The sequence below is a fragment of the Amycolatopsis ultiminotia genome (assembly GCF_039536925.1).
In the GTDB taxonomy this organism is placed as follows: Bacteria; Actinomycetota; Actinomycetes; order Mycobacteriales; family Pseudonocardiaceae; genus Amycolatopsis; species Amycolatopsis ultiminotia.
On sequence record NZ_BAAAZN010000014.1, the window covers coordinates 1 to 57,450 of the forward strand.

Genomic DNA, 57,450 nt, shown 5'->3' on the forward strand with positions numbered 1-57,450 from the left:
CCCCGCGCCCCGCGCCACCGCCCACACGACCCGTGACCCGCGCCCGGTGACCCGCGACCGGCGACCGGCGACCGGCGACCGGCGACCCGCGCCACCGCCCACGCGCCCCGCGCCCGGCGACCCGCGCCCCGCGCCCTGTGGCTGGTGACCGGTGAGTTCGGATGTGGGCCGGGGCGGGCCGGCGTGGGTTTCGGGTCGGGGCGGGCGCACAATGGGGTGGTGGCTTTTCCGATCACCGATCTCGCCGGGTACTTCGCCGGGGGGTGGCGGCTCGAGCGGGAGATCGCCGGGGTCGACGGGGCCGCGATGGGGCGGGCCGGCGGGCGGGCGGTGTTCACGCTCGAGGACGGGGTGCTCGTCTACCGCGAGGACGGGCAGATGCGGCTCGGTACGCACACCGGGCCGTTCACCCGGACGCTGCACTACCGGATCGCCGGCGACGGGCTGGCCGCGGTGCACTTCGACCACGGCGGGTTCTTCCACGACCTCGACCTCACCACCGGGGAATGGGTCGCCGGGCATCCCTGCCGGGACGATTTCTACCGCGGGTCCTACCGTGTGCTCGACCGGGGGAACTGGCGGCAGGAGTGGGTCGTGCGGGGTCCGGCCAAGGACCACGTGATCACCAGCCGGTTCACCAGGGACGAGAGCCGGCCGCTCACCGGCGCCGGTTGCGCAGGATGACCAGCAGCACCACGATCGCCGACAGGATGCACACCGCGGCGATGAGCGTGCCCGCCCAGCCGGGAATCGGGACGCCCGCGATGTCACCGAAGCCGGGTAGCAAGCGGGGCGAGCCGGTCGCCACGAGGGTTTCTCCCTTCGCCGGGCGTGCACTGCCGACGATACCCGATCCCGCCGCCCGCCCGCAGGTCCGAAATAGACGGTGTGCCGGCCGGTTTGCCTGCTGCCGCGCCGGGGTAGTCATCCGCGGAGGCGAACCCGAGGAGGAACACGGATGAACGTGGCCGATCTGGTCGTGGACGGCTTCGGCCGGATCCGGGAAGTCGTGCACCAGGCGGTCGACGGGCTCTCCGGCGATCTGCTCGTCGCCCGGCCCGGACCGGACGCCAACTCGATCTCCTGGCTGGTCTGGCACCTCGCCCGGGTGCAGGACGACCACGTCGCGGGCGTCGCGGGCACCGAACAGATCTGGACCGGCCAGGACTGGCACCGGCGGTTCGGCCTGCCCTTCCCGCCCGCGGACATCGGGTACGGGCACCGCAGCGAGGACGTCGCCGCAGTCCGGATCACCGAGCCGGATCTGCTGACCGGCTACTACGACGCGGTGCACGAGCACACCCTCGGCTGGATCGCCGGGCTCTCCGGCTCGGACCTCGGCCGTGTGGTCGACGAACACTGGGACCCGCCGGTGACACTCGGGGTACGGCTGGTCAGCGTCCTCGCCGACGACCTGCAACACGCCGGGCAGGCCGCCTACGTGCGCGGCCTGCTGGAGGACTGACCTCACGCGGACCGGCGAATCCACCCGGCACGGCTTCCACACCGCCGGAACCGGGCGGGAACCCACCCGGCACGGCTTCCACACCGCCGGAACCGGGCGGGAACCCACCCGTACGCGCGCAAACCCGCTGAGCTGCGAGCGTTTCCGGGGCTGCGCAACCGCGTCCACGCTGAGCAAGGCCGTACGAGCAGCCTGCGGAAGCCAGGGATACCGGCAAGGGAAATCCGGACGGGAACCCACCCGTACGCGAGCGACCCACTGAGCCTCGCCGGGCTACCGGCGCGCGAAGCCGGGCGGGAACCCACCCGGGCAGTCTGCTGAGCGGCGTTCCCGGGCACCGGGACCGGCACGCTCGGTGTCCAAGAGAGCAGGTGCGAGCACCTCGCTGAACCGTCCGGTCCCGATCGGCGGAACCCAGCCCTTGCTGCCGTCCTGCGTACCGGGGCGACGCTAGGCGTATTCCGTGCCGCGGTGGTCGGGCAGGCGTTGCGGGCCGGGGCCGTGCCGGCCGAGCTCGTCGCCGGGGTTGGCCAGCCGGCAGGTGGTCAGTGACATGCAGCCGCAGCCGATGCAGCCGGTCAGCTGGTCCCGTAGTTGTTCCAGCTGCCGGATCCGCTCGTCCAGGTCGGCGCGCCAGCAGTGCGAGATCCGGGCCCAGTCGGTGCGGTTCGGGGTGCGGTCGTCGGGCAGCAGGCCGAGCACCGTGCGGATCTGCGCAAGTGGCATGCCCACCCGCTGCGACATCCGGATGAACGTGACCCGGCGCAGCGTGTCCCTGCGGTAACGGCGCTGGTTGCCCGCCGTGCGGCGGCTGCGGATCAGCCGCTCGTCCTCGTAGAACCGCAGCGCCGACGCGGGTACGCCGCTGCGCCGGGAAAGTTCGCCCACGGTCAGCTCGGGCAGTTCCGTCTTCGCCATGCGGAAAGGATACCCTTGACTTCAAGGGAGCTTGAAGTTCGAGACTCGTCCCCGGGTGGCAAACCGTGTCAGCCCGGGAAAGGAGAACACCGTGTCCGAAGCTCCCGTCCGGCTCGCCGTGCTCGTCGGCAGTGTCCGGGAAGGACGGTTCGCGCCGACGGTCGCGCGCTGGTTCGCCCGCGAGGTGCACCGGCACGGCGGATTCGCGGCCGACGTGATCGACCTCGCGGACGTCGATCTGCCGCTCGCGATGTCCGGATCCGCCCCGCACGCGGGTCCGCTCGCCACCCGCCTCTCGGAGGCGGACGGCTTCGTGGTGATCACGCCGGAGTACAACCACAGCTATCCGGCCGCGCTGAAGAACGTGGTCGACTGGTTCCACCCGCAGTGGCAGGCGAAACCGGTTGCGTTCGTCTCCTACGGCGGACTCTCGGGCGGTCTGCGCGCGGTGGAGCACCTGCGCGCGGTTTTCGCCGAACTGCACGCGGTGACCATTCGCGACACCGTGAGTTTCCACGGTGCGCACGTCCGGTTCGACGAAGACGGCGCACCGGTCGACACCGCGGCCACCGAAACCGCGGCGAAGGTCCTGCTCGACCAGGTCGAGTGGTGGGCCCGTGCGCTGCGGGACGCACGGACGGTGCGTGCCTATCCGGCGTGATCGTCCACTGTGGATCGACGAGCGAACGCCGGCGCGTGCTCCGGGCGCACGCCGACGCCGCCGAGGTAGGCGGTGATCCCGGACAGCACGGGAAAACGCCGCAGCACGCGCATCGGCAGCGGTAGCCGGTCGAGGGTGCCGGCCAGTGCCGGGCGCAGCAGCAGATCGTGTTCGCTTCGCTGGTTCGCTTGCACGGCGACGGTCGGTAGCAGCCGGCGGCGGCGCACCGCGGCCAGCTGTGCGGTGGTGACTTCGCCGGCGCGCAGCGGGCCGGCGAGCAGGGTGGCGGTCGCGACGGCGTCCTGCACCGCGAGGTTCACCCCGACGCCGCCGACCGGGGACATCGGGTGGGCTGCGTCGCCGATGCACAGCGCTCCCGGCGCGTGCCAGCGTTCCCGCATGCCCATGGTGACCTCCAGCAGTTTCACGTCGTCCCACGAGCGCACCGCGGCCAGTTGTGCGGGCGTCCAGCCGAACAGTGCGCCGAGCCGGTCGCGGAACCGCTCGATGCCCTCCGCGCGTAGCCGTGCGTCCTGTCCGCGGGGGATGAGGTAGGAGGTCTGGTAGTAGTCGCCGCGGTCCATGGTCACCGACGCGTAGCCGGGGCCGAACCGGGCGAACACCCCCTTCTCGCCCGGTCCGGCCTTCGGCACCCGCACCTGCCACACGTCCATCGGCACGGCGAACGAGCGCATCCGCAGCCCGAGTTCTCCGGCCACTGTGGACCACCGTCCGTCGCAGCCGACCGTGAGCGGTGCGGCGAGTTCCCGGATCTGCCCGCTCGCGTCGCGGTAGCGGACCCCGCAGACCCGGCCGTTCTCCCGGCGCAGGCCCAGTACGTCCGAGCTCATCCGCAGCGAGAACGCCGGTTCGGCGGCACCGGCTTCGGCCAGCAGGCCGAGGAACTCCGACTGGGGAACCATCGCGAGGTGCCGGTGCGGTCCGCGCAGCCGGGTGAAATCGGCGGCCACCAGCGTCTCGCCGGCGATCTGCATCCGCATCCGGTCCAGCACCGATCGCGACAACCCGGCGAACCGGGTGCCGAGGCCCAGTTCGTCGAGCAGCCGCAGGGTCGACGGGTGCACCGTGTCACCGCGGAAATCCCGCAGGAAATCCCGGTGCTTCTCCAGCACCACCACCTCGATCCCGGCGCGGGCCAGCAGCAGCCCGAGCAGCACCCCGGCCGGGCCGCCCCCGGCGACCACGCATCCCGTCGGCTCCATCGTTCCCCAATCTTAGAGTCTCTCTAATATTAGAGCAGATGTAGACTTTCCGCCATGGCCGGGTTGCGGGAAGAGAAGAAGCGGCGGACGCGCCAGGCGCTGATCGAGGCCGCGCTGACGCTGTTCGACGAGGACGGCTACGACGCCACCACCGTCGCCGGGATCGCTGCGCGGGCCGGGGTCTCGCCCGCGACGTTCTTCAACTACTTCGTGACCAAGGAGGAGGTGGTGTTCGCCGACCAGCCCGTCTACGACGAGGTGCTGGACGAGGTGTTCGCCACCGCGGAGCCCGCCGAACCCGTCGCCGACCTCGTCAAGCGGACCGTGCACGCGCTGGCAGGTGCGGACGCGTGGAGTTTCCCGCTGGACCATCCGCTCACCGTGGTGCGGACCCGGCTGCTCGCCACCGTGCCCGCACTGCGTGCCGGTTACCTGCTGCGCAACGCGGCGGTGGGCGACCGCTGGGCGGAAAAGCTCTGCGAAACGTGTGCGCCGCAGTTGGATCGCGTGGAGGCGGCCGCACTCACCGGCGCCGTGCTGGGTGCGCTGGAGGCCGCGCTGCGCCGGCTTCCCGGTGACCGCAGTACGACGGAACTGGTACTGGACATTGTGGACCGTGCGGTGCACGGCTTCCTGCCGCGCGCCTGACCGGGTTCAGAACGTCCCGCAGCGCACGTTGTCCAGCCGGGCGTCCGAGGTCTTCACGGAGACGCCGTACACCGCGTTCGCCTGCCCGGACGCGGACAGTGCGGCCATCGTGGTGCACACGACCTGGTCAAGGCCACCTGGATAGAGCGCCTTCAGCGGGTACGGCACGGTCACCGTGACCGGGTTGCTCGTAGTGTCGACGGACGGGGTGCCGGTGCCGTACGGCAGCATCGAGGTGTACCCCTTGGCGGATTCCGCCGCGGTCGGGCCGCGGAAGAGCTCCTTCACCGCGGCCTCCGGGGAGACCGCGGCAGCCTGGTGCCGTTCGACCGGGGAGAGCCGGCCGTCGAAGCGGAAGTACAGCGTCAGCTGGCTGTCGCGGCGGCCGGTTTCGAATCCGGCCGGCGCCGGGCCTGCCGGGATCACGCCGGTCGGCTGCACCCCGCACCCGGCCGCGCCCGCCAGCACGGCGATCAGCACGGCGAGTACGGCACGCGAACGGTGCGCGGTGTGCTTCATCGGGTCTCCGGGGCGACGCGGGGCAGCCGGAGCGTGAACCGCGCGCCGGTGCCGGTGTTCGCAGCTTCGATGTCGCCGCCGTGCAGCCGGGCGTTCTCCCGTGCGATGGACAGGCCGAGGCCGCTGCCCTCGGAGCGGGCCCGTGCCGTGTCCGCCTTGGTGAACCGGTCGAACACGTGCGGCAGCACGTCCTCCGGGATGCCGGGACCGTGATCGGTGACCGCCAGCGACACCGCTTCCTCGTCCGCGGTCAGCCGGATGCCGACCGGCGCAGCGCCGTGCCGGAGCGCGTTGCCCACGAGGTTGGCCACCACGAGGTCCAGGCGGCGCGCGTCGAGACCGGCGGTGATGCCCGGCGGCAGGTCGGTCTCGATCCCGTCGGTGCCCGACCACCCCCGTGCGGCCAGGCTGCCGGCCACCACCTCGGCCACGTCCGCCTCCTCGGTCCGCAGTTCGGCACGGCCGGCGTCGAACCGGGAGATCTCGACGAGGTCCTGCACGAGCCGGGTGAGCCGGTGCGTCTCGGCCGACACCAGGCGGGCGGCGATCGCGGTGTCGGCAGGCAGCTGCCCGGCGTCTTCGTCGAGCACGTCGGTGACCGCGTTCATCGCGGCCAGTGGCGTGCGCAGCTCGTGCGACACGTCGGCGACGAACCGCCGCGCGTCGGCTTCCATCGCGCGCAGTGAGCCGACGGTGCGCTCCAGCTCGGCAGCGGTGCTGTTGAACGTGGTCACCAGCTGGGCCAGCTCATCCGAGCCCTTGGCGGGCAATCGCACGTCGAGCTGTCCGTGGCCGAGCTTGCGCGCGGCGACGCTCAGCGCGCGCACCGGCCGCAGCACCTGCCGGGCGGCCACCAGCGCCAGCACGACCGCGATCGGCAGGGCCAGCGCAGCCATCTGCCACGCCCGCACCGCAAGCTGCTCGATCGAGGCCTGCTGCTCGGCCAGCGACACCAGCTGGTAGACCTCGACACCGGTGTGCTGCCTGCGGCCGTCGCCGCCGGTCTGCAGCACCGGCATGCCGATCAGCAGCTCCGGGGTGCCGTCGGTGACCACCCGCTGGAACTGGATGGTGTCGCCCCCGGCGACCTGCGTGCGCAGCTCGCCGGGCAGCTTCGCAGTGGCCAGGCCGGAGCGCGAGTGCATCTGCCGGTACACCGCCGTGGTGACGCCCTTGAGGTTGCCGGCCAGGTTGTCCAGCTGCTGCTGGTCCGGCGGCAGCGTCATCTGCGGCAGGTAGGCGGTGACCTGGTCGCGCAGCTGGACCATCGCCGGGTCCTGCACGCCGGCCAGGATCGTGGTGCGTGCCGAGACGTAGCTTGCGCCGGCCGCGGCCGCGGCGCCGACGAGCGTCATCGCCGCGAACCACAGGACCAGCCGTGGCCGCAGACCGGCCCGCCACAGCCGCAGCCGCGTCACGAGCGGCCGAACCGGTACCCGAATCCGCGCACGGTCTGCACGTGGCCGGGCTGTGCGGGCACCTCCTCGATCTTCGCCCGCAGCCGCTGCACACAGGCGTCGACCAGCCGGGAATCGCCGAGGTAGTCGTGCCCCCACACCGCGGTGAGCAGCTGCCGGCGGCTGTGCACCTGGCCGGGCGAACGCGAAAGTTCCAGCAGCAGCTTCAGTTCGGTCGGGGTGAGCGCGACCGGATCGCCGTTCTTGTGCACCAGCATCCCGGCCCGGTCGATTTCCAGGTCGCCGTGCCGTTCGGTGCTGCCGGGGCGGGCGTCGCGGTCGACGGCGGCGCGCCGCAGCACCGCGCGGATCCGGGCGTCCAGCACCCGCGGCTCGACCGGTTTCACCACGTAGTCGTCCGCCCCCGCTTCGAGCCCGGCGACCACGTCGAAGTCGTCGCTGCGCGCGGTGAGCATGATGATCGGCACCTCGCCCAGCGTGCGCATCCGGCGGCAGGTCTCGAACCCGTCCATGCCCGGCAGCATCAGGTCGAGCACCACGATCTCCGCGGGATGCTCGCGCAGCAGCGCCACGCCGTGCTCACCGGACGCCGCCGTGTGCACGGTGTGCCGCTGCCTGCGCAACGCCAGCTCAAGGCCCTCGCGCACGGCCGCGTCGTCTTCCACCACCAGCACCACTGCCACGCGGCCATTATTCGGAAAACCCGGCGCACCGGCGAACCGGGCCGATCTTGTTGCACAACCATGACACAGCCCGGACGAGATGCCGAAATCCGGAAGCCATGGTCGGGGACATGGCAGTGATGACTCCCGGCCCGGCTTCCCGCACGACGCCCCTACCGCTCCCGCGCGCCTCCGCCCGTTCGCCGCTGGCCGGGCCGCGGACGTGGCGCACCGCCGTGCTCGTCGCGGCGGCGGCCGGGTGCACGATCGCGTTCGCCGTGGCCTATCTGCTGTTCGTGCACACCGCGGGCGGCCAGCTGGCCGAGGACGGGGTCGTGCACAGTGCCCAGGCTATCGACAGGTCCATTGTGGACTGGGCGCAACCGTTGCGGGACGTCGACCTGGTCGTGGTGCTGGGCGCGGCCGGGCTCGTGGTGGCGCTGCTGGCGCTGGTGCGCGGGCGGTTCGCACTCGGCGTGACCACGCTGGTGTTGTTCCTCTCGCCGCTGGCCGCCGCTCAGCTGCTCAAGCTCTACGTGCTCGAACGCCCACCCGGTACGGACGGCTCCGGCGTGCCGGGCCACAACAGCTTCCCGAGCGGGCACGTGGCCGCGGCGACCGCGGTGGTCTTCGCGCTGGCCGTGGTGCTGCCCGCGAGGTTCCGGACCTGGGTGCTCGCACTGGGCGCGCCCGGCGTCGCCTGGGTGGCCGCGGCGACCGTCGCACTGGGCTGGCACCGGCTGTCGGACACCTTGGGCGGCGGACTGCTGGTGGCTGCGGTGGTGTGCGCCGGTGCGGCGGTCGTCTCGGCCCGCCGCCCGGACGGCAGGCGGATCCCGCCGGTGGCCACCACGATCGCGCTGGCCGGACCGGCCGCCGTGGTGCTCGGCGGCTACGCGATCCTGTCGTCGGCGACCTCCGGTGCGGCCCGCTTCGGCGCCGCACTGGTACTGGCCGCACTCGGTACGACGGCAGTGCTGCTGCTGGCCGCCGGCCCGCTGCGCCGGGTGAACTTCGACCCGTCCGGCGCCCGGACCCGGATCGCCGGCCGGCCGGGGACGCGCCGGTGTTCCGGCACCTGATGCGGCGCCCGCGGATCCGCCGGGCCGGACGCGGCCGGGCCCGCACGACAAGCTCGCCGTCGGCTGCCGATCAGCGGTCGTCCTGCCCGCCGTGCCCAGCTGGACCCCGGCGTTGCCGGACACGCCCTGGCTGAGCCGGGGCGGACCGAAACGCCGGACCGCGCGACCGCGGATCGCCCCGGGCCGGGTGTCTCAGGCCGGATTGCCGCGCGGCTTGATCCGCACGGCCGGGAGCGCGGGCGCAGGCAGCCGGGCCGGGCCGCCCGGGTGCGGGGCGACCGCGCCGAATCGGGCCGCGCCGGCTTCCCATTCTTCGCGGAACTGCACGATTTCCTCGTGGCTGCGGGCGACGAAGTTCCACCACATCAGGATTTCCTCGCCGAACGGCGGACCGCCCAGCAGCAGCACGCGGGCCGGCTCCGGGCCGGGGTTGTGCAGGTCCAGGGTCGACTCGCCGGTGCCGAGGTAGCCGAGCCGGGTGCTGCCCAGCCGCGTGCCGGCAAAGGTGACCTCGCCGAGGTCCACCAGCACGCCGTGTTCGAACGCCGGGTCGGCCACCAGAGCGAGGTTCGCACCGGGCTCGAGGACCAGTTCCGCACCCAGCAGCGGGGAGTACGTGCGGACCGGCGAGGTCTCGCCCGCGAGGGTGCCGAGGAAGACCCGCGCGGTCGCACCGGGGAGTTCGGTGACCGGGGGAGCGTAGTGCCGGAAGTCGCGCCGGGTGTGCCGATGCTCCTCCGGCAGCGCGACCCAGAGCTGGACCCCGTGCAGCGTGCTGGTTTCCGGTGTGGACACCTCCTCGTGGCAGATCCCGTGGCCACCGGTCATCAGGTTCAGCTCGCCCGGCCGGACCAGCGCGTGCGAGCCGAGGCTGTCGCGGTGCTCGATCTCGCCGGCGAACAGCCAGCTGACCGTCTGCAGCCCGGTGTGCGGATGCGGCCCGACCGACATCCCGCCGCCGGTCGCCGGATCGACCGGGCCGTAGTGGTCGGCGAAGCACCAGGCGCCGATGAGGGAACGTTTGCGCTGCGGCAGCGTCCGGCGCACGGGCATCGCCCGTGGTCCGCCGAGCGGCACCGAACGGGCTTCGAGCACCTCGACCCGGCCCGGTCCGGCAGGGCCGGCGCCGCAGGCGAGTTCGGCGGGCTCGGTCTCGACGTTGCTCACTGGGCCCTCCCGGGGTTTTCCTCCCTGCCACGATAGCCGCCGCCCGGGACGGGGTACTCCACCGTGGAAGTCGCGGGAAAGGAGTACCCGATGCGGCCCGTGTGGCGTGGTTCACTGACCTTCGGCCTGGTCACCGTGCCGGTGCAGCTCTACTCCGCGGTGGCCGACCACACCGTGCACTTCCGGCAGTTCGAACGCGGCACCAGTGACCGCATCCGCTACCGCCGGGTGAACGAGCGCACCGGCAAGGAGGTCGGCTACTCCGACATCGTCAAGGGGTACGAACTCGGCGGTGCCGAGTACGTGCTGATCGAACCGGAGGAACTGGACGAGATCGCCCCCGGCCGGTCCACATCGCTGGACGTGGAGGCCTTCGCCGACCTCTCCGAGATCGATCCGATGTTCTTCGACAAGACCTACTGGCTCGCGCCGGCCTCCGCCGAGTTCGACAAGCCCTACGCCCTGCTGCTGGCCGCGATGCAGAAGACGGCCAAGGCGGGTATCGCGAAGTTCGTGTTGCGCGGAAAGCAGTACCTCGCGGCGGTCCGTGCGGGCGAGGACGTGCTCGTGCTCAACACCCTGCACTTCGCCGCCGACCTGCGGGACCCGGAAAAGGATCTGCCGGACCTGCCGAAACCGGCCACCGGACGCGGCAAGGAACTCGACATGGCGGTCCGGCTGATCGACGCGATGACCGAGCCGTGGCGGCCGGACGAATACCGCGACACCTACACCGACCGCGTGCGCGAGCTGATCGAGGCGAAGAAGGCGGGCGAGACGGTGACCCCGGAGCAGGAGCCTGCGGAGTCGACCAAGGTGGTCGACCTGTTCCAGGCCCTGGAGCGGAGCCTGGAACGGGGCAACGGGAAACGCCGCGGCGGTGGCGGGAAGAACACGAAGAACAGCAAGCAGAAGCGGACGCCGGACCTGGCCGGGCTGTCGAAGTCGGAACTCGGCGAACTCGCGCGGAAACGGGACATCAAGGGCCGGTCGAAGATGACCCGGAAGGACCTGGAGGCGGCACTGCGCGCGTCCTGACGGGTCATTCCTGCCTGCTCCGCGCGGTGAAGCCGTCCCACGCCTGGCTGACCAGTGCCGGGTGCGCGAGCAGGTCCACTGCCGTGCGGGCCAGCGCGGCGCCGGTCGCAAGCAGCACCGAACGGGCCCGTGCGGACACCGCGGCGGCGGCGAACTCCGGCGTGCCCACCGCGTGGTCCGGATCGAGGATCGCGACCGACGGGTGCAGCGTCGGCACGCGGACGCTCACGTCGCCGACCTCCGACCAGCCCGGGGACCCGCCCGGTTCGGGTGGTGTCGAATGGATGCCGCAGGCCGCCAGATGTGTGGCGAAGCGCGCGGAGAGCACCGGGTTTTCGCGGAAGTGCGAGTGGTCCGGGCCGATCCGCTCGACCACGGCCTTCGTGCCGGTGGCCAGCGCCGCACCTTCGGCGGCCGCGGTCACGTCGGCGACCAGCCGGTCCAGCGCCGCGGTGGCGGGTGCGCGCAGGCCGAACCGCGCCTCGGCGAACTCGGGCACCGCGTCGGTGGATTCGCCGCCGTGGGTCACGATGCCCTGCACGGACGTGCCCGCCGCCAGCCGGGACCGCAGCGCGGCGACCGCGGTGAAGGTCTGGACCAGCCCGGCCAGCGCGTCGGTGGCCGGCCCGGACCGTCCCTGCACGCTCACCCGCAGCTCGGTGCGGGCGGCCAGCGGTGCCCACGACCAGGTGTGCACGCCGGCCCGGAAGGTCAGCGCCGCGTCCACCTCGTCCGCACCGGGCACCGGGACGCCCTCGGTCACCAGCACCGAACCCGGTTCCCCCGAGGTGATCCGCGCGGTGGCGAGTGCGGCACCGAGCACGGCCGCGGTGAGCACGTTGTGCCCCAGCTCCGGACGGGTGTCGCCGGGGAGCCGGAACGCCACGCACGGCCTGCCTTCGCCGCATCTCGCGAGCAGGCCCCGGGATTCCCGGGTCACGGTGAATCCGGCGCGGGCCAGATCGCCGTCGGCGCGAGGTCCGGACCGGTCGAGGGCGAATGCCCACAACGGTCCGGCGAGCGCCCCGATTTCCTGGTCGACCCGGTCGTGCCGGTCCTCGTCGGCCTCCATGCGGCACAGGTACCCAGCCGGACGGTTTTTGATCCCAGGCCGGGCATCGGGGTTCGCCGCTCGACGGTCAGCGCGGTTCGTCGTCGAGGGCGGCCATCCGGGCGGACAGGTCGTCGACAAAGCGGCCCAGCAACCGTCCCAGCGCGGAGCGGTCCTCGGCGGTCCAGCCGGCCAGTGCTTCGGTGAACCAGCCCAGCATCGTGCCGAAGTACTGCTCGGCCGCGGCCGTTCCCGCGTCGGTGGGTGCGATGAGCCGCGCGCGCTGGTCGGCCGGATCGGTCACGCGCCGGACCAGACCGCGTTTCTCCAGCGCCTGCACCTGACGGGTGACATGCGGTCCGACGACCTGCAGCCGGGACGCGATCTCGCCGATCCGCAGCGGTTCGCCCGCCAGCTGCAGGGCGGTCAGGATCGACACCGACGGCTGGTCGAGGCCGAGCCCGCTCGCCGTGATCGCGTGCTCGACCAGCCTGCCGCGGTTGAACGTCCGGCTCAGCTGGGTCAGCCGGGGGAGCAGCTCGGCCAGCAGCGCGCGATCGGAATCCATCGGACCACCCTTGATTAGTTACCTAACTTAGGTATATATATAACCCATCGCGATCGCCGTTCACCGGTGGCGATCGCCCGGAAAAAGGATACCTAAGGTAGGCATTCAGTGCCCGCCGAGGGGGAGAGCGGGGAACGATGGCCAAGTCCGTGCTGATCTCGGGGGCGAGCATTGCCGGGCCGACGCTGGCGTACTGGCTGGACCGCCACGGCTTCGACGTGACCGTGGTGGAGAAGGCGGCGACCGTGCGCGGCGGCGGGTACCCGATCGACGTCCGGGGCACCGCGATCGAGGTGGTGCACCGGATGGGCCTGCTGCCGCAGCTGCGCGACCGGCACGTGGCGACCGGGCGGATCTCGTTCCTCGACGCCGCGGGGGCGCCGGTCGGGGCGGTCGATTCCGATACCGCGACCGGCTCCGTGACCGGCCGCGACGTCGAGATCCGCCGGGGCGAGCTCACCGAGCTGCTCTACGGCGCGGTCCGTGACCGGGTCGAGTTCCGGTTCTCCGACGCGATCGCCTCGCTGGACGATCGCCGGGGCGGGGTCGAGGTGAGCTTCCGCAGCGGCCTGCAGCGCACGTTCGACCTCGTGCTCGGCGCCGACGGCCTCCACTCCGGCACACGTGCGCTGGTGTTCGGGCCGGAGGAGCAGTTCCACCGGTACCTCGGCTACTGCTTCGCGGGTTTCACGATGCCGAACTTCCTCGGCCTTTCGCATGAGGCGGTGGTGTGGAACGTGCCGGGGCGCAGCGCGATCCTCTTCTCGACGGGCGAGCGGGACAGCGTGCACGGATTCCTGAACTTCGCGCTCGCCGAAGCGCCGCCGTTGCACGCCTTTGCCGACCCGGCGGCGCAACGCGATCTGGTCGCCGCCCGGTTCGCCGGTGCCGGCTGGCAGGTCCCGCGGATGGTCGAGGCGATGCGCTCGGCGGACGATCTGTTCTTCGACGTGGTCAGCCAGATCCACCTGCCGGTGTGGTCCAAGGGGCGGGTCGCGCTCGTCGGCGACGCCGCCTATGCGCCGTCGTTCTTCTCCGGCCAGGGTTCCAGCATCGCGCTCGTGGGTGCTTATCTGCTCGCCCGCCAACTGTCCGGACTGGACCATCCGGACGCCTTCGCCGCCTGGGAGAACGAGACCCGCGAGTACGTCGCGTGCAACCAGGCGCTGGCCGCGGCCGGCCCGCTGCTGCTGTCCCCGCGCACCGACGAGGAACTCGCCGCCCGCAACACCGCTCTGCAGACCGCCGGGGAGGTGTCCGGGGCGGACCTCCGGGCGGCGACCTCGATGCTGGTCCTGCCCCCGGAGCCGGCCGGCATCTGAACGGCCCCGGGAGGTGCCGTGCGGGCACCCGTGGAAAGCTGCCCGGAGATGATCACCGAGGAGAAAGGGCAGGCATGAACGCTCTGGCCCGCGGCGGCGGGATGATGGTCGTGATCCTGCTGGTGGTCGGCGGTACGGCCGGGCTCGGTGCGGCGCTCGGGCTCGGCGGCACCGCGGTGCTGGCCGGGCTCACCGCGCTGTTCTGTTTCCTCGCCGCTTCCGGCGGTCCGTTGCGCGCGGACCTGAAGCTGCTGGCCGCCTTCGCCCCCGCGGTCGTGGTGGGCGGCGCCGGACCGCGGCTGCTCGGCCAGGTGTCGTCTGCCGGAGCGATCGCGCTGCTCGTGGTCATCGTGTTCGTGGCGGGTCTGCTGCCCGCGCTCGGCCCGCGATTCGTGACCGTGGGCCTCGGACTGGGCATGGCGTCGGTGTTCGGCTACGGCTTCCAGCTCAGCGGCTCGGCGAGCACGGCGCAGATCGTCGGCGCGCCCGCGCTGGCCGTCGGCGTGGTCTTCGTGCTGCGGCTGCTGATGGGCATCGCCGATCCCGGCAAACCGGTCCGGACCGCGCTCGCCGACGCGCTGGCCGGACCGGATCGCGACGCCGCGGAGCGTGCGTTGCGGCTGTGGCTGGCCGATCGGCCGCACGCCTGGCAGGCGCGGGTGCTCACGGCGACCGCCCGCGGCCACGGCACGGTCATCACGCTGCGAGAGCGACTTCGCGTGTTCGAGCAGGCGCAGGCCGACGAACTGACCCGGGTGCTCGACGTGGTGGAGGCGCAGTTCGTGGCACTCGCCGAAACGGTGCGGGCCAAACAGGTCCCGGCCGAGCCACCGGAGATCGAGCGGGTGGACCCGGAGGTCGCGCTGCCCGGCGACACCACGACGTTGCTGGACGAGGTCTGGACCATGTTGGCCGAGATCCGCACCGCCGCGACCACCCGCGATAGGTCCACAGTGGACTTCCCACGGCATCTGGTCAGGCAGGCGCTGCGGCAGGAGGCGGGCGGCGCGCTGTCCTGGCGCTCGGTGCAGCTGCGCCACGCCGTGCGCTGCGCGCTCGGCATGCTGGTCGCGGTGCTGGTCGCCGCGTTCCGGCCGGGGGATCCGCTGACCGTCTCGTTCCTGATGACGACGTTCGCCATCATGCAGCCGGAATGGCGGGACACCCTGACCAAGGCCTGGCAGCGCGGCGCGGGCGCGGTGGCAGGTGCGGTGGTGCTGGCGCTCGCGCTGTGGCTGCTCCCGCAGTCCGCGCTGCTGCCGCTGGGGATCGTCGCGCTGCTCGTCGGATTCCCGTTCATGCAGGTGAAACCCATGGTGTTCAACGGCTGCGTGGTGCTGATGGCGGTGGGCGTGAACGCGACCACCCGCCACCTGGACGCGGTGTCCACCCTCGTGGAGTACCTGCTGCTGGTCGCGCTGGCGGTGGTGATCGGCCTGCTGTTCGGCTTCGCCGCGGTGCCCGGCGTGCCGAAACCTTCGGTGGCGCAGCGGTTCTCGGCCGCGGTCGAGGCGGGGGAGGCGTTGCTTTCCGTGGTCGCGGCCCGCTTGCGCGGCGGGGCCGAACAGCGCGAGGTGGGCCTGCGGTTCCGCGCCGCGGCGCGGACGACCCAGGACCTGCTCAGCCCCGAACCGGGCAGCCGGGAACCCGAGCCGTCCCACCGCGACGCGCTCGACGAGGTGGGGGACGGGTTGCGTGGCCTCGTTTCGTCGGCAGGCGCCCTCGCACGCCGCGGTGCGCAGTCCCCGGCGATGGCGGCGTTCACCGAGGCGAGCGCAGCGGCACTGACCGGACGGGCGGATCCGCCCGAGCCGCCGCCCTCCGCCGACGAGGAGGACCGGCTGCTGGCCGACCTCGTACTGGCCGACCTGCGCCGGGTCCGCGGCGGCGCGCAGCTGCTCGCCGCCGACCCGGTGACTCGTTGACCCGGTGGCCCGGTGGCCCGGTGGTCCGGTGGTCCGGTGGTCCGGTGGTCCGGTGGCTCGCTGACCCGCTGACCCGCTGGCTCGGTGGCTCGTTGACCCGCTGACTCGGTGGCCCGATGGCCTGCTGGCTCGGTGACTCGTTGACCCGGTGGCTCGTTGGCTCGTTGGCCCGGTGGCCCGGTGGCTCGTTGGCCCGATGGCCCGATGGCCCGATGGCTCGGTGGCCTGCCGAACCCGCCGAACCGGTCGGATCCGCATGCCACGCGGATCTGCCCGGCGTGTCCCCGCCGGGCGTCCCGCACGGCTGAGCCGGCGCCGATCGGGGCATAGTGGTGGGCATGGCTGCTGATCTTCCCGCCGCCCCGGATGCCGGCCGGCCGCTCGACGGGATCACGGTCGTGGCGATCGAACAGGCCGTCGCGGCCCCGCTGGCCACCCGCCATCTGGCCGATCTCGGCGCGCGGGTGATCAAGGTGGAACGCGTCGGCCGTGGCGACTTCGCCCGCGACTACGACCACGTCGTGCACGGCAGCGGCGCGCATTTCGTCTGGCTCAACCGGGGCAAGGAATCGCTTGCCGTCGACCTCAAGACCGACGAGGGGCGGGAGGTCGTGCGGCGCCTGGTGGACCGGGCCGACGTGGTCGTGCAGAACCTCGCGCCGGGTGCCGCCGCGCGGCTCGGGTTCGGTGCGGCGGAGCTGCGGGCGGCGCGGCCGGAACTGGTCGTGGCCGACCTGTCCGGTTACGGCTCCGGCGGGCCGATGGCGCAGCGCAAGGCCTACGACATGCTGGTGCAGGCCGAGGCGGGGCTGATCGCGATCACCGGCACCCCGCAGACCCCGGTGAAGACCGGCATCCCCACCTCCGACATCGCGGCCGGCATGTACTGCGTGCAGGCGGTGCTGGCCGCACTGCTGCGCCGGTGGCGGACCGGGGTCGGCGCGGCGGTCGAGATCTCCATGTTCGAGGCGACCGTGGAGTGGATGGGGTACGCGCTCTACAGCGGGATGCACACCGGGATCCAGCCCGCGCGGATGGGGCTGAGCCACAGTTCGATCGCGCCCTACGACGCCTACCCGACGCGCGACGGGCAGATGCTCATCGGCGTGCAGAACGACCACGGCTGGCGCACGCTCGTCACCTCCGTGCTCGAACTGCCGGATCTCGCCGCCGATCCACGGTTCGCCACCAATGTCGAGCGGGTCCGGCACCGTGCGGAGTGCGACGCGGTGGTGGCGGCCGCGACGTCCCGATGGAGCACCGCCGAACTCGACGCACGGCTGGCCGCCGCCGGGATTCCCGCGGCGCAGCTGAAGGACGTCGACGACGTCGTGGCGCATCCGCAGCTGCGTGCCCGAGACCGCTGGCGCACCATCGGAACCGAACACGCCCGCGTCGAGGCGCTCCTGCCACCGGTGACGTTCGCCGATGTCGAGGCACGCATGGGCGATGTACCCGCACTCGGGGCGCACACCCGTGCGCTGCTCGAAGAGTCCGGAGTGGACGCCGACGACTATCTGCGGCGCGGGATCGCCGAGCAGTCCCGGTAAACTCCACCCGGCAGATACCGAAGCCGAACGGTACCGCCATTCCGGTAAGGCGATGATCGCGTTCGGTGAGTGTCCACTGTGGCCAGTCGGGTGTCATCCGGGTCGCGCGTTGTCTGGTCTTGTCTGATTCCGGCGTGCTTGTCTCTGTTTCGCTGTCCTTGCGTGCACTGTTGCGTGCGCACTGTTGCCTCCGCCGAGTCGGGGGCTGAGAGTCGGGCCGTCGGTGGAACACGCGCGCCGCGACTGGCGGGCTGCTCCTGCAGCGGCGCTCTCGCCGAGTGCCAGGGAGTGCAGCAGGCCGCACCAGACCCCCGGCCCGCCCTTGGCGGAGGGCGGGTCGGGCCCGGCCCGCGAAAACGGTTACCGGCGGCGGAATGGTCGACGGCGTCGGCTGTTCGCGGTCGAACGCCCCGTAGGCGCGGTTGAAATGCAGCAGTGGCGCTCCGGGGCCGGAATGCTCGGGATGGCTTGTGCGCTGCTCGCCCCCCCCGCCGAGATCGGCGACGAGTATCGCGGTCAGTGTGGCAGTGAGCGCGCGGACGGCTTTCCTGGTTCTTCGCCGGCTCGACATCCGCCGGACGCCGAGCCGGGGGATCCCGGTAACCCGGGCGTTCTCCGGAAAAAGCCGGCCCGTCCGGCGGCGCCGGGTGCCGGGAGCGCCGGAACTACGCAAACGCCCCACCAACTACCAAGAGCATGCGAGATTGGTTCACGTGGAGCAGTGACATTGTCGTACCTGCTGTAACAGAATCAGGTCCGCGCGTCACCTGACCGGGTGGCGTGCTTCGCGAGGGCACCAGAAAGGACCTGTCATGTCAGCAGCACACTGGGGGAGAAGGCGCCTGGCCGGCGCCGTGCTCGCCGCTGCCGCCACCCTGCTCGTGGCGACCGCGACGACTGCCACGACCGCCGCCGCCGCGCCGGGTGAAAGCCCGGACAACCACCAGATGGGTGCGTCCATCCGGGCGCACGAGGGCGACGCCGGTGCGCCCGCCCCCGCCTCGGCCGAGGCGACCACGCCCGGGATCGACGTGAGCAGCTACCAGGGCTCGGTGGACTGGGCGTCGTACTGGAAGCAGGGCAAGAAGTTCGCCTACGTCAAGGCGACCGAGGGCACCGGCTACCAGAACCCCGACTTCAGCCAGCAGTACGACGGTTCGTACAAGGTCGGCATGATCCGCGGCGCCTACCACTACGCGCGGCCGGACACCTCCGGCGGCGCAGCGCAGGCGGATTACTTCGTCGCGCACGGCGGCGGCTGGTCCAAGGACGGCAAGACGCTGCCGGGCACCCTGGACATCGAGTGGGGGCCGAGTTCGGACTGCTACGGCCTGAGCCAGGCGGCGATGGTGTCGTGGATCAAGGCGTTCAGCGACGAGTACCACAAGAAGACCACCCGCTGGCCGGTGATCTACACGGCGACCAGCTGGTGGTCGGAGTGCACCGGCAACAAGGGCGACTTCAGCGCGACGAACCCGCTCTGGGTCGCGCGCTACGCCTCGTCCGCGGGCACCCTGCCGTACCACTGGGGCTTCTACACGTTCTGGCAGTACACCTCGACGCCGCTCGACCAGGACTACTTCAGCGCCGGTGCGGACCGGTTGAAGGCACTGGCCAACGGCTGAGCCCGGGGCCGGGGAGTCCGGTGACGGGCTCCCCGGCCGCGCCGGCCCGGCGGCTACTGTGGGCCCGGCAGGCGAAAGGGGTTGCATGGCTGGGTCACCTGGCGCGGAAGGCGAGTCCACCGGGCAGGTCGCGGTGGTCACCGGTGGCGCGAACGGGCTGGGCGAGTTCATCGCACGCCGCCTGCACGCCGACGGCTACCGCGTCGCAGTCGCCGATGTCGACGCCGCGGCAGCCGCGGCGCTGGCCGGAGAACTCGACGCGACCGCTGCCACCGCACGGGGTTACGGCGTCGACGTACGCGATCGCGCCGCGCTGGAAGGGTTGCTGTCCGGCCTGTGCGCGGACTTCGGCGAGGTGCACGTCCTGGTCAACAACGCCGCGCGCACCCAGGCCAAGTCACTGCTGGAGATCACCCGCGAGGAACTCGACGAGGTCATGGCGGTCAACCTCACCGGTACTTTCCAGGCCTGCCAGCTCTTCGGCGCGTACTTCGCGAAGCAGGGTTACGGCCGGATCGTCAACCTCGCCTCACTGGCCGGACAGAACGGCGGGACCGCCACCGGCGGGCACTACGCGTCGTCGAAGGGCGCGATCCTTTCCGCGACCAAGGTCTTCGCCCGCGAGCTCGCGCCGCACGGGGTCACCGTGAACGCGGTTTCGCCGGGGCCACAGGACAGTCCGGCGGTGCGGGCGATCATCGGCGAGGAAAACCTCGCGGACTACGTCCGGGGCATCCCGGTCGGCAGGCTCGGCGACCCGGCGTTCATCGCCTCGACGGTCGCCCTGCTCGCCTCGCCCGCGGCCGCCTCGGTCACCGGCGCCTGCTGGGACGCGAACGGCGGCCTGCACCTGCGCTGAACCGGAACTCAGAGCGCGCGGGCCGCATCGGTGAGCGCCTCGTCGAGGATCGCGGCCCCGCGGGACAGCTCGTCCTCGGTCGCGGTCAGCGGGGGCGCGATCCGGAAGATCCCGCCCATGCCGGGCAGCTGCACGATGTTCATGTGCAGGCCCAGTTCGAAGCAGCGCTGGGTGACCGCCGCGCCGAGCCGGTCGGCGCCGCCCGTGCCGAGTACGTCGTCGCCGGCCAGTTCCACGCCGAGCAGCAGCCCGCGGCCGCGGACGTCCCCGACGACCTCGTGGTCGGCCAGCAGTTTGTCGAGATGGGTGCGCAGGTGCGCGCCGCGCTGCCGGGCCTGTTCGGCCATCCGTTCACCGGACAGCACGTCGAGCACGGTGTTGCCGACCGCAGCGGGCAGCGGGTCGTTCACGTGGGTGGTGAAGAACAGGAATCCCCGTTCGTGCGCGCGCTGCTCGATTTCCGGGCTGGTCAGCACGGCGGCCAGCGGCAGCCCCGCCCCGAGCGTCTTCGACAGCGTGAGGATGTCCGGCACGACCCCCTCGTGCTCGAAGGCGTACCAGTCGCCGGTGCGGCACAGGCCGGTCTGTGCCTCGTCGACGATCAGCAGCATGTCCCGTTCCCGGCACTTGTCCGCGAGCGCGGCGAGGTACCCGGGCGGCAGCTCGATGATGCCGCCGGAGCTGAGGATCGGCTCGACCAGGCAGGCGGCCAGGCTGCCGACGGACTGGGCGTCGATCAGCTCGAACCCGAGGTCGAGCTGGCGGCGCCAGTCGAGTTCGCCGTTCGCGTCGACGATGTCGGGGTGGTGGCGGTGCGGGACCGGCAGCGCGAAGTTGCCCGGCGCGGACGGGCCGTAGCCGCGCCGTCCGGCGCTGTAGGTGGCGTTCGCGGCGGCCAGCGTCATACCGTGCCAGGACCGGGCGAACGACACGACCTCGTACTTGCCGGTGACGAGCTTCGCCATCCGCACCGCGGCCTCGTTCGATTCCGCCCCGGTGGTCAGCAGCAGTGCCTTCGACAGCGGCTCCGGCAGCGTGCCCGCGAGCCGTTCGGCCAGTTCCACGACCGGACGGCTGAGCATGCTGCTGTGCAGGTGGTCGAGGTGGCCGACCTGCTCGCGCAGGGTCGCCACGATCGCCGGGTGCGAGTGCCCGAGGATGGCGCTCATCTGGCCGGAGGTGAAATCGAGCAGTTCCCGGCCGCTCTCGGTGAACACCGAGGTGCCCGCCGCGGAGGCGATCACCTCGGGGGTGAACCCGGCGTGGCCGGAGTAGCGGATGAGGTGCCGTTCGGGGCCGGCTGACTCGAAATCCATGTCCTCGACGGTAAGTACTCGCGCTGCACGCGTCTATCGCACAGATCTTACCGAGCTGTTCGGGAAAACCGTACAATCGCGGCCATGCTCAGTTCCTGGCGGTTGCGGCTGCTCAGCCAGCTGGAAACGGTCGGGACCGTGCGCGCGGTCGCGGAAACCCTGCACCTGAGCGCGTCCACGGTGTCCCAGCAGCTGGCCGTGCTGGAGACCGAGACCCGCTGCCGGTTGCTGGAGCGCAGCGGCAGGCGGGTGCGGCTGACCCCGGCCGGGCTGCTGCTGGCCCGCCGCGGCCGCGAAATCCTCGACCAGATGGCCGCGGCCGAGGACGAGCTGCGGGCGCTGAACGACGAGCCGATCGGCACCGTCCGGCTCGGTGCGTTCCAGAGCGCGGTGTTCCCGCTCGCGGTGCCTGCCGCGGCCCGGCTCGCCACCACGCATCCGCACCTGCACGTCGAACTGGTCGAATCGGAGCCGCACGAGAGCGGTGCGGCGCTGCGCGCGGGCGAGGTGGACGTCATCGTCACCACCACCGACTATCCCGGGCTCTCCTGGGGCACCGATCTCGAGATCATCCCGCTCGGCACGGATCCGGTCGTGCTGGTGCTGCCGCCGGGGCACCGGCTCGCCCGCCGGACGGCGGTGAGCCTGGCGACCTGCGCGGAGGAGATGTGGGCGTGCGACCGGCCGCGGTCCTACATGGCGGAGCTGACCACCCGGCTGTGCCGGGAGGCGGGTTTCGAACCCCGGGTCGCCTGCCGGTTCGGCAACTGCCTGATGCAGCTGCGGCACGTCGAATCGGGTGCCTCGATCGCGTTGCTGCCCGCGCTGGCGGTCACCCCGGACCACGCGGTGCTCACCCGGGAGCTGAGCCCGCCGGTGCACCGCAATATCACCGTCGTGGTGCGGCGGGGTGGTACGAAGCGTGCAGCGGTGAACGCGGTCGTCGCGGCCTTGCGCGACCACCCGGAGATCCCCGAACTGTCCACACCGGACCGCCGCGGCGCCGGACCGGAATGATCAGCGGCCGACGAGCTGTTTCGCCACGGTGGCAACCAGTTCGAAGGACGTGCGCCGGTCGGCATGGCCGTGCACCGGGGTGGTGATCATCAGTTCCCCGGTGCCGGTTTCGTCGAGCACCGCCTGCAGCCGCTCCCGCACGGTCTGCGGGGAGCCCACGACGAGCCCGCGGGTGTGTGCGGCGGCCGCGGCCCGATCGGCTTCGGGCCGGGCCGCGGCTTCTTCGGGCGGGGGCAGGAGGATCCGGTCACCACGCAGGCGCAGCGAGGTCTTCCGCCGGGTGGGGCCGGCGAGCCATTCGGCGCGCTCGTCGGTGCCTGCCGCGATCACGGCCACGCTGACCAACGTGGTCGGCGTGCTGAGCCGCACCGGCCGGAACGCCGTGCGGTAGGCCCGAAGTGCTTGCCCCGCTTCGTCGGGGTTGAGGTGCCGGGCGAATGCGTAGGCCAGGCCCAGCGAGCCGGCCAGCCGGGCACTCGCCGTGCTCGATCCGAGCAGCCAGAAGGCGGGCACGTTCCCGGCTGCCGGGGTCGCGCGCACCGGCCGGTCCTGGTCGAAATAGCCGAGCAGTTCCGCGATCCGGTCCGCGAAACTCGTCGCGGTCGGCTCGCGTTCCTCGCGCACGGCGTCCGCGGCCCGCCGGGAACCGCCGAGCGCACGGCCGAGGCCGAGGTCGATCCGTCCGGGGTGGAACGCGGCCAGCGTGCCGAACTGCTCGGCCACCACGATCGGCGGGTGGTGCGCCAGCAGCACACCGCCCGAACCGACCCGCAACCGGCGCGTCGCGTCGGCGAGCCGTCCGGCGACGACCGCGGGCGCCGAACTCGCCACCCCGGCCATCCCGTGGTGCTCGGCCGACCAGTACCGGTGGTAGCCGAGTCCGTCGGCGAGCACGGCGAGATCCACCGTGTTGTGCAACGCCTGCCGCGCGGTCGATCCCGCCACGATCGGCGAGGTGTCCAGCACGGAAATCCGTACCGCCTGCTGCTGGGTGTCCACCACCGGCTCATCTTCCCCCATCCGGAGCGCGACCCGGACGCGCCGGACCGCTGCGGGTTGCCCGGTCGGGTGCATTCGGGCCGGATCGGTGCCGGTTCACCGCTGCGGGTGGCTGCCCGCGCAGGCAGCTGGTATCCATGATCGGGTGATCGTCCAAAGTGAACAGTCCGTTCCGGAGAGGACCCATTGATGACTGTGCGGGCAATGCGCATCGCGGCCGTGGCCGCGGTGGCCGCCACCGTGCTGGGCTCGGCCTCGGCGACCGCTGCCGGCACCGCCGTCAAGTGGGCGGAATGCGCGCCCGAGCTGAACGCACCGAGGGGGACCGGCTGCGCCCAGCTCGACGTGCCGCTCGACTACGCCGATCCCGCGGGCAAGCAGCTCACCCTCACGCTGTCTGCGGCCGGTTCGCTCGACGCGCCGAACGTGCTGGTGGTCAACCCGGGCGGGCCGGGTGAATCCGGGATCGGCACGCCGAAGCTCGTGCAGTCCTCGCTGCCACCGGAACTCGGGTCGCAGTACCTGATCGTCAGCTTCGATCCGCGCGGGGTGGGCGCCAGCTCGCCGGTGACGTGCGGGGACACCTCGGGTCTCCTGCCGGCCCCGATGCCGCCCAGCGAGCCGGCGAACGCGGACCAGGAGCAGCAGCGGGTCGCCGTCGCGAGCAAGATCGCCGGTGCGTGCGCGGAGCACTCGGCCGCCCTGCTGCCGCACATCACCACGCAGAACGCCGCACGGGACATGGACCGGATCCGGACCGCGCTGGGCAAGGACAAACTCGACTACCTCGGCTACTCCTACGGCACCAAGCTCGGCGCGACCTACGCGACGATGTTCCCCGGCAGCACCGGCCGGATGGTGCTCGACAGCGTGGTGGACCCCACGATCGGCGGGTACCAGGCCGGGTTCGAGCAGGATCCGGCGTTGCAGCACCGGGCGGAGCAGTTCTTCGCGTGGGTGGCTGCGCACGACGACAAATACCACCTCGGCACCACCGGCGACGCGGTGGGCAGTGCCTGGACCGACACCCGCGGCAAGCTCGACGCCGAGCCGGCCGAGGGCAAGGTGGGCAGTGCGGAACTGGACCAGATGCTGGCATCGGCGATGTACGTCGACACGTCGTGGGGCACGCTGGCCGACGCCGTCTCCCGTTATCGCGCAGGTGACGCCGGCGCGCTCAGCAGTGCGGCGGGTCAGCTCGCGCTGCAATCGGTGAACGGCCCGCAGCTCGCGTACAACTGCGCCGACGACAAATGGCCCACGGACTGGCAGACCTGGCACGCGGACACCGTGAAGGCGGCGAAGGACGCTCCGCTGTTCGCCTGGCTGAACACGTGGTACTCGGCGCCCTGTGCGTTCTGGAAAGCACCGACCGCACCGCCGCTGCAGATCGGATCCGGAAACGTACCGCCGGTCCTGCTGGTACAGGCGAAGGACGACTCGGCAACCCCGCTCGTGGGCGCGCAACGCATGCAGCAGGCGATGCAGGGCTCCCGGATGGTGCTGTCCGACGGCGGAAACCACGGGCAGTTCCTGTTCGACGAGAACACCTGCGTCGACGAACCGGTGACCCAGTACCTGCGCACCGGCAAACTCCCCGCGGCCGACGTGAAATGCCCGGCACCACCGGCACCGGGGGCCTGAGGGTTGTCTGGTAATCCCGGTGCCGGGCCGGCGGCTCGGGTGTCATGCCTGATCGCAAACCTCGTGACGGCAGTGAGGTGCCGGACTGGAAAGAAGACCTCAACACCAGCCCCACAACCACGGTTACGAGACAGGCCTTGGCCGTAGTGCCTCGCTCGCCCGGTGCACGCGGACGTCACGAAGCCGGGCAGCACCCCTGACGGTGGCGGCCATCGGATGACGGATGGCCCCCATCCCGGCGCAACGCCCGGGTCACCACCACTGAACACCGTCACAATCGCGCACTGATCGGCTACGCCTGCCTGCACCCAGCCGCCGGGCCACCACACCTGGCGCGCAGCTCGCCGGTACGGCGGAAACTGCGTCGACAGCGGCGTTCCGGTACTGGCACAGTGCCCGGATGGAGAACCTCGGCCCGGACGAATTGCGGCTGATGCAGGGCCTTGCCCAAGAGGTGACCGCGGTGCGGCCGGAACTGGTGACCGCGGATGCGTCCGTCGGGGAACTGGCCTGGGTCCGGGCCAAGGACTTTGATGCGCTCCACCGGTTCTGGCGGTACCGGCACTGGTTCGACGGCGACCGGCTGGTCGCATGGGGGTGGGTCTGCCTGCCGCACCGGGTGCCGCGCGGGGACGGCACGTTCCGTGCGGAACAGGCGGCCACCCTGGTCTGGCAGGTACATCCGGACCGCCCGGAGCTGCTGACCGCGATCCTGGACTGGTACGACGAGGTGGCGGGCGACGTCGACCGGCTGCTCACGCTCCAGGCCGCGGATGTCCGGGCCGAGGCGATCGCCGCCGCGCACGGCTACGTGTTCGACGCGGAAACCGGTTCGGACGAAGGGAACTGGACGCAGGGCAACGTGCGGGAGCTGACCGATCTGCCGGATCCGGTGCTGCCCGCGGGTTTCCGGTTCCGCACGGCCGAGGACGTCTCGGTGGCCGACGCGGTCGAGGTGCACCGGGCCGCGTGGCCGTCTCCCGGCCTCACCGAGGCGGCGTTCGAGCGGGTCCGGCGGACCTGGCCGTACCGGGCCGATCTGCACGTGCTGATCGAGGCACCGGAGGGCGCACTCGCCGCGACCGCGATCATCTGGCTGGACGACGTGACGGGCGTCGCCGAATTCGAACCCGTCGGCACCCACCGGCAATTCCGCCGGCAGGGGCTGGGTACCGCGTTGCAGCTGCACGGGATGCACCGGGCCAGAGCGGCCGGTGCGAACCGCATGCTGGTCGCCTGCCTCGGTGCACCGGCGCATCCGGCGGCCCGAAACCTGTACCACGGCGTCGGCTTCCGCGAGCTGACCCGGGACCTGCCGCAGATCAAAGCCGCGAGCTGACCCACGCAGACCGGGCACGCACCGGAGCCCGGCCGCACGATCCGCCGGGCCAGGCGCTACCGGCGCACGCTACCCGCCGAGGCCGGCTGCGGCGGCGATCCGGTCGCGGGACTCCAGCAGCCGGGTGCGCAGCCGTGGCAGGTCGAGGCCGAGCAGCCTGCCGTGCCGCTTGACCGCCTTGCCCGCCACGAAAACGCTGTCCACCACACCGGGGTGCCCGGCGGTGACGATGCCGGCGACCGGATCGTTCACCGGGAAGAGCGCCGGGTCCTGTGCGTCGAGCACGATCAGGTCGGCGTCCTTGCCGACGGTCAGGCTGCCGGTCCGGTCGCCGAGCCCGCAGGTACGGGCGCCGTCGATGGTGGCGAACTCCGCGACGTCGCGGGTGGTGAGCGTGCCGTCGAGGCCGCGTTGCACGGCGAGCGCGGTGCGCATCGCGGAGAACAGGTCACCACCGGCCGAGGGACAGTCGTCGACCGACAGCGACGGGCGGATCCCCGCGGCCAGCACCCGGCCGGTGATCGGTGCGCCGAAGCCCATCTTCACCTCGACGTCCGGGCTGATCGACACCGAACAGCCGGCGTCGGCGAGCATTGCGAGCTGATCGTCGGAGAGGCCGTTGCCGTGCACGACGGTCATGCGGTCGTCGAGCAGCCCGCGCTCGCGCATCTCGGCGACCGGCCGGTCTCCCCTCGGCCAGCCGGCGGTGCCGTGGATGTGCACGCTCACCCGGAGCCCGTGTTCCCGGGCCAGCGCGACATCGGCCGCGGTGGTGTCCATTGTGGTCAGAATCGGCCCGCGCAGGCCGAGCGCCATGGCCTCGCCGGGAAGCTGTGCGCGGATCCGGGTGATCTCGGCGGTGATGTCGGCATCCGCACCGTTGCCCGCTCCGTAACAGAAGATCGACCGCCCCGGTGCCTCCTGCAGCGCCTGGACGGCGGCATCGGCGTTCTCCGGCCGGTCGGAACAGTGGAACCAGTCGAGCATGGTGGTCACGCCCGCGTTGAGCGCCTCGATCCGGCCGAACAGGTTTCCCAGGTACACGTCGTCCGGGCGGTAGTGCGGCCGGATCCGCCCGTGCAGGATCGCGCGGTACTCGTCGAACGTCCAGTCCGTGCCGAGCCCGCGGAACGCGGTCTGCCAGGTGTGCCGGTGGGTGTCCACGAACCCGGGCGCCACGATCATGCCCGCCGCGTCCACGACCTCCGCGCCGTCCGCCTCGATCCGGGTGCCGACTGCGGCGATCCGGCCGTCCTCGACGAGCACGTCGCCCTCGGGGAAATCCCCGGTCGCCGGGTCCATGGTCACCACTGTGCCGCCTCGGATCAGTGTCTTCACGCAAGCGTCCTTTCGGCCGGAGTCGATCACCCGACCCTAGGCCCGCCAGAGTTGATGAGTCAACTCTTGGTGGTTGCGGCACTTTCGCGGATCTCGCCGAGGTGGCGGGCGAACTCACCGGCCCGCGCCGGGGTCAGCCGTGCTGCGGTGACGCGGATCCCGGGGGGCGCGGTGCTCGCCGCGGTCCGGAACGCCGAGCCGTCCCGGACCGACCAGCCCGCGTCCCGCAGTGCGGCGACCGTGCCGGCCGGGCCCTCCGGGGTCGGTACCCAGACGTTGAACCCGTCGGTGGGGAACGGGGTGTCGACGCCCGCGTCGGCCAGCTCGCGGCGGAGCAGGTCCACGCGTTCGGCGTAGCTGCGGCGCGCGTGGTCGAACGTCGCCGCCGTTTCGTCGGACTCGAGCAGTTCCACCACCAGCTGCTGCAGCAACCGGCTGACCCAGGTGGCTCCGGGACGCAGTCGCGTGCCGAGCCGTTCGGCGGTGTCCACATCGGACGCGACGGCCGCGACCCGCAGATCCGGGCCGAGGAACTTCGCCACCGAACGCACCAGCGCCCACCGCTGCGTCTGCGGCGGGGTGGCCCGGTGGTAGGGATTCCGGGAAATCGCGGAGAAGTGGTCGTCCTCGATCACCAGCACGTGCGGGTGATCGGCCAGTACGGAACGGATTTCACGGGCTCGCTCTGCGCTCAGGCTGACCCCGGTGGGGTTGTGCACGCGCGGGGTGAGCAGGACCGCCCGTGCGCCCGCGGACACCGCGGCGCGCAGGACACCCGGCGCCATGCCCTCGGCGTCCACCGGGACAGGCGCGGCCCGGAAACCGTTGAGCCGCAGCGTGCCCTCGCTCGCGTAGAAGCACGGGTCCTCCATCGCGACGAGGTCGCCCCTGGTCAGGTGTGCGACGAGCAGCCGCTCCACGGCGTCGACCGCGCCGTGGGTCACCGACACCTCGAACGGAACCTCGATCTGCGGTGTCCACGCGGTGCGCGCCCACTGCGCCAGGCGCGGCTCGACGGCCTGGCTGCCGTACATCTGCATGCGGTAGCCGAGCCGGGGCAGCACCGTGGTGACGTCCGGCAGCAACGCCGGATCGGGGTTGCCGCTGGAGAGGTCCACCAGCCCGGTGGTTGCGGACGTTTCGCCCTCGAGCCGGGGGAGTGCGCTGATCACCGTGCCGTGCCGCCCGCGGGTTTCCGCCACGCCTGCGGCGACCAGCATGCGGTAAGCGGCCGCAACGGTGTTGCGGTGCACCCCGAGTCCCGCGGCCAGTTCGCGGATCGGCGGCACCGGGTCGCCCGCCCGCAACCGTCCGGTGCCGACCAGATCGCGCACGCTCCGGCAGATCTCCCCCGCGGTCGTTCCGCTGATCGGTGCGCGCTCCGCGGCCCGGTCCGTCACCGGCCCAGTATGGCACGTGACAGTGCCCCGAACCGCGGCTACCGTGTTTGTCACGTGACAAAAATACCCTGAGGAGGCACGGTGTACCTGCCCCGCCAGTTCGAGGTTTCCGCCGAGGACACCGCGGCCCTGCTCGGCCGCGGCGGATTCGGCCACCTGGTCACGCCGGATCCGGACGGCGGCCTGGAGGTGACGTCGCTGCCGCTGCTCTACGACGCGGAGCGGCATGCGCTGGTCGGCCACCTGGCCCGGCCGAACCCGCAGTGGCGTTTCACCGGCGAAGCCGAGTCGGTGGCGATCATCCCCGGCGTGGACCCCTACGTGACCCGGGCGTACTACCCGAGCAGGCAGACGAGCGCGAAGGTGGTCCCGACCTGGAACTACACGGTGCTCACCGTGCACGGCCGGCTGCAGGCGCACGACGACCCGGACTGGCTGCTCGAGCACGTCACCCGGCTGACCGACCACCACGAAGCCGGCCGCGAAGCACCGTGGCGGGTTGCCGACGCCCCGGCGGACTTCGTCCGGGGGCAGCTGCAGGCCATCGTCGGCATCCAGCTGGAGATCACGCGGGTGGTGGCCAAGGAGAAGCTGAACCAGAACCGCACGGCGCAGGACCGGGCCGGCGTGGTGCGCGGGCTCGCGCAGGGCACCCGCCCGGAACAGGAGACCGCGGCCCGGATGGCCGCCCGCGGGCTGGACGACGAGTGAGCCGGCCCGGCTGTCAATGAGCTAATACGTATTAGTCCGGTGTTCGCGTGGATCGGACAGAACCGCGCGGAATGCTTGACGACGGCGGAATCCGCGCAGATCCTCGGCTAAACCGCATTAGCCCCGCAGGAGAGACGCGAGATGACCACCCGACGCCGGATGCCGAGGCAGGCCGACATCGCCCGGCTCGCCGGGGTGTCGCAGGCCGCGGTCTCGGTGGTGCTGGGCGGGAACCGGACGGTGCGGATGGCCGAGTCCACCCGCCGCCGGATCCTGGAGGTCGCGGAGGAACTCGGCTACGTGCCGCATCCGGTGGCCACCCGGCTCGCGCGTTCGCGGTCGAACCTGCTCGGCCTGTACACCTTCCGCGCCGCCTTCCCGACCGACGAGGCGGATGCCTACCACCCGATCCTGTCCGGTGTGGAGGAGGAGGCCGCGGCACTCGGCCAGGACCTCATCCTGTTCACCGGCACCGGCGGGCCGCAGGCCGCGCAGGAGGCCGCCATCCGCCGCACCCGGATGGCCGACGGCTGCCTGTTCTTCGGCAGGCACGTGCCGGAGGACCCGGTGTCCCGGCTCGTCGACGCAGGCTTCCCGCTCGTCTACATCGGACGGCGGCCGGAGCTCGGCGGCCGGATCCCGTTCGTCGGCGCGGATTACGTGAGCGCTTCCGCCCAGGTGCTGCAACGGCTGCTCGGCCTCGGGCACCGGGAGATCCGCTACGTCCGGGAGCCGGACGTGGCACCGTCCTCGGAGGACCGGCAACTCGGCGTGCTGCGTGCCGCACCCCGGACCGGGATCGTGCGGCTCGAGGGTGCGCAGCTGCCGGTCGCCACGGTGCGCGGCTGGCTGGCCGAGGGCGTCACCGCAGTGGTGGTGGAGGGCACCGACACCGGAACGGCCTACCGGTCCGTACGCGCGGCACTCGACGCGGCCGGACTGTCCACTCCGGACGATCTGTCCCTTGCGGTGCTCGGCGGTCCGCCGGGGGTGAGCGGCTTCGAGGTGCCCATGCGGGAGATGGGCAGGCGGGCGGTACGGCTGCTGGTCGACCTCGTCACCGCAGCCAAGAGCACACCGCAGCAGCTGCTGCGGTGCCCATCGGTGGCCGGCTCGCAGGTCGGCCCACCACGATCCGGATAGGACCGAGCATGCCCGAAATCGGCACCGAGATCCTCGTCGCGGGCGGCGGGGTCGGCGGCGTCGCCGCCGCGCTGGCCGCCGCATCGGCGGGACATCGCGTCGTGCTGACCGAGGAAACCGACTGGCTCGGCGGCCAGTTCACCGCGCAGGCGGTGCCTCCGGACGAGAACCCGTGGATCGAGCGGTTCGGCGCCACCGCGGCCTACCGCCGCTTTCGCGCGGGGGTGCGCGACTACTACCGGCAGCACTACCCGCTTCGCGGCGAAGCGGCCGCGCTGCCCGAGCTGAACCCCGGCGCGGGCCGGGTCAGCAAGCTGTGCCACGAACCTCGGGTGGCGCTCGCCGTGCTGGAGGCGATGCTGGCACCACACCGCGCGGCCGGCCGCGTCACTGTCCTGCTGGGACACCGTCCGGTCGCCGCGGAGGTGACCGGAGACCGGGTCGACGCCATCACCTTGGCGGGGCCCGCCGGGGACCGGGTCACGGTGCGGGCGCAGTACGTCCTCGACGCGACGGAAAACGGCGACCTGCTGCCGCTGACCGGAACCGAATTCGCCGTCGGTGCCGAAGCACAGGCCGAACACGGCGAACCGCACGCCCCGGAGAAGGCGGATCCCGGCAATCTGCAAGGGATCACGTACTGCCTGGCGCTGTCGCACCACGCGGGGGAGGACCACACGATCGACCGGCCCGAGATGTACCGGTTCTGGCGCGAGTACACACCGGCGTTCTGGCCCGGTCCGCTGCTCGGTTTCCTCGCGCCGGACCCGCGTTCGCTGGAACCGGTCCCGCGTACTTTCGACCCGAACCCGGAAACCGATCCGCTGGCGATCAGCGCGGACCAGAGTGCCGACGCCGGTGACAAGGAACTGTGGGGCTTCCGCCGGATCCTCGCCCGCAAGCTGCACCGGCCCGGCGCCTTCGACTCCGACATCACGCTGGTGAACTGGCCGCTCAACGACTACTGGCTGCGGCCCGCGGTCGAGATCGAGGGCGTGAGCACCGCCGAGGACGTGGCGCGGGCGCACCACGAAGCCAAACAGCTGTCGCTTTCGGTGCTGCACTGGCTGCAGACCGAGGCGCCCCGGCTCGACGGCGGGACCGGATTCCCCGGACTGCGGCTGCGCCCGGACGTGGTCGGCACCGACGACGGGCTCGCGAAGTCCGCCTACGTCCGCGAGGCCCGGCGGATCCGGGCGGTGACCACGATCGTCGAGCAGGACGTGTCGCTGGAGCTGCTCGGGCCGACCGGGCGCAAGCGCCGGGAGGATTCCGTCGGGATCGGCAGCTACCGGCTCGACCTGCACCCCTCGACCGCGGGTGACACCTATGTGGACATTCCCAGTGTCCCGTTCGAACTGCCGCTCGGCGCACTGCTGCCGCAGCGGATGCGGAACCTGCTGCCCGCGGGCAAGAACATCGGCACGACGCACATCACCAACGGCTGCCACCGCCTGCACCCCGTGGAGTGGAACGTGGGCGAGGTCGCCGGCCATCTCGCGGGATTCGCACTGCGCGAGGGCACCGAGCCGCACCAGGTCCGGGAGGATCCGGCGCGGCGCACGGAATTCGAGCGGTTGCTGGACCGCGCCGGCGTCGAACGGCGCTGGCCCGAGGTCCGCGGCTACTGATCCCTTACCACAGCAGGAGGTACGGACAATGCCGTCCCGTTCCGGTCCGGTGCGCATCGGCGTCGACGTCGGGGGCACGTTCACCGACGCGGTCGCCGTCGACGCACGGTCGTTCGAGCTGCTCGGACAGGTGAAGGTGCCGACCAGTCACGACCACGAAGACGGGGTGGCGCACGGCATCCTGGAGGCGCTGGAGAAGCTGCAGGCGGATGCCGGCATCGGCGCCAACGACGTGTCGTTCCTCGCGCACGGCACCACCCAGGCCACCAACGCGCTGCTCGAAGGGGACGTGGCCACGGTCGGCATTGCCGGTGTCGGCACCGGCTTCGACGGTTTCGCCACCCGGCGGCTGGCTTCGCTGGGGAAGATGGAGCTCGCGCCGGGCCGGAAGCTTCCGGTGCGGTTCGCCCCCGCGCATACCCCGGCGGACGCGGGTGCGGCGGTCGAAACCCTGGTCCGGCAGGGCGCGGAGGTGATCGTCGCGGTCGAACCGTTCAGTGTGGACGATCCCGAAGGGGAACGTGCGGTCGTTTCCGCGGCGCGGGAACGAGACGTGCTCGCCACGGCCACGCACGAGATCACCAGCCTGTACGGGCTGACCAAGCGGGCACGCACGGCGGTGCTCAACGCCGGCATCATGCCGCGCATGGTTTCGACCGCTGATCTGGTCGAGGCCAGTGTGCGCCGTGCGGGCATCACCGCGCCGTTGATGGTGGTGCGTGGCGACGGCGGGGTCATGTCGTTGCCGGAGATGCGGCACCGTCCACTGTTGACAGCGCTGTCCGGTCCCGCTGCCGGGGTGGCCGGCGCGCTGATGGGCGAGAAGCTCAGCGAAGGCCTCTTCCTGGAGACCGGCGGCACGTCGACGGACATCAGTGTGGTCCGCCGCGGCCGGGTCCAGGTGCGGCACGCGCACCTCGGCGGACGCGAGACCTACCTGCCCGCGCTCGACGTTCGCACGGTCGGCATCGGCGGTGGCTCCTTGGTCCGCTTCTCCGGAAGCGCGGTGACTGCCGTCGGTCCTCGCAGCGCGCACATCGCGGGTCTGCCGTATGCGTGTTTCGCTCCGGCGTCCGCATTGACCGGGGCGAAGCTGGTCACCGTCTCGCCGCAGCCGGACGATCCCGCCGACTACGTCGCTCTGGACACTGTGGACGGACGTCGGTACGCGCTCACTCTGACCTGCGCGGCCAACGCGCTCGGCGTGGTTCCCGTCGGTTCGTACGCGGTGGCCGAGCCGGACGCCGCACGGCTGGCACTGCAGCCGCTCGCGGCGGCGTTGGGCACGTCGGTCGAGCAGGCCGCCAGGACGGTGCTCGGCCGCGCGGTGAAGCCGGTCCGGTCGGTGGTCGAGGACCTGGTCCGGGAGTATCGTCTGGACAGTCCCGCGCTGGTCGGCGGCGGCGGCGGAGCGGCCGCGGTCACCCCGTTCCTCGGCGTCGAATCCGGGCACGAGTGGCGGATCGCGGCGCACGCCGAGGTGATCAGCCCGCTCGGTGCGGCGCTGGCACTGGTGCGGGAATCGGTCGAACGGATCGTGCCCGGCCCGTCGGACGCGGACATCCTCGCGGTGCGGACGGAAGCCGAATCGGCGGTGGTCGGCCAGGGCGCCGATCCGGCGGGCGTCGAGGTGGAGGTCACCGTCGACCCGCAGCGCAACCTGATCCGGGCGATCGCGACCGGATCGACCGAACTGCGCACCAAGGACCGGGCATCCACTGTGGACGAAGAGGCGGTGCGTGCCGCGGTGGCCCGCAGCGTCGGCGTCGCTCCGGCCGAGGTGCACGAGCTGGCCTCGACCGCGTACCACCGGGTGCTCGGCGCGCGGGCGCGCAGGCGAGGACTGCTCGGGCGGTTCGGCGCACCTGTCGAACAGGTGCGCGTGGTCGACGGCGAAGGGGTGCTTCGCCTGCACAGCACCGGTGCGGTGGTCGACCGGACCGACGTGGGATCCGCGCAGGCACGCGTGGCCGAACTCGTCGATCGGCACACCCGTTACGGCGACGGCGGTTCCCGTGCCCCGGCCGTGTGGCTCCTGGTGGGTCCGAAGATCGCGGACCTGTCCGGGGTGCTGGACCGGGACCAGCTGATCGCACTGGCCGGAGCGGAACTGAAGACCCGCGCGACCGACGAGCCGTTGGTCGTCATACTGGAGGACCGTACATGAGCGACGTCGACCTGGCCGTCCGGCTGTTGCGGGCGACGCCGACCCACGAGAACCGCGCCGAACCGCAGCTGCGCGAGTGGGCGGAGACCGCGCTGGCCTACGGCGACGAACTGGCCGCCACCGGCGAGGACGATGGCGTCCGGGTCGTGGAACGCGAAGGCGGCGCCGGCAAACGGGAGCTGCTGCTCGCCGAGCACCACCACGGCACCGTCACCGTCTATTCCGATTCCCTGCAGAAAGTCGAGGAACTGGCCAGAGCCAAGGGCTGGCCGGTCACCCGTGAGGCACTGCGCCGGGCAGCCGTCGAGCACGAAATCGCGCACCACCGGCTCGACGTGCGCGAGCTGAACCGCAGGCTCGGCCACACCGCGATCCGGTTCGGATGCCTCCGGGTGCGCGGGCACGTGGCCGGTGCCGAGGAAATCGCCGCGCACCGGTTCGCGCACCGCCGCAGCGGCCTTGCCGTGAGCCCGCTGCTGATCACCACCGCGCTCGCGGGAGGGAAGTGACCGATGGGTATCGCGATTCTGGTTCTGATGGCGGTCGGGGTGGTGCTGATGCTCACCCGGGTGCTGCCGACGGCGTTCGCGCTGGTGTTCCTGGCGATCGGCATCGCGCTGCTGGCCGGTGCCCCGTTCAGCGGCGAGCAGGACAGCATCCTGACCAGCGTGCTGGAGACCGGTTCGGCGGCACTGGCGGCCACCATGCTCGCCGTGCTGCTCGGTTCCTGGCTCGGCACGCTGATGGACGAGACGGGCATCGCCGGCACCCTGGTGCGCAAGATCGTGGAGTTCGGCGGGGAACGTCCGTCGATCGTCGCGCTCGGCGTGTTCGCGGTCTCGATCCTGTGCGGCAGCATCACCGGTTCGGCGCCGGCGGCGATGCTCGCCGGGGTGGTCGGCATCCCGGCGATGATCGCGGTCGGGGTACGCCCGGTCGCCGCGGGCGGCACCGTGCTGATGGGCATCTCCGCGGGCTCGCCGCTGGAACTGCCGGTGTGGCAGTTCCTTTCCGACGCGCTCGGTGCGCCGGTCGCGGACGTCAAGGCGATCATGATCAAGCTGTTCCCGATGGCGCTCGTGGTGGGCATCGTCTACGTGTTCGTCCAAACGCGACGCGGTGCACGGCATGCCTGGGCGGTGAAGCTGGACCGGCCGAAGGCGCGCGTCCGCCGCGGAGACGCGCCTTGGTACGCGTTGATCACCCCGCTCGTGCCGATCGTGCTGGCGCTGGGGCTCGCGGTGCCGATCGTGCCCTCGCTGCTGGCCGGGGTGGTCTACGCGCTGGTGACCACCACGAAGTGGGGCGAGCTCAACGGCAGGGCACTGCGTTCGCTGTACCGGGCGTTCCAGGTGGCGGCGCCGCCGATCGCGCTCTTCGTGGCGATCGGCATGCTGCTGGCCGCGGTGAAACTGCCCGGCGCGAAGAACGCGCTGACCCCGATCGTGGCCGCGATCAGCCCGTCCGGCGCACTGTGGTTCGTGGTGGTCTTCGTGCTCCTCGTCCCGCTGTGCCTGTTCCGCGGGCCGCTCAACGTGTTCGGCCTCGGCGCCGGGGTGGCCGGCGTACTGGTGACCGGCGGGATCTACCCGCTGCCCGCGGTGGTCGGGCTGATGGCCTCCTACAACCAGGTCTTCAGCGTTTCCGACCCGACGAGCACCCAGACGGTCTGGGCGGCCCAGTACGCCGGCGTGCGCCCGGAGCGCGCGATGCTCTCCACCCTGCCTTACACCTGGGTGGTCGCGCTGGGCGGCATGGTGCTCACGGCGGTGTCCTACCTGTGAGCACTCAGACCCCGCCGGCCAGCTGTTCGCCGAGGTAGAGGAACGCGCCGATACCGTGGAAATCGTTGGTGGCACGCGGGCGCGCGAGGTAGAACGCGGCGTCGCCGACGTTGGTCCCGACCCCGACTTCGGTGATCTTGGTGCTGCCGTCGTCGGCGATCGAAACGCGGTCGCGGACTCCGGCGTAGCCCCGGTCGACCACGGGCTGGTACTCGGCTCCGAGGTAACCCTGCTGGATCGCCCTGGACAAGGTGTAGGTGTACAGGCTCGAGGACGAGGTCTCGGTCCAGTTCCCGGCCAGCTTCGGCTTGACCGGCAGCTGGAACCACCGCCCGGTCGCCGGGTCCTGCCAGGTGCGGTACCCGTCGGCGAGGAAGGCCGTGATGTCGACCAGTTTGTCCCGGTCGGGTGCGGTCTTCGGCAGGGTGTCGAGCACTTCCACCGTCGCCGCGCCGAACCAGCCGACCGCGCGGCACCACACCTCGGGTGAATGACCGTCCGCGTCGGACCACGGCTGCGCGTGTTTTTCGTCGTACGCGTGGTAAAGCATGCCGTCCGGGTGCCGCAGGTGTCCGAAGTAGAGGTTCAGCTGCTTCACTGCTTCGGCACTTGCCGAGGAATCCCCGGTCGCCACTGCGTAGTTCGCGAGGAACGGGGTGACCATGAAGGCGCCGTCCGCCCACAGCTGACCGCTGAGGCCGGTATTGTGGATGAAGGCGCCGTCGGAGGTCCGGGGGTAGCTCTTGAGCCGATCGTGAATGCGCTGCGCGGCCAGCGTGTAGCGGTGGTCGCCGGTTTCCTTGGCCAGCACGAGGAAGACGTTTCCGATGAACATGCTGTCCAGTGAGTCGTAGGCGACTCCGGTGTCACCGTCGGTGGAGACCTTCGCGGTGCCCCACGCCTTCAGGTAATCGAGGTACCGTTGGTCGTGCGTGCGCTGGTAAAGGCGATAAATGCCCAGCAGGACCAGTCCGTCGGGGTAGTTGAGCCCGATCTTCGCGGCAGGATGCGCGGCCATTGTCGAATCGGCGACCGCGCGGGACAGATCGGTCCGGTCCGCGGCGGACGCGGACACCGCGGGGCTCAGCAGTCCCAACATGACGAGAACGGTGCAGATCAGCCGTAAGACAGTACGGATTCCCAATGCGACCAGCTCCTTTTCCGGCAGTTCGAGGGGCGGGTACCGGTGGCGGCGGGGGCCGGTTACCCGAGTACGACCGTGATCTTCGGAGCGTTTGTCCGGAATGGTCAACCGCCCATCGGGGAAAGCGACCGGACAGAAAACCGGACTTTTCCCGGATATACCCGCGCGCGCCGAGGAACGGGACAGTTTCCTCCGCCGAGAGGGACTAATACGTATTAGGCCCTTGTCCGGTGCGGCCGCCGGGCTTACCGTCCAGCGCGATCGGCGAACAAAGGAGGGGACAATGGTTCTGTCGAGGCGTGGGATGCTGCTCGGAACGGCCGGACTGGGGGCGGCGCTCGGTGTGGGCGCGGTTGTTCCGGGCACCGCGGCCGCCGGGATCGCGCCACCTGCCGGTCCCTTTCCGGCACTGCCGCCGCTGCCCGGCGGAGCGCCGGTGCGCGCGCAGTTCGAGCCGCTGGAGCAGCGATTCGGCCCGTATCTGGCGATTCTGCCCGGGATGGTCAACGACGTCGAGGTCGACGACGCGGCGACCCGCGGCTTCCTCGGCGGCGGGTGGTGGCGCACCCCGTCCGTGCCGACCAACTCGCGGGTGCAGGAGCACGTGTTCACCTTCAGCTGGTTCCTCGCGAACGAACGCGAGTGGAATCCGTACTCCGGCAGCGTCCCGCTGCGCAACCGGCTCGACGCGGCCATCGCGCACTACCTCGGGCTGCAGCACGACGACGGATCGTGGCCGGAGTACAGCGCCGCGGAGAAATCCAAGGCGGCCACCGGCTTCGGGATCGGTTACCTCGCCAAGACACTGGCGAACCTCCGGCAGGCGAACGCGCTGCCGGAGCGCCGCGGGGAAATCGGCACCGCGCTGAAAAAGGGCATGACCTGGTTCCTCAACCCGGACAACCCGATCTGGGAATCGCCGGTCCACTACGCGAACCAGAACGCGTCCGGCCTGGCCAGTGCGACGCTGGCGCTGAAGCTCGATCCGGACGCCGCGCTGCAGAAGAAGCTCGCCGACCGGATCGGCTTCCTCGCCGCGCACGGGCAGAGCCCGGCCGGCTTCTTCTACGAGCCGACCGGCATGGACATCAACTACAACTTCGAGGTGATGCTGCCGGAGATCGCCGAGATCCACGTGCTCACCGGCGACCGGACCGTGGTGTCCATGGCCGGGAAGTTCGCGAAATGGTTCGGCTACAACGTGCTGCGTGAACCGGACGGCACCGGCTCGCTGACCTACGTCGGGATGTCCGCGCGTACCACGGTCACCGGTTACGACGACGTGGTGGCGGATCCCGACCGCACCGATCTCGCGTCGGTCTTCGTACCGGAGGTTCCCGCGCTCGCACCGTTCTTCACCTCCGCCGAGGACCGGGCCGCCACCCGCGAAGCCTGGCGGACCGATCCCTCGCCGGCGCCGCCACTGGCCAAACAGGACACTTCCCCGCGGATCATCGCGCATGCGCCCTACGGCGAGAAGCTGCCCTCCGCCGCGGTGAAAAAGCAGGCGATCCAGCAGCTGCCGTATCTGAGCAGCAAGGATTTCGCGGTGCAGCGTAAGGACACCGCCACCGAACAGACCTATGTGTACGTGCGCCGTCCGGCGCTGTACCTCGCCGCGTTCTTCGGCGAGCGGCCTTCCCAGTACGCGCGGGGCTCGGCCGGGCTGTTGTGGCATCCGGAGGCGGGCACGATCGTGCAGAGCCAGCAGGACGACGCCTCCTGCTGGGCGAGCGTGCTGCCCAGCGGCAGCCCGGACGCGCGCGGTCTGCTGACCGCGAGCTACCGGGTCGGCGACCGGGACTGGAACGGTGACCGGATCGTCCCCGGATCGGCTCCGGTCACTGTGGACTATGCGCTGGACAGCCGGATCCGCACCAAGCTCACCCTCACGAAGAACACCGTCACCCGCGCGGTCAAGGGCACCACCGCCCTCACCGAACAGGTGCCGCTGGTGCTGAAGCCGACGGATTCGGTCAGCTTTGCCGACGGCTCCCCGGCCGGGTTCGGCAAGACCTCGTCGGCGACCACCGATGCGCTGGTGATCCGGCGCGGGGACACCACGATCCGGATCGGCTGGGGCACCGCGCTGGCCGCGAAGGTGGTTGCCACCGACGTTACGATCCTGCGCGAGGGCGGCCGTCGGCTGCACGTCCTGCGCGTGCCGCACCCGGGGACCCTCACCACGACGATCACCCTGGGCTGAGCTTCGACCACGCCGTTCTCGAAGGGGAGAGCATGAACGCCGAACCGTCCCGCCGCCGGGTCCTGCAAGCGTTCGGCGCGGGCGGCCTCGCGCTCGTGGCCGCCGCTCTGGTGACCCCGGCCGGTGCGGCCGCGGTGCGCGGCAGGGCACCGGCACGGGGCGGGCCGGCCCCGGACGACGTCGCGGCGACCTACCAGCAGGTGCTGTTGCGGCACACCCGCTGGGCGGAGTCGCAGTTCGACGCGGCGGCGGGGATCTACCCGGCCAAGGACTTCACCTTCGCTGTCGTCCTCGGCAACGCGGTCCTGCTGACCAGAGACGGCTACGACGCCGCCGTGGCGGGCGTCGAGCGAGAGGTGCTGCACCGGCACACCGTCGACACGATCCGGCACTTCGCCGCGTCGAACCTGGTTGCCGGCGGTGCGGAATGGGGCCGTCGGCTGTTCTTCGACACCACGTTCCAGTCCTACTTCCAGCTCGCCGGCCGGCTGCTGTGGGACGACCTCGACCCGGCCACCCGGGCGAATCTGGACAAGATCGCCACCGGCCAGGCGGCCTACACGGCCGGCCTCGGCACCGGCGACGACCCGATGTCGGGCGACTGGACGCCGCACGGCCTGTCCGGCGGGCACGTCGGCGACACCAAGCTGGAGGAGATGGGCGTCTACGCGCAGGCGCTGGCCCCGGGGATCGCCTGGGCGCCCGGTGACGCGCGAGCCACGGCGTGGCGGGAGTGGTTCGGCCGGTGGAGCCGCAACGAAACCGGGCTGCCGCCGGCGGATCTGGCCAACCCGCGGGTGGTCGACGGCGTGGCCGTTTCCGCCAACGCCGCGGAAAACCTGTACGACACCTTCCTGGTCGAGAACCACGGCTCGTTCGGCCCGCACTACCAGGAGGAGCTGTGGCGCACCTCGGGCCGCAACGCACTGCACTTCCTGCTGGCCGGACAGCCGTTGCCGGAGGTGCTCACTGCGCAGCCGAACGGCGAACGGTTGTGGCACACCATGCTGCTCATGGCGGGTGACGCGGGCGAGCCGTTGATGCCGATGGTCGCGGACCGGGAGCACCTCTACGGCCGCGACGTGATCCCGCTCGCCTTCCGCGCCCAGGTGCTCGGAGATCGTTACGCGGCAAGGGCAGAGGCGCAGCTGGCCGCCCGTCTTGAGCCGTACCAGGCGTATCCGCCGGCCGACCGCGTCACGAAGTTCTCCGGGGAGCCGAAGTACGAGCCGGAGGCCCGTGCGGAGATCGCGATCAGTTATCTGCTGCACGAATGGCGGGCGAGCCAGGGTGGCCCGGTGCAGCCGGTGAGCCAGGCGGAGTTCGATGCGTACGCGGTGGGTGTCCGGGATTTCGGTGCAGGGCCGGGGTTGCTGGCGCATCGGACGGCGGACGCTTGGGCAGCGGCGGTGAGCAAACCGGGCTACGCCAAGTTCGCCTGGCAACCGCACCACGACGACTGGCTGTTCGCGGTCAGCGGGGCGACGCCGATGTTCCTGCCGTCGACGGCGCTCGAGGTGAAGGAACGGCACACGGCGACCTGGACGAAACTGCGCGACGGCTTCGAGGCGACGTCGGCGGTGTTCAAGTTCGACCAGGGGTACGCCGGTTTCGCCACACTGCCGTCCGGCGCCGCGGTGTACGCGACGACCGGACTGGCTGCGGCCGAGGGCGTGCTGTCGATCTACAACCTCGACATGCCCGGAATGCCCGGTCTGGCCGGCAAACGTACCTACCGCACGGCCGAGGGCACAGTCACCGTCCCGGCCACGCCCGCGGCCCCGGCCGGCGGCCGCACCGATGAGGTCGCTTTTCCCGCCGTCACAGCACAATACGTCCGGATGCTCGGTGTGCAGCCCGATCCGGCATACGGCTATTCCCTGTGGTCGTTCGAGGTCGGCGACGGTACCGACCTCGCGCGTGCGGGCACCGCGTCCGCGTCGTCCGCCGCTCCGGGCAAGGAGGCGAAGTACGCAATCGACGGCGACGCGACGACACGCTGGGCCGTGTCCACTGCCGATCGTCCGCGTGCCGACAGCTGGTTCTCCGTCGACCTCGGTGCGGCGAAGCAGTTCGACCGCGTGAAGCTGGTGTGGGAGGCGGCAGCCGGACGGCGCTACCGCATCGAGACCTCATCGGACGGTTCCACCTGGACCACTGCCGCGACTTACCCGAAGCCGGCGGTCAGTACCCGGGGCGGCTGGCTCGATGTCGACGGCCGGGCCGGATTCGTCGTGACCGGCGCGCCGAATCCGATCACCGTCACCGGGGACCGGATCGTGCTGTCCGACGGCGAATCGGCGCCGCTGCAGGTCGAATGCCACCCGGATCCGAAGGTACTGCCCACGACTTCGCCGCGCCCGGCTTCCGGCGTCGAGGCGGTGCGCACTTCCGTGGCCGACGGACATCTGGTGCTGCTCAACCTGTCCGGCTCGGCGGCGAAGGGCACCGTCACGCTGCCTGCGGCCGACGGCGAGATTTCGCTCTACCGCGGCGACCAAGTGTGCACTGAGGACAGTAGCGTCTTGACAATGTCCTTGGCCGCCGCGGAAGGGCGGGTCGAAGCGGCCTGGTTCACCGTGCGCGCCACTGCCGGGCAGAGCGGTCTGCAGGCCACGGTGGCCGATGCTGCGACGCTGCGGCTCACCGCCCCCGCCGGAACAGCGGTCCACGTTCAGGTCCGGCCGGCCGGCGAAGCGGCGCGGGAGGTAGTGGTCCCTGGCGGCGGCACCGTGACGGTCACCGCGAACGCCACCCGGCCGTACCCGCTTGCCGATCTGGCGGTGGGCGCCACGACGTTCCCGACCGAGCCCCTGCCGGAGGGCATGTCCGATCCCGGCGCCGCGGTCGACGACGACGAACGCACCTCCTGGCGTCCGGGTCCCGACGGCCGGATGGTCGTCGATCTCGGCGCGGTCCGCCCGCTCGGCGAAGTCGAGCTGACGTGGTCGGCCGGGCGGGTCCCGGACGCGGCCGTCGAAACGAGCGTCGACGGCCGCACCTACACGACCGCGCCGCCACTGCCTCGCCGCAGGCATGCCACGGTGCAGCCCGGCAGCTCAGCGCGGTACGTGGCGGTGCGAGTGCGTGGCACCGGGACCGCGGAGCTCACTGCCTTGCGGGTGCACCCGGCGAGCTGACCTGGGCCGCGGCCCGGTGGACGGCCGGTTTGCGGCGGAACCGGAGTGCGCCGTCGTCGATCCGGCCGTGGCGCAGGAGGAGCAGGTCGTTCGGGTAACTCGTGCCCATCCGCCACGGCCGTCGCGAGCCGGCGCGGGGGAACTCGTGCATGGAGCGCTGGACGTAGCCTGCCTGGAAGTCGAGCAACGGTCGTTCGGCGACGTCCGTGCGGTCGTTCACCGGCACGCACTGGTCGTATCCGTGCTCGTCCAGATGCCGCAGGAGCCGCACGGTGTACTCGCTGACCAGATCGGCCTTCAGCGTCCACGACGCGTTGGTGTAGCCGACGGTGAAGACGAAGTTCGGCACGCCGCTGAGCATCATCCCCTTGTACGCCATGGTTTCCGGCAGCTGCACCGGCCGGTCGTCGACGGTGAGCCGGATGCCGCCGAACGCGAGCAGGCGAAGGCCGGTGGCGGTCACCACGACGTCCGCGGGCAGCTCGGTACCCGAGCGCAGCCGGATCCCGGTTTCGGTGAACCCGGCGATCTCGTCGGTGACCACCGACGTGCCGCCGCGGCGGATCGCGGTGAACAGGTCGCCGTCCGGTGCCAGGCACAGCCGCTGGTCCCACGGGTTGTACCGGGGCCTGAAATGCCGGTCGACGTCGTAGCCCGGCGGCAGCAGCTTGACCGCACCCTTGCGCAGGACCGACCGCATCAGCCTGGGCCGCCGCCGGCTCAGCTGGTAGATCGCGGTGGTCGTGGCGACGTTCTTCCAGCGGGTCACCGCGTACCCCAGGCGGTCCCCGAGCAGTGCCCGCAGCCGGTTGGCGAGTTTGTCCTCCCCCGGTATGGCGGCGATGTAGGTGGGGGAGCGCTGCAGCATGGTCACGTGCCGGGCCTGTCCGGCCATGGCAGGCACGATGGTCACCGCGGTGGCGCCGCTGCCGATCACCACCACGTTCTTGTCCGCGTAGTCCAGCTCGGCAGGCCACTGCTGCGGGTGCACGACCGTCCCGCCGAACTGCTCGATACCGGGGAACGCCGGACGGTGGCCGCTGTCGTAGTGGTAGTAACCGCTGCACACGTACAGGAGGTTCGTGGTCAGCTGCCGGGTTTCCCCGTCGTGTTCGACCGTGACCGTCCACAGTGCATCCTCGGTGGACCACGAGGCGGCGGTGACCCGGTGGCCGTACCGGATGTGCCGGTCGATCCCGGCGTCGGCGGCGGTGTCCTGGATGTACTGCAGAATGGCCGGTCCGTCCGCGATGGACTTGACCCCGGTCCACGGCCGGAACCGGTAGCCGAGGGTCTGCATGTCCGAATCGGACCGGACGCCGGGGTAGCGGAACAGGTCCCAGGTGCCGCCGAGCGCGTCGCGGGCTTCCAGAATCGCGTACGTCCGGTCCGGGAACGCGGTCCGGAGGTGGTGCGCGGCGCCGACCCCGGACAGTCCGGCACCGACGATCAGCACATCGAAATGCTCGGTGGACGCGATGGGTTCAGCGGACACGGGCGGCCTCCTGGTTGCCGGAACGCCGGCTGGACGTCAGCCGGCCGAGCAGGTCGTAGTAGTGCGTGGGCGCGATGCGCACCAGTGCGTCGAACAGGTAGGCGTCCGGCCCCACGAGGATACGGGATTTCCCGCGCTCCACGCCGTGCTGGATGATCCGCGCGGCCTGCTCCGGTGTGGTCCTGGCCATCGCGTCGAACGCCGCGGCCATTTCCGCGGACGTGCGGTCGCGCCGGTCCGGATCCTGGTGCATCCGTCCGTTGCGGACGATGTTCGTCTTGATCCCGCCGGGGTGCACGGTGATCGCCCGCACGCCGGTCCCGCGCAGTTCCTGGCGCAGCGAGTCGGTGAACCCGCGGACGGCGAACTTCGCCGCGCAGTACGCACTCTGGTACGGCATCCCGGCGAGCCCGAACACGCTGGAGGTGTTGACGATCGCGCCGTGGCCCTGTTCGGCGAGGATCGGCAGGAACGCACGGGTGCCGTTGACCACGCCGTGGAAGTTGATGTCGTGCAGCCAGCCGGTGTCCTCGGCGACCGCGTCGCGCACCGTCTGCGACAGTGCGACCCCGGCGTTGTTGAACACCGCGGCGAGCGGGGCAGGCAGCCACTCGCGGACCTCACCGGCGAATTTCAGCTGGTCGGCGGCGTCCCGGACGTCGAGGACCCGGATGTGCACCGGCCCGCGCAGGCCGGCGGCGGTCTGCGCGAGCCCGGCCTCGTCGACGTCCGCGAGCGCGACCGGCGAGCCGAGCCCGTTCAGCCTCCGTGCGAGGCTCCGGCCGATTCCGGACGCCGCGCCGGTGATCACTGCCGGACGGCCGCTGAGCCGGTGACGCGGGGGCATGGTCGCTCCTCGGTGTGGTGGTGGGGCGGGGTTGGTTCTCCTGCACGCTGGGCGTGCGGCGCTGGTCGTCGTGACCGGGGCGACTGCGGCGGGACCCGGCCAGGCCGGGGCGGCGCCGCGGAAGTGACGGCCTGGCGGGAATCGCGGATGCCGGAGCGGGTGCCGCGACAGCGACGTCCGGCGCCGGCGGCCCGCCCTCACCCGGCGCCCGCCGCGGCGGCCGAGGCGGGGGAGGCCGGATCGGTGCTGCGGCGGCGGACCACCGCGAGGCCGCCCTTGCCGGGTGCGTTCGCGATCCCGCGGGAGTGCGGGGCTTCCCCCGGCGCGGTCGTGGCGGCCAGGTCGAAGTCCCGCACCAGGGTCCGCAGCACGACGTTCATCTCCATGTTCGCGAACGCTGCGCCGAGGCACCGCCTGCTGCCACCCCCGAACGGGACCCAGTGGTAGAGGTTGGGTTTCGCGGTGGCGAACCGGTGCGGATCGAACGTCTGCGGATCCGGGAACAGCTGCGGGTCCTCGTGCAGCAACGCGATGCTCACCAGCACCACCATCCCCTCCGGCAGCGTCCACCGGCCGAGCCGGTAGCCCTCGGCCTTGATCGTGCGCCCGACCACGTCGATCACCGGCCGGGTGCGCTGGACCTCGACGATGGTCGCTTCGCGCAGGGCTTTTCCCCCGGCGTCTTCCTCATCCGAGAGTGCCTGCAGCACCGCCGGGTGCCGGCGGAGCCGCTCGATCGTCCAGGCGAGCGTGGTCGCGGTGGTCTCGTGGCCCGCGGTCAGGAGGGTGAGCAGCTGATCGGCGACGTCCCGGTGCCGCATCGGCGTGCCGTCGTCGTAGCGGGCCTGCAGCATCAGCGCGAGGATGTCCTCCCGGTCGTCGAGGTGGCCCTCGCGTTCCGCCTTGGTGATCAGGCGCTCGACGATCGCGTCGTACTCCCGGCGCATGATCCGGAACCGGCCCCACGGGCTCCACCGTCCCCAGTCGAGCTGGGGGACGGGCAGCACGGCCAGCTGCGAGCCGAGTTTGACCCACCGCGGCAGCAAATCCCGCAGCCGGTCGAATTCCGCGCCCTCGGCACCGAACACCGCACGCAGGATGATGTCGAGGGTGATCCGCATCATCGACGGCAGCGTGGCGAACTCCCGGCCTTCCGGCCAGGTCGCGAACTCCCGTGCGGTCGCCGCCGCCATGATCTTCTCGTATGCGGCGAGCCGCCGTCCGTGAAACGGCGGCACGAGCAGCTTGCGCTGCTTGTGGTGCTCGGCCCCGGCGAGCGCGAACATCGAACCGGGACCGAGCACCCGGCCGAGATTGGGTTCCACGTTGTCCACGACGTCCGCACCGGCCTGGAACAGCTGTTTGATCTCGGCGGGATCGCTGAGCACGACCGCCTTGCCGAACACCGGGGTCTGCACGGTGAACGCGGTGCCGTACTTGGCGCGGATCCGCTGGACCCCGCGCCGGGGCCGGGTCAGCGCGTAGGCCGCTTGCAGCGGCCACGGGACCGACGGGCCCGGCGGCAGTCGCAGTGTGGTCATGGGCAGCCACCTCCCGGTTGGTACGCCAACGTACCAGCGGATGGTACGCTCATGTACCAGCTGAGCTCAAGAGGAGACGGATACCGTGCACCAGGTGACCCCAGCGCGAACCACTGCCGCGGCGCCCGCGGACTTCCGGCAGCGGCTGCTCGACGGGCTGGCCTTGTCGATCACCGAGCGCGGCTACCAGGACACCACGGTCGCCGACATCGTGCGGCTGGCCAAGACGTCGCGGCGCACCTTCTACGAGCACTTCTCCGGCAAGGAACCCTGCTTCGCCGCGCTGATCACCGAGGCGAACAACGAGATGATCCGGCGGATCGCGGCCGCGGTGGACCCGGCCGACCCGTGGCAGGTCCAGGTCCGCCGGGCGATCGGGGCCTGGCTGGACGCCGCGGACACCCAGCGCGCCGTCGCGCACAGCTGGATCCGCGATGTGCCCGCGCTCGGCATGCTGGCGCGGGAACTGCAGCGGGATCTGATGGAGCGCTTCATCACGATGGTCCAGACCCTGACCGACACCGCGGAGCTGCGCGGGGCCGGTGTCGGCCGCGCTTCCCGGCAGCAGGCGATCGTGCTGCTGGGCGGCCTGCGTGAACTCATCGCGACGACGGTCGAGGACGGCGGCCGGATCGCGGACATCACCGAGACTGCGGTCCAGGCCTCGATCGCGCTGCTCGGCCCCTCCTCCTGAACCCGCCGGTGCGGTGGGCGAGGGCCACGCTTCACCCTCTGGTCGCCGGGTGTCCGCCTCGGTGTCACCCTGGCGCGCCGGACGGGTCGATCGTCGGTTGACAGGGTGTCCGCGGGCGCCGCATCATTCGGGCGTTTGCCCGAGGGGCCAACCACGTTCCGTTCCCGCGGTGGGGTCGTATCCGGGGAGGACACGGAATGGCGACCGCAGCCGCGAGGAGACGACTATGCCATCGGTCAACCGGCGCAGGTTCCTGCAGGCGGCCGCGGCCGCGGCGGTCTCCTCGGCGATGCCGAGCGTTGCCCGTGCGGCGGCCATCCCGCCCGCGATCCGCAGCGGGACGCTCGCCGACGTCGAGCACATCGTGGTGCTGATGCAGGAAAATCGGTCGTTCGACCACTATTTCGGCACGCTGAACGGGGTACGCGGCTTCGGTGACCCTCGGCCGGTCGCCCTGCCCAGCGGGGAATCCGTGTGGCACCAGGCGGACGACAGCAACCAGGTGACGTGGCCGTTCCGGCCCGACGAGGACAATCTCGGTCTCACCTTCATCGAAGACCTCAACCACGACTGGAACGGCACGCACAGCGCGTGGCACGAGGGCCACTGGGACAACTGGATCCCGGCCAAGGGCACCACGACCATGGCCTACCTCACGCGCCGGGACATCCCGTTCCACTACGCGCTGGCCGACGCGTTCACCGTCTGCGACGCCTACCACTGCTCACTGCAGTCCTCCACCGACCCCAACCGCTATTACCTCTACAGCGGCTGGGTGGGCAACGACGGGTCCGGCGGCGGACCGGTGCTCGGCAACGAGGAAGCCGGCTACGGCTGGACGACCTTCCCGGAGCTGCTGGAAAAGGCCGGGGTGTCCTGGAAGATCTACCAGGACACCGGGACCGGGCTGGACGCCGCGGGCAGCTGGGGCTGGACCAAGGATCCCTACCTCGGCAACTACGGCGACAATTCGCTGCTCTACTTCGACCAGTACCGCAACGCCAAGCCCGGAGATCCGCTCTACGACAAGGCGCGCACCGGCACCAGCGTGCAGAACGGCGACGGGCTCTTCGACCGGCTCCGCGCCGACGTGCAGTCCGGCGCCCTGCCCTCGGTGTCCTGGATCGCCGCGCCCGAGGCGTACTGCGAACACCCGTCCTGGCCCGCCAACTACGGTGCCTGGTACATCTCCGGCGTCCTCGACGCGCTCACCTCGAATCCGGAGGTGTGGAGCAAAACGGCGCTGCTGATCACCTACGACGAGAACGACGGCTTCTTCGACCACGCGATGCCGCCGGTCCCGCCGGTCTCCGCGGACCGCGGCCTGTCCACTGTGGACGTCCAGACCGAGGTCTACTCCGGCGGTGCGGACGCCTCCTACGCCAAGGACGTGCCCTACGGGCTGGGGCCGCGGGTGCCGATGCTGGTCGTCTCGCCGTGGAGCACCGGCGGCTGGGTCTGTTCGCAGACCTTCGACCACACCTCGATCATCCAGCTCGTCGAAAAGCGCTTCGGCGTGCACAACCCGAACGTCTCGGACTGGCGGCGCGCGGTGTGCGGCGACCTGACCGGTGCCTTCGACTTCACCGGGGCGAACACCGCGGTGCCGAGCCTGCCCGACACCGGCGGTTACGCCCCGCCGCCGGACCACACCTCGCCGCCCGACTACCACCCGGTGCCGCCGGCCGGTGGTGCGGTGCCCGGACAGGAATCCGGGCTGCGCAAGGCCCGTCCGCTGCCGTACGACCTCGCGGTCGATGCGCAGGCGAAGGACGGCCGGATGCACCTGAACTTCACCAACTCCGGGGGTGCCGGCGCAGTCTTCCACGTCACCTCTGCGGTCCGCACGGACTACCCGTGGGTGTACACGGTGGGTGCGGGCCAGTCGTTGACCGACAGCTGGGCGCTGCCGGACGGCGAGTATCAGCTTTCCGTGTTCGGCCCGAACGGCTGGCTGCGCGAATTGGCCGGCACCGCGGGCGCGGTGGGACCGGAGGTCGTTGCGCGGCATGACGCGGCGGGCGGACACGTCACCCTCACCTTCGCCAACCCCACCGACGCGGCTGTGCGGTTCACCGCGACCGATGCCTACGACGCGGCCGAGTCCTACACCTACGAAGTCGCCGCCGGTGCGTCCGAGGACGTGCCCGGCTGGGGTGTGGACAAGGCCAACCGGTGGTACGACATCACCGTGCGGACCGACCGCGACGAGGCGTTCGTCCGGCGGGTCGCCGGGCACGTCGAGACCGGTGCGGCCTCGACCGGTGATCCGGCGGTCACCACGGCCTGACCGGCGCCGTCAGCGCGGCTGCGGGGTGAGCGTGAGGCTGTCCCGCAGTGCCGCCACGGCCGCGCGGTAGCGGGTGCTGAAGTCCGTTGTGGACGGTGGGTCGGCCGGATGCCGGTCGGCGTGTTCCTGCCAGCCGGCCAGTGCGTGGCGGTAGACGGCCAGCGCCAGATCGCACAGCAGCCGGGGCCGGGGGTCCCGCTCCGGGTCGAGCCCGAACCGGTCCCGCAGCAGGTCGAGCACCGCCAGCGTGTGCTGTTCGCAGAACTGCAGCGCATGTGCGACCAGCGCCGGATGCTGCCCCGAGAGCCGTTGCGCGGCCAGCAGCCATCCGGCGTCGTCCACCGTCATCCGTTCCACTGTGGACACCAGCGCGTCGCCGAACAGCTCCAGCATCGGCCGGTCCGCCGGTTCGGTCACCGACAGCTCGTCGAGCACCTTGGTCCAGAGCTCCCGGAACGGCGCGTTCGCCACTTCCTCCTTGCTCGTGAAGTAGCGGAAGAACGTGCGTTTGGAGACCTCCACCCGCGCACACAGCTCGTCAAGGGTGACCGCGTCGAACCCGCGCTCGGTGAACAGCCGGAGCGCGGTGTCCACCAGGTCGCGCCGGGTGCGCAGCTTCTTGCGTTCGCGCAGCGGCAGGGCGTGGCGTTCGGCGGGCTCGTTCACCAGTGCAGGCTACCGCGTGCCGAGCGCCACTTGCACGCACATGCCACTCAGTGGCACTTTGGTGTGTACAGGATCCGTCCACGGGAAAGGTTCTCCTCATGCGTGCTCTGCTCGCCGATCGCGGCACCCCTGCCGGTATCCGCCTCGGTACCGTCGCCGATCCGGATCCCGCGCCGTCCGAGGCGCTGGTCCGGACCGTCGCGTTGTCCCTGAATTTCGGGGAGACCGAACTGCTCGCCGACAGCGCGGACGGTGCCGTGCCGGGGTGGGAGGCGGCCGGGATCGTCGAACGGCAGGCCGCCGACGGCAGCGGACCGGCGGCAGGCACGCCGGTCGTCCTGGTCACCGCCGGCGGCGGTTCCTGGGCCGAGCTGGTCGCGGTGCCGACCGCCGGAGTGCTCGCCGAGGTGCCGGCCGGTGCCGATCTGGGCGCGATGAGCACCGTCCCGGTCGCGGCGGCCAGTGCACTGCGGGCACTGCACCGGACCGGGCCGCTGCTCGGCCGCCGGATCCTGGTGACCGGCGCGACCGGCGGGGTCGGCCGTTACGCGGTGCAGCTCGCCCGGCTCGGCGGTGCGCACGTGCTCGCCTCGACCGGGAGCCCGGACGTGCACGGCGAGAGCCTCGTCCGGCTCGGCGCGCACGAGGTGGTGGCCGGACCCGGTGCGTTCGAGGGGGAAGTCCACGGCGTGCTCGACACCGTCGGCGGCAGCCAGCTGGTCGCGGCGTTCGACCGGCTGGCCGCGCACGGTGTGCTGGTCTCGGTCGGGCACGCGAGCGGTGAGCCGGACCGGTTCCCCCAGGGCGCGCTGATCGGCATCCCGGGCAGGCACGACCGTTCGATCGTGACCTTCTTCCTCGGCGACGAATCCGGGATCGGCCCCGATCTGGCCTGGCTCGTCCGGCAGGTTGCGACCGGTGTGCTCGATCCGCAGATCTCCTGGCGTGGCAGCTGGGAATCGGCGGCCGAGGCACTCGTCGCACTGCGCGAACGCCGGCTCCACGGCAAGGCGGTGCTGGAAGTCCGCTGAACCCGTCCGGCGGGTCGGGCGGCTGGAATCGCCCGATCCTGCCGGACGTCCGTCCCTATGGCCAGTAGGCATCTACCTATATAGTGTAGGTTGATGTGGTGACCCGTACTCCTCTCACCACTGCCTCGGTCATCGCCGAAGCGGCGGCGCTTGCCGACGAGAGCGGTTTCGAGGCCGTCACCTTGTCGGCAGTGGCGCGCCGTCTCGGCGTACGGACGCCCAGCCTGTATTCGCATGTCCGGGATCGGGAGGCGTTGCTGGACGGGATCGGCGCGCTCGCGCTTTCGGAGCTCGTCGCCCGTATCGCCGAGGTGGTCGCCGGCCGCGCTGGGCGGGCGGCGCTCGAGGGATACGCCACTGTCTATCGCACGTACGCGCGGGAGAGACCCGGTCGATGGCAGTCGCTCCAGCGGCGTGCCGGCGAAGCCGTGGTGCGGTCGGACGCCGCCCGTGAGGTGGTCGCGCTGACTGCCGCGGTGCTCCGCGGCTATCCGGTGCCCGCCGCCGAGCACGTGCACGCGGTGCGGTTGCTGGGCAGCACCATCAACGGCTACCTGGCGCTGGAACGCATCGGCAGTTTCGACCACAGCACGCCCTCGCCCGAGGTCTCCTGGCGGAAGACCGTCGAGGTGCTCGACGTGCTCCTGCGGGCCTGGCCCGCCGAATCCGGAAAGGACACCACCGCACCGTGATCACCACACCGCTGACCGCCCCGCTCTTCCGCGGCGCCGCCGAGCTGGAGGAGACCGGCCGCGGCGTGCGGCCGCACCGGCTGCCGGCCTGGGTGCGTGCGCAATTCCCCGATCCGCAGCTGCTGATGGTGCAACGGCAGCCCTCCGGCGTGCGCGTGGCCGTGCGGACCGCCGCGCGGACCGTCGAACTGGTCATCCATCCGACGCGGGTGGCGTACCGGGGCGTGGACCGTCCCCGTGGCAGCGTCGATCTCGTCGTCGACGGGGCACTGTTCGCGAGCGAGACGCTGGACGGCGGCGACACCGTCGAGGTCGACCTCGGAACCGGGCAGTCCGAGCTCCGTACCGGGGCCGCGTATCCGGTGGCCTTCCGCGGATTGCCCGAGGGCGACAAGCTCGTGGAGTTGTGGCTGCCGCACTATGAATCGGTCGAGCTCGCCGAACTGCGCACGGACGAGCCGGTCCGGCCCGCCGAGCCCGGCGGGCCGGTCTGGCTGCACCACGGCAGCTCGATCAGCCAGGGTTCGAACGCGGCCACGCCCGCCCGGATCTGGCCTGCCGTCGCGGCCCGCCTCGGCGGGGTCGAGCTGCGCAACCTCGGTTTCGGCGGCAGTGCGATGGTGGACCAGTTCACCGCGCGGGTAATGCGGGATTCGCCTGCCGAGTTCATCAGCGTGAAGTTCGGCATCAACGTGGTGAACCTCGACGCGATGCACCTGCGTGCGTTCGTTCCCGCCGTGCACGGTTTCCTGGACACCATCCGCGACGGGCACCCGGACACGCCGCTGGTGCTGATTTCACCGACCTTCTGCGAAATCCACGAGGACACCCCCGGTCCGGGCGCCTTCGACCCGGACGCCTTCGGCGAGGGCCGGATCAAGTTCGTCGCGACCGGGGATCCTGCAGACGGGCAACGCGGCCGGCTCACCCTGCGGACCGTGCGCGATGCGCTGTCCGAAGTGGCCGAACGCCGGACGGACGACGCGAATCTCCACTACCTGGACGGAACCGCGCTCTACGGCGAAAAGGATGCTGCCGAGCATCCGCTGCCCGATGCCCTCCACCCGGACACCGACACGCACCGGCTGATCGCGGAACGCTTCGCCGGCTACGCGTTCGCGCCGGACGGCCCGTTCGCGAGCCGCGGGAGCGCTGCGGTTCAGTCCTGATCCAGCACCGCCTGGATCTCCAGGGCGATCTCGATCCGGTCGCCGGCCACGACCCCGCCGCCGTCGAGGCCGAATCAGGTGCCGGACGGTGAACGAGACCTCGGAATGGCCGGGGTCGACGGTCCAGGTGCCGGTCAGGTAGCCGGGGACCGCGTTCGTCTGTGTTCTGCTGCGCAGGCTGTCCCGGCCGGGCGGAAAGGTGGAGAGGAGCGCTTGCCGTGGGTGCGGCACCACCAGCTTCGGCCGCGAGCTGACGGACTTCCTGCGCACGCACCGCGCGTTGGACCGGCCCGCCGATCTCGGTCGCGCCGACGACGGGCGCCGGCGCCCGTCGTCGCCGGTGTCATCCGCCCGATCGGCGGTGGGGGTTATCCGCACGAGGCGCCGTCGGATCTGGTGGCGATCGTCGACGCACTGCGGCCGCATCCGGCGTACCTGCTGGGCCCGCGCCTGGACGTCCTGCCGCGCCGCAACCTGCTGTGGTGGCTGCCCGGCACGGAACGGTCCGATGTGGACGGATGGCGTGCGACGGCGCGGGCGAACTGTCCGCGGTGCGCCCGGTGTTCCGCTCGTGGTGGGCCGAGCACGACGTCCGCGCCTACGAACCGGCGCGCAAGACGATCCGGCACGCGCGGCTCGGCGCGTTGGAGCTGCACCAGCTGCAGAGAGTACCGGCGAGGCAGCCGCGGCTGCGTGTGCTCGTGCCCGTCGACGACGCGACCCGCGCGGCACGCGGGTAGGGCCGGGGCGTTCGTCCGCGCGGATGGAGGCCGGGGTGCCGGTTCGTCGTTGCGGACGAACCGGCGCCGCCAGGGCGGCGCCTAGGGTCGGGAGGTCACCGGCGCTCGGGAGGAGACCACCGATGCAGACACTCTTGCGGGGCGGCCGGGTCGTCGACCCTGGCCGAGGTTTCGACGGCGTCGCCGACGTGCTGGTGACCGATGCCGAGGTCAGCGCGGTCGCGCCGGGGCTCGACGCGCCGGACGGGGCGGCTGTCGTCGACGTCGGCGGGCTCGTGGTCGGGCCCGGGTTCCTCGATCTGCACAGTCACGTGCACTCCATCGCCGGGCAGCGGCTGCAGGCGATGGACGGTGTCACCACCGCCCTCGACCTCGAGGCCGGGCTGATGCCGATCGAACGGGCCTACGCCGAGGCGGCCGCGGCCGGGCGGCCGCTGCACTACGGCTTCTCCGCGTCCTGGGGCAGCGCGCGGGCACAGGCGCACGCCGGCATCACGCCCGACGCGCGGATCGAGTCCGGGCTGGCGGTGCTCGGCAACCCGCAGTGGCAACGGTCCTCGTCCCCGCGTGAGCTGGCCACCTGGCTGTCCCTTCTGGACGGTGAACTCGCCGCGGGCGCGCTCGGGATCGGGATCCTGATGGGGTACGCGCCGGCCAGCGACCCCGCGGAATTCCGGGCCGTCGCCCGGCTCGCGGCGAAGGCCGGAGTGCCGACCTACACCCACGTCCGGGAGCTGGTCGAGGTCGACCCGGACACGCCGGCCGACGGCTCCGCGGAAATCGCCGACCTCGCGGCGGAAACCGGTGCGACGATGCACCACTGTCACGTCAACAGCACCTCCGGCCGGCACGTCGACCGAGTGCTCGCCACCCTGGACCGATCGCGGCAGGCGGGGTCCCGCGTCACCGTCGAGGCCTATCCCTACGGCGCGGGCAGCACCGCGGTCGGCGCCGCGTTCATCTCACCGGAACGCTTGCGCCTGAAGGGACTCGGCCCCTCCAGCGTCGTCATGCTCGAGACCGGGGAGCGGGTTGCCGACCAGGGACGGCTGCGGCAGCTCCGGGCCGACGATCCGGGCGCGCCGTGTCTGCTGGAGTTCCTCGACGAACGGACCGAGCGTGACCGCGGGTTGCTGCAGCGGGCGCTCGCCTTCCCGGACGCGGTCGTCGCCAGCGACGCGATGCCGGTGTACTGGCCGGACGGACGGCACGAGAGCACCGAATGGCCGCTGCCACCGGGCGGATCGACACACCCGCGCACGGCGGGCACCTTCGCCAAGACGCTGCGGTTGATGGTGCGCGAAACCGGGACCTGGACCTGGCTGGAAGCCTTCCGGCGCTGCTCGTATCTGCCCTCCCGGATCCTCGACGACGTCGCTCCGGCCGCGGCCGCGAAGGGGCACCTCGCCGCCGGCGCCGACGCAGACCTGGTGGTACTGGACCCGGCGACGATCACCGATACCGCGACCTACGCCGATCCGACGCGGCCCTCGAACGGCATCAAACACCTGTACGTCGGCGGGGTGCCGGTCGTCGCGGACGGTGTGCTGCGCACCGATGCACTGCCCGGACGCCCGTTGCGAGGGGAACGCCGATGATCGAGCCGGACACGCTGCTCGCGGACATCGAAGCTCTGGTGTCCTGCGAATCGCCGTCGGAGGACCACGAGGCGGTCGCCCGCAGCGCCGAGGTGGTGGCGGCGATCGGCCGTCGCCTGCTGGGCGCGGAGCCGGAATTCCTTCGCACGGACGGGTGCACGCATCTGCGCTGGGGGTTCGGCACCGGTCCGGCGCGGGTCCTGCTGCTCGGCCACCACGACACCGTGTGGCCGCTCGGATCGCTGGGTACCCACCCGTTTTCCGTGCGCGACGGGGTACTGCGCGGTCCGGGGTGTTTCGACATGAAGGCGGGCGTGGTGATGGCCCTGCACGCCGCCGCCGCACTCGAAGACCGAGAGGGCCTCACGATCCTCGTCACCGGCGACGAGGAAATCGGCTCCCCCCGATCGCGGCCGTTGATCGAGGACGCGGCCCGCGGCTGTGCGGCGGTGTTCGTGCTCGAGGCGTCCGCGGACGGCGGCGCGCTGAAATGCCGTCGCAAAGGCGTTTCCCAGTACCGGATCGAGATCACCGGGCGTGCCGCGCACGCCGGGCTGGAACCGGAGAAGGGGGTCAATGCCGGCGTCGAGATCGCACACCAGATCCTGGCGGTGTCCGGGCTCGCCGACGCCGAGCGTGGCACGACCGTCGTGCCGACCGCGCTTTCCGCCGGTACGACGACGAACACCGTCCCGGCGGCGGCAAGCGTGGCGGTCGACGTGCGCGCGTGGGACGCCGCGGAACAGCAGCGGGTGGACCGGGCGGTCCGCAGCCTGGCGCCGGTGCTGGACGGCTCGCGCGTGCACATCGCGGGCGGGATCAACCGGCCGCCGCTGGAAGCAGCCGCGTCGGCGGGGTTGTTCGAGCTGGCCGGCAGGCTGGCGGCGGACCTCGGTCTCGGACCGCTCGCCGAGGCGTCCGTCGGCGGTGCCTCGGACGGCAATTTCACCGCAGGGCTCGGAATTCCGACGCTCGACGGGCTCGGCGCGGTGGGTGGCGGCGCGCACGCCGACCACGAGCACGTGCTCGTGGCGGAGCTGCCGCACCGGACCGCCCTGCTGACTGCGCTGACCGAAACCGTGCTCACCGAAACCGTGCCGGGTAACGGCTTTTCCGTCCGTGCCGACGAAACCGCCGGGTGATTCCGGTGCAGCACGACGGTGACGCGCCGGCGGCGGCCGGAAAGAATGGCCCGGTGACTGATCTCGTGACGAACACCCCGGTGCGCGCCGAAGCGGAGCGTGCGGCGATCGCGGCGGCCGACGCCGCGCAGGTGGAGATCCGCGAGCTGACCGAGCTCGCCGAGCTGTCCGCCGGATGCCGGCTCTTCGACTCGATCTGGCGGCCGGAACCGGGAAACCGGCCGGTGACCACCGAACTGCTGCGGGCGATGTCCGCGGCGGGCAACTACGTCGCGGGCGCGTTCGAAGGCGGCGAGCTGCTGGGTGCCTGTTTCGGGTTCTTCGGACCGCCGCCGAAGGGGCTGCACAGCCACATCGCCGGCGTCGCGCCCGGGGGACTCGGCCGCGGCCTGGGCTTCGCGCTCAAACAACACCAGCGCGCGTGGGTGCTGCGCCAGGACGTCCGCACGATCTCCTGGACCTTCGACCCGCTGGTACGCCGCAACGCGCATTTCAACCTGACGAAGCTCGCCGCCCGCGCGGCGAGTTACCTGCCGGACTTCTACGGTCCGATGCGCGACGGCATCAACGGCGCCACCCGCACCGACCGGATCCTGATCACCTGGGATCTCGCCGACGCGCAGGTCCGGGCCGCGGCACTCGGTGATCCGCCGCAGCTGGACCTGAACGAGCTGCGCAGCCAGGGCGCGGCACTCGCGCTGTCGGCCGACTCCGACGGACGCCCGGTGCCCGGACCGGCGGACGCCCGGGTCGCACTGGTCGCGGTGCCGCCGGACATCGAGGCGGTACGGAAAACCGATCCCGCGCTGGCGCGTTCCTGGCGGAGCGCGCTGGGCGAAGTGCTGCCCGGATTGCTCGCAGCGGG

At 71.6% G+C, this 57,450-nt stretch carries 49 protein-coding genes (1 of these 49 only partly in view); 31 read left to right on the forward strand and 18 right to left on the reverse strand.

All coding sequences use genetic code 11. The features are described 5' to 3' along the window. The first annotated feature begins 219 nt into the window (after positions 1-219). Complete coding sequence (locus ABD793_RS28230; RefSeq protein WP_344865387.1) at positions 220-684, forward strand: DUF6314 family protein; 465 nt, start codon at positions 220-222, stop codon at positions 682-684. On the opposite strand, the gene ABD793_RS28235 is transcribed toward ABD793_RS28230, so the two are convergent. Then, positions 659-808, reverse strand: coding sequence for a hypothetical protein (locus ABD793_RS28235; RefSeq protein ID WP_344865389.1), 150 nt, complete (start codon positions 806-808; stop codon positions 659-661). The two genes, ABD793_RS28230 and ABD793_RS28235, sit on opposite strands and share 26 nt — an antisense overlap. A 150-nt stretch (positions 809-958) precedes the next feature. Between ABD793_RS28235 and ABD793_RS28240 the strand changes: the two genes are divergently transcribed. Continuing rightward, on the forward strand, positions 959-1,465 hold the full coding sequence (locus tag ABD793_RS28240; RefSeq protein ID WP_344865391.1) for a mycothiol transferase: 507 nt from the start codon (positions 959-961) through the stop codon (positions 1,463-1,465). Between the two features lie 450 nt (positions 1,466-1,915). Here the strand turns inward: ABD793_RS28240 and soxR are convergent, their stop codons facing one another. Further along, positions 1,916-2,383: a redox-sensitive transcriptional activator SoxR gene (soxR, locus tag ABD793_RS28245; RefSeq protein WP_344865393.1), complete on the reverse strand. Its 468-nt coding sequence runs from the start codon at positions 2,381-2,383 to the stop codon at positions 1,916-1,918. 91 nt (positions 2,384-2,474) lie between these two features. Between soxR and ABD793_RS28250 the strand changes: the two genes are divergently transcribed. Further along, positions 2,475-3,044 (forward strand): NADPH-dependent FMN reductase, encoded by a 570-nt coding sequence (locus tag ABD793_RS28250; protein ID WP_344865395.1) that lies wholly within the window; start codon positions 2,475-2,477, stop codon positions 3,042-3,044. On the opposite strand, the gene ABD793_RS28255 is transcribed toward ABD793_RS28250, so the two are convergent. After that, positions 3,032-4,267, reverse strand: coding sequence for an FAD-dependent oxidoreductase (locus ABD793_RS28255; protein ID WP_344865397.1), 1,236 nt, complete (start codon positions 4,265-4,267; stop codon positions 3,032-3,034). The genes ABD793_RS28250 and ABD793_RS28255 overlap by 13 nt on opposite strands. Positions 4,268-4,321: 54 nt before the next feature. Here ABD793_RS28255 and ABD793_RS28260 point away from each other — a divergent pair, with 54 nt between their 5' ends. Beyond that, positions 4,322-4,915, forward strand: coding sequence for a TetR/AcrR family transcriptional regulator (locus ABD793_RS28260; protein ID WP_344865399.1), 594 nt, complete (start codon positions 4,322-4,324; stop codon positions 4,913-4,915). 6 nt (positions 4,916-4,921) lie between these two features. On the opposite strand, the gene ABD793_RS28265 is transcribed toward ABD793_RS28260, so the two are convergent. From ABD793_RS28265 to ABD793_RS28275, 3 genes are read right to left on the reverse strand one after another with little or no spacing between them, the layout of a single operon-like run. Beyond that, positions 4,922-5,434, reverse strand: a complete 513-nt coding sequence (locus ABD793_RS28265; protein WP_344865401.1) for a hypothetical protein — start codon at positions 5,432-5,434, stop codon at positions 4,922-4,924. Beyond that, on the reverse strand, positions 5,431-6,789 hold the full coding sequence (locus ABD793_RS28270; RefSeq protein WP_425548788.1) for an ATP-binding protein: 1,359 nt from the start codon (positions 6,787-6,789) through the stop codon (positions 5,431-5,433). The genes ABD793_RS28265 and ABD793_RS28270 overlap by 4 nt, the downstream gene beginning before the upstream one ends. A 59-nt stretch (positions 6,790-6,848) precedes the next feature. Continuing rightward, the gene (locus ABD793_RS28275) at positions 6,849-7,535 is read right to left on the reverse strand and encodes a response regulator (RefSeq protein WP_344865403.1); all 687 of its coding nucleotides are present in this window, start codon (positions 7,533-7,535) and stop codon (positions 6,849-6,851) included. A gap of 110 nt (positions 7,536-7,645) precedes the next feature. Between ABD793_RS28275 and ABD793_RS28280 the strand changes: the two genes are divergently transcribed. After that, positions 7,646-8,596 carry a phosphatase PAP2 family protein gene (locus ABD793_RS28280; RefSeq protein ID WP_344865405.1) on the forward strand — a complete coding sequence of 317 codons (951 nt, stop codon included), beginning with the start codon at positions 7,646-7,648 and terminating at the stop codon, positions 8,594-8,596. Between the two features lie 192 nt (positions 8,597-8,788). On the opposite strand, the gene ABD793_RS28285 is transcribed toward ABD793_RS28280, so the two are convergent. Continuing rightward, positions 8,789-9,763, reverse strand: a complete 975-nt coding sequence (locus ABD793_RS28285; protein WP_344865407.1) for a pirin family protein — start codon at positions 9,761-9,763, stop codon at positions 8,789-8,791. A gap of 90 nt (positions 9,764-9,853) precedes the next feature. Between ABD793_RS28285 and ku the strand changes: the two genes are divergently transcribed. Further along, the gene (ku, locus tag ABD793_RS28290; RefSeq protein ID WP_344865409.1) at positions 9,854-10,801 is read left to right on the forward strand and encodes a non-homologous end joining protein Ku; all 948 of its coding nucleotides are present in this window, start codon (positions 9,854-9,856) and stop codon (positions 10,799-10,801) included. Between the two features lie 4 nt (positions 10,802-10,805). On the opposite strand, the gene ABD793_RS28295 is transcribed toward ku, so the two are convergent. Both ABD793_RS28295 and ABD793_RS28300 read right to left on the reverse strand, forming a co-directional pair. Beyond that, positions 10,806-11,873, reverse strand: coding sequence for a zinc-binding metallopeptidase family protein (locus ABD793_RS28295; protein WP_344865411.1), 1,068 nt, complete (start codon positions 11,871-11,873; stop codon positions 10,806-10,808). 67 nt (positions 11,874-11,940) lie between these two features. Then, positions 11,941-12,420, reverse strand: a complete 480-nt coding sequence (locus tag ABD793_RS28300; RefSeq protein WP_344865413.1) for a MarR family winged helix-turn-helix transcriptional regulator — start codon at positions 12,418-12,420, stop codon at positions 11,941-11,943. 137 nt (positions 12,421-12,557) lie between these two features. Between ABD793_RS28300 and ABD793_RS28305 the strand changes: the two genes are divergently transcribed. From ABD793_RS28305 to ABD793_RS28325, 5 genes are all read left to right on the forward strand, one after another. Then, positions 12,558-13,742, forward strand: a complete 1,185-nt coding sequence (locus ABD793_RS28305) for an FAD-dependent monooxygenase (protein ID WP_344865415.1) — start codon at positions 12,558-12,560, stop codon at positions 13,740-13,742. Between the two features lie 74 nt (positions 13,743-13,816). Beyond that, positions 13,817-15,667 carry an FUSC family protein gene (locus tag ABD793_RS28310; protein WP_344865417.1) on the forward strand — a complete coding sequence of 617 codons (1,851 nt, stop codon included), beginning with the start codon at positions 13,817-13,819 and terminating at the stop codon, positions 15,665-15,667. Between the two features lie 338 nt (positions 15,668-16,005). After that, positions 16,006-17,217, forward strand: coding sequence for a CaiB/BaiF CoA transferase family protein (locus ABD793_RS28315; protein ID WP_344865419.1), 1,212 nt, complete (start codon positions 16,006-16,008; stop codon positions 17,215-17,217). An 812-nt stretch (positions 17,218-18,029) separates the two neighbouring features. Then, positions 18,030-18,842 (forward strand): GH25 family lysozyme, encoded by an 813-nt coding sequence (locus tag ABD793_RS28320; protein WP_344865421.1) that lies wholly within the window; start codon positions 18,030-18,032, stop codon positions 18,840-18,842. Positions 18,843-18,927: 85 nt separating this feature from the next. Beyond that, complete coding sequence (locus tag ABD793_RS28325; protein ID WP_344865423.1) at positions 18,928-19,701, forward strand: SDR family NAD(P)-dependent oxidoreductase; 774 nt, start codon at positions 18,928-18,930, stop codon at positions 19,699-19,701. Between the two features lie 8 nt (positions 19,702-19,709). Here ABD793_RS28325 and ABD793_RS28330 read toward each other — a convergent pair whose 3' ends face one another. Next, positions 19,710-21,017, reverse strand: a complete 1,308-nt coding sequence (locus ABD793_RS28330) for an aspartate aminotransferase family protein (protein ID WP_344865427.1) — start codon at positions 21,015-21,017, stop codon at positions 19,710-19,712. 84 nt (positions 21,018-21,101) lie between these two features. Between ABD793_RS28330 and ABD793_RS28335 the strand changes: the two genes are divergently transcribed. Then, positions 21,102-22,034: a LysR family transcriptional regulator gene (locus ABD793_RS28335; RefSeq protein ID WP_344865429.1), complete on the forward strand. Its 933-nt coding sequence runs from the start codon at positions 21,102-21,104 to the stop codon at positions 22,032-22,034. Here the strand turns inward: ABD793_RS28335 and ABD793_RS28340 are convergent, their stop codons facing one another. After that, on the reverse strand, positions 22,035-23,054 hold the full coding sequence (locus ABD793_RS28340) for an LLM class flavin-dependent oxidoreductase (protein ID WP_344865431.1): 1,020 nt from the start codon (positions 23,052-23,054) through the stop codon (positions 22,035-22,037). It lies immediately after the preceding gene. Positions 23,055-23,222: 168 nt separating this feature from the next. Between ABD793_RS28340 and ABD793_RS28345 the strand changes: the two genes are divergently transcribed. Together ABD793_RS28345 and ABD793_RS28355 are read left to right on the forward strand one after the other, a co-directional pair. Next, positions 23,223-24,677, forward strand: coding sequence for an alpha/beta hydrolase (locus ABD793_RS28345; protein WP_344865433.1), 1,455 nt, complete (start codon positions 23,223-23,225; stop codon positions 24,675-24,677). A gap of 400 nt (positions 24,678-25,077) precedes the next feature. After that, positions 25,078-26,016 (forward strand): GNAT family N-acetyltransferase, encoded by a 939-nt coding sequence (locus tag ABD793_RS28355; protein WP_344865435.1) that lies wholly within the window; start codon positions 25,078-25,080, stop codon positions 26,014-26,016. Between the two features lie 69 nt (positions 26,017-26,085). Here ABD793_RS28355 and ABD793_RS28360 read toward each other — a convergent pair whose 3' ends face one another. Both ABD793_RS28360 and ABD793_RS28365 read right to left on the reverse strand, forming a co-directional pair. Further along, positions 26,086-27,354 (reverse strand): amidohydrolase family protein, encoded by a 1,269-nt coding sequence (locus ABD793_RS28360; protein WP_344865437.1) that lies wholly within the window; start codon positions 27,352-27,354, stop codon positions 26,086-26,088. 59 nt (positions 27,355-27,413) lie between these two features. Then, positions 27,414-28,754, reverse strand: a complete 1,341-nt coding sequence (locus tag ABD793_RS28365; protein ID WP_344865439.1) for an aminotransferase class I/II-fold pyridoxal phosphate-dependent enzyme — start codon at positions 28,752-28,754, stop codon at positions 27,414-27,416. An 81-nt stretch (positions 28,755-28,835) separates the two neighbouring features. Here ABD793_RS28365 and ABD793_RS28370 point away from each other — a divergent pair, with 81 nt between their 5' ends. The 6 genes from ABD793_RS28370 (at position 28,836) to ABD793_RS28395 (ending at position 36,190) form a co-directional block, all read left to right on the forward strand. Then, positions 28,836-29,465 (forward strand): FMN-binding negative transcriptional regulator, encoded by a 630-nt coding sequence (locus ABD793_RS28370; RefSeq protein ID WP_344865441.1) that lies wholly within the window; start codon positions 28,836-28,838, stop codon positions 29,463-29,465. A gap of 141 nt (positions 29,466-29,606) precedes the next feature. Then, positions 29,607-30,608: a LacI family DNA-binding transcriptional regulator gene (locus ABD793_RS28375; protein ID WP_344865443.1), complete on the forward strand. Its 1,002-nt coding sequence runs from the start codon at positions 29,607-29,609 to the stop codon at positions 30,606-30,608. Between the two features lie 8 nt (positions 30,609-30,616). Continuing rightward, on the forward strand, positions 30,617-32,239 hold the full coding sequence (locus tag ABD793_RS28380) for an FAD-dependent oxidoreductase (protein ID WP_344865445.1): 1,623 nt from the start codon (positions 30,617-30,619) through the stop codon (positions 32,237-32,239). Positions 32,240-32,267: 28 nt separating this feature from the next. Beyond that, entirely contained in the window at positions 32,268-34,406 is a 2,139-nt protein-coding gene (locus tag ABD793_RS28385) for a hydantoinase/oxoprolinase family protein (RefSeq protein WP_344865448.1), read from the forward strand. Beyond that, entirely contained in the window at positions 34,403-34,915 is a 513-nt protein-coding gene (locus ABD793_RS28390) for a hypothetical protein (RefSeq protein ID WP_344865450.1), read from the forward strand. Before ABD793_RS28385 ends, ABD793_RS28390 begins: the two co-directional genes overlap by 4 nt. 3 nt (positions 34,916-34,918) lie before the next feature. After that, positions 34,919-36,190, forward strand: a complete 1,272-nt coding sequence (locus tag ABD793_RS28395) for a TRAP transporter large permease (protein WP_344865452.1) — start codon at positions 34,919-34,921, stop codon at positions 36,188-36,190. Positions 36,191-36,194: 4 nt separating this feature from the next. Here the strand turns inward: ABD793_RS28395 and ABD793_RS28400 are convergent, their stop codons facing one another. Beyond that, the gene (locus tag ABD793_RS28400; protein WP_344865454.1) at positions 36,195-37,289 is read right to left on the reverse strand and encodes a glycoside hydrolase family 88/105 protein; all 1,095 of its coding nucleotides are present in this window, start codon (positions 37,287-37,289) and stop codon (positions 36,195-36,197) included. Positions 37,290-37,617: 328 nt separating this feature from the next. Between ABD793_RS28400 and ABD793_RS28405 the strand changes: the two genes are divergently transcribed. Continuing rightward, positions 37,618-39,540, forward strand: coding sequence for a hypothetical protein (locus ABD793_RS28405; RefSeq protein WP_344865456.1), 1,923 nt, complete (start codon positions 37,618-37,620; stop codon positions 39,538-39,540). Positions 39,541-39,572: 32 nt separating this feature from the next. Next, positions 39,573-42,680 (forward strand): discoidin domain-containing protein, encoded by a 3,108-nt coding sequence (locus tag ABD793_RS28410; RefSeq protein WP_344865458.1) that lies wholly within the window; start codon positions 39,573-39,575, stop codon positions 42,678-42,680. On the opposite strand, the gene ABD793_RS28415 is transcribed toward ABD793_RS28410, so the two are convergent. The 3 genes from ABD793_RS28415 to ABD793_RS28425 form a co-directional block, all read right to left on the reverse strand. Further along, positions 42,649-44,175, reverse strand: coding sequence for a flavin-containing monooxygenase (locus ABD793_RS28415; protein ID WP_344865459.1), 1,527 nt, complete (start codon positions 44,173-44,175; stop codon positions 42,649-42,651). The genes ABD793_RS28410 and ABD793_RS28415 overlap by 32 nt on opposite strands. Continuing rightward, positions 44,165-45,022: an SDR family NAD(P)-dependent oxidoreductase gene (locus ABD793_RS28420; RefSeq protein ID WP_344865461.1), complete on the reverse strand. Its 858-nt coding sequence runs from the start codon at positions 45,020-45,022 to the stop codon at positions 44,165-44,167. Before ABD793_RS28420 ends, ABD793_RS28415 begins: the two co-directional genes overlap by 11 nt. Before the next feature lie 197 nt (positions 45,023-45,219). Continuing rightward, positions 45,220-46,563, reverse strand: a complete 1,344-nt coding sequence (locus ABD793_RS28425; protein WP_344865463.1) for a cytochrome P450 — start codon at positions 46,561-46,563, stop codon at positions 45,220-45,222. A gap of 94 nt (positions 46,564-46,657) precedes the next feature. On the opposite strand from ABD793_RS28425, the gene ABD793_RS28430 reads away from it, so the two are divergent. Both ABD793_RS28430 and ABD793_RS28435 read left to right on the forward strand, forming a co-directional pair. Next, a complete protein-coding gene (locus tag ABD793_RS28430) occupies positions 46,658-47,257 on the forward strand; it encodes a TetR/AcrR family transcriptional regulator (RefSeq protein ID WP_344865465.1) in 600 nt (199 codons plus the stop codon). 226 nt (positions 47,258-47,483) lie between these two features. Beyond that, the gene (locus ABD793_RS28435; protein ID WP_344865467.1) at positions 47,484-49,547 is read left to right on the forward strand and encodes a phosphocholine-specific phospholipase C; all 2,064 of its coding nucleotides are present in this window, start codon (positions 47,484-47,486) and stop codon (positions 49,545-49,547) included. A 9-nt stretch (positions 49,548-49,556) separates the two neighbouring features. Here the strand turns inward: ABD793_RS28435 and ABD793_RS28440 are convergent, their stop codons facing one another. Further along, positions 49,557-50,213, reverse strand: coding sequence for a TetR family transcriptional regulator (locus ABD793_RS28440; protein WP_344865469.1), 657 nt, complete (start codon positions 50,211-50,213; stop codon positions 49,557-49,559). 98 nt (positions 50,214-50,311) lie between these two features. Here ABD793_RS28440 and ABD793_RS28445 point away from each other — a divergent pair, with 98 nt between their 5' ends. The 7 genes from ABD793_RS28445 to ABD793_RS28475 all read left to right on the forward strand — a co-directional run. Beyond that, positions 50,312-51,244, forward strand: a complete 933-nt coding sequence (locus ABD793_RS28445) for a zinc-binding dehydrogenase (RefSeq protein WP_344865471.1) — start codon at positions 50,312-50,314, stop codon at positions 51,242-51,244. Between the two features lie 98 nt (positions 51,245-51,342). Then, complete coding sequence (locus ABD793_RS28450) at positions 51,343-51,936, forward strand: TetR/AcrR family transcriptional regulator (RefSeq protein ID WP_344865473.1); 594 nt, start codon at positions 51,343-51,345, stop codon at positions 51,934-51,936. Then, positions 51,933-53,105, forward strand: coding sequence for a GDSL-type esterase/lipase family protein (locus ABD793_RS28455; RefSeq protein ID WP_344865475.1), 1,173 nt, complete (start codon positions 51,933-51,935; stop codon positions 53,103-53,105). Before ABD793_RS28450 ends, ABD793_RS28455 begins: the two co-directional genes overlap by 4 nt. Positions 53,106-53,623: 518 nt before the next feature. Continuing rightward, positions 53,624-53,845, forward strand: coding sequence for an MmyB family transcriptional regulator (locus ABD793_RS28460; RefSeq protein WP_344865477.1), 222 nt, complete (start codon positions 53,624-53,626; stop codon positions 53,843-53,845). A gap of 122 nt (positions 53,846-53,967) precedes the next feature. Continuing rightward, the gene (locus ABD793_RS28465) at positions 53,968-55,443 is read left to right on the forward strand and encodes an amidohydrolase family protein (protein WP_344865479.1); all 1,476 of its coding nucleotides are present in this window, start codon (positions 53,968-53,970) and stop codon (positions 55,441-55,443) included. Beyond that, positions 55,440-56,585, forward strand: a complete 1,146-nt coding sequence (locus ABD793_RS28470; protein WP_425548785.1) for a M20 family metallopeptidase — start codon at positions 55,440-55,442, stop codon at positions 56,583-56,585. The genes ABD793_RS28465 and ABD793_RS28470 overlap by 4 nt, the downstream gene beginning before the upstream one ends. Before the next feature lie 53 nt (positions 56,586-56,638). Further along, positions 56,639-57,450: the 5' portion of a GNAT family N-acetyltransferase gene (locus ABD793_RS28475; protein WP_344865481.1), read on the forward strand. It continues 61 nt past the right edge of the window; the window shows 812 of its 873 coding nt (coding positions 1-812); it begins with the start codon at positions 56,639-56,641; the stop codon falls past the right edge of the window.

Bases quoted from the DNA above. Each gene is read 5' to 3' on its own strand.
- ABD793_RS28240 (WP_344865391.1), top strand. From the start codon at position 959: ATGAACGTGGCCGATCTGGTCGTGGACGGCTTCGGCCGGATCCGGGAA.
- soxR (WP_344865393.1), bottom strand. From the start codon at position 2,383: ATGGCGAAGACGGAACTGCCCGAGCTGACCGTGGGCGAACTTTCCCGG.
- ABD793_RS28255 (WP_344865397.1), bottom strand. From the start codon at position 4,267: ATGGAGCCGACGGGATGCGTGGTCGCCGGGGGCGGCCCGGCCGGGGTG.
- ABD793_RS28260 (WP_344865399.1), top strand. From the start codon at position 4,322: ATGGCCGGGTTGCGGGAAGAGAAGAAGCGGCGGACGCGCCAGGCGCTG.
- ABD793_RS28265 (WP_344865401.1), bottom strand. From the start codon at position 5,434: ATGAAGCACACCGCGCACCGTTCGCGTGCCGTACTCGCCGTGCTGATC.
- ABD793_RS28270 (WP_425548788.1), bottom strand. From the start codon at position 6,789: ATGACGCTCGTCGGCGCCGCGGCCGCGGCCGGCGCAAGCTACGTCTCG.
- ABD793_RS28280 (WP_344865405.1), top strand. From the start codon at position 7,646: ATGGCAGTGATGACTCCCGGCCCGGCTTCCCGCACGACGCCCCTACCG.
- ku (WP_344865409.1), top strand. From the start codon at position 9,854: ATGCGGCCCGTGTGGCGTGGTTCACTGACCTTCGGCCTGGTCACCGTG.
- ABD793_RS28295 (WP_344865411.1), bottom strand. From the start codon at position 11,873: ATGGAGGCCGACGAGGACCGGCACGACCGGGTCGACCAGGAAATCGGG.
- ABD793_RS28300 (WP_344865413.1), bottom strand. From the start codon at position 12,420: ATGGATTCCGATCGCGCGCTGCTGGCCGAGCTGCTCCCCCGGCTGACC.
- ABD793_RS28305 (WP_344865415.1), top strand. From the start codon at position 12,558: ATGGCCAAGTCCGTGCTGATCTCGGGGGCGAGCATTGCCGGGCCGACG.
- ABD793_RS28310 (WP_344865417.1), top strand. From the start codon at position 13,817: ATGAACGCTCTGGCCCGCGGCGGCGGGATGATGGTCGTGATCCTGCTG.
- ABD793_RS28315 (WP_344865419.1), top strand. From the start codon at position 16,006: ATGGCTGCTGATCTTCCCGCCGCCCCGGATGCCGGCCGGCCGCTCGAC.
- ABD793_RS28320 (WP_344865421.1), top strand. From the start codon at position 18,030: ATGTCAGCAGCACACTGGGGGAGAAGGCGCCTGGCCGGCGCCGTGCTC.
- ABD793_RS28325 (WP_344865423.1), top strand. From the start codon at position 18,928: ATGGCTGGGTCACCTGGCGCGGAAGGCGAGTCCACCGGGCAGGTCGCG.
- ABD793_RS28330 (WP_344865427.1), bottom strand. From the start codon at position 21,017: ATGGATTTCGAGTCAGCCGGCCCCGAACGGCACCTCATCCGCTACTCC.
- ABD793_RS28335 (WP_344865429.1), top strand. From the start codon at position 21,102: ATGCTCAGTTCCTGGCGGTTGCGGCTGCTCAGCCAGCTGGAAACGGTC.
- ABD793_RS28340 (WP_344865431.1), bottom strand. From the start codon at position 23,054: ATGGGGGAAGATGAGCCGGTGGTGGACACCCAGCAGCAGGCGGTACGG.
- ABD793_RS28345 (WP_344865433.1), top strand. From the start codon at position 23,223: ATGACTGTGCGGGCAATGCGCATCGCGGCCGTGGCCGCGGTGGCCGCC.
- ABD793_RS28355 (WP_344865435.1), top strand. From the start codon at position 25,078: ATGGAGAACCTCGGCCCGGACGAATTGCGGCTGATGCAGGGCCTTGCC.
- ABD793_RS28375 (WP_344865443.1), top strand. From the start codon at position 29,607: ATGACCACCCGACGCCGGATGCCGAGGCAGGCCGACATCGCCCGGCTC.
- ABD793_RS28380 (WP_344865445.1), top strand. From the start codon at position 30,617: ATGCCCGAAATCGGCACCGAGATCCTCGTCGCGGGCGGCGGGGTCGGC.
- ABD793_RS28385 (WP_344865448.1), top strand. From the start codon at position 32,268: ATGCCGTCCCGTTCCGGTCCGGTGCGCATCGGCGTCGACGTCGGGGGC.
- ABD793_RS28390 (WP_344865450.1), top strand. From the start codon at position 34,403: ATGAGCGACGTCGACCTGGCCGTCCGGCTGTTGCGGGCGACGCCGACC.
- ABD793_RS28395 (WP_344865452.1), top strand. From the start codon at position 34,919: ATGGGTATCGCGATTCTGGTTCTGATGGCGGTCGGGGTGGTGCTGATG.
- ABD793_RS28400 (WP_344865454.1), bottom strand. From the start codon at position 37,289: ATGTTGGGACTGCTGAGCCCCGCGGTGTCCGCGTCCGCCGCGGACCGG.
- ABD793_RS28405 (WP_344865456.1), top strand. From the start codon at position 37,618: ATGGTTCTGTCGAGGCGTGGGATGCTGCTCGGAACGGCCGGACTGGGG.
- ABD793_RS28410 (WP_344865458.1), top strand. From the start codon at position 39,573: ATGAACGCCGAACCGTCCCGCCGCCGGGTCCTGCAAGCGTTCGGCGCG.
- ABD793_RS28420 (WP_344865461.1), bottom strand. From the start codon at position 45,022: ATGCCCCCGCGTCACCGGCTCAGCGGCCGTCCGGCAGTGATCACCGGC.
- ABD793_RS28425 (WP_344865463.1), bottom strand. From the start codon at position 46,563: ATGACCACACTGCGACTGCCGCCGGGCCCGTCGGTCCCGTGGCCGCTG.
- ABD793_RS28435 (WP_344865467.1), top strand. From the start codon at position 47,484: ATGCCATCGGTCAACCGGCGCAGGTTCCTGCAGGCGGCCGCGGCCGCG.
- ABD793_RS28445 (WP_344865471.1), top strand. From the start codon at position 50,312: ATGCGTGCTCTGCTCGCCGATCGCGGCACCCCTGCCGGTATCCGCCTC.
- ABD793_RS28460 (WP_344865477.1), top strand. From the start codon at position 53,624: ATGGCGTGCGACGGCGCGGGCGAACTGTCCGCGGTGCGCCCGGTGTTC.
- ABD793_RS28465 (WP_344865479.1), top strand. From the start codon at position 53,968: ATGCAGACACTCTTGCGGGGCGGCCGGGTCGTCGACCCTGGCCGAGGT.
- ABD793_RS28470 (WP_425548785.1), top strand. From the start codon at position 55,440: ATGATCGAGCCGGACACGCTGCTCGCGGACATCGAAGCTCTGGTGTCC.